At 61.5% G+C, this 57,671-nt stretch carries 48 protein-coding genes (2 of these 48 running past the window's edge); 32 read left to right on the top strand and 16 right to left on the bottom strand.

The annotated features are described in order from the left end of the window. From HBR93_RS05605 to gpmI, 3 genes are all read right to left on the bottom strand, one after another. Positions 1-381, bottom strand: partial view of a S41 family peptidase gene (locus HBR93_RS05605; RefSeq protein WP_057958036.1) — the beginning only. It extends 927 nt beyond the left edge of the window; only the first 381 of its 1,308 coding nucleotides appear in the window; its start codon is at positions 379-381; the stop codon falls past the left edge of the window. A 29-nt stretch (positions 382-410) separates the two neighbouring features. Further along, positions 411-1,697, bottom strand: coding sequence for a murein hydrolase activator EnvC (locus HBR93_RS05600; RefSeq protein ID WP_169959946.1), 1,287 nt, complete (start codon positions 1,695-1,697; stop codon positions 411-413). Between the two features lie 258 nt (positions 1,698-1,955). Beyond that, positions 1,956-3,482, bottom strand: coding sequence for a 2,3-bisphosphoglycerate-independent phosphoglycerate mutase (gpmI, locus tag HBR93_RS05595; RefSeq protein ID WP_057958038.1), 1,527 nt, complete (start codon positions 3,480-3,482; stop codon positions 1,956-1,958). A gap of 151 nt (positions 3,483-3,633) precedes the next feature. On the opposite strand from gpmI, the gene HBR93_RS05590 reads away from it, so the two are divergent. From HBR93_RS05590 to secB, 3 genes are read left to right on the top strand one after another with little or no spacing between them, the layout of a single operon-like run. Continuing rightward, complete coding sequence (locus tag HBR93_RS05590; RefSeq protein WP_029295907.1) at positions 3,634-4,047, top strand: rhodanese-like domain-containing protein; 414 nt, start codon at positions 3,634-3,636, stop codon at positions 4,045-4,047. Position 4,048: 1 nt separating this feature from the next. Next, positions 4,049-4,303, top strand: a complete 255-nt coding sequence (gene grxC / locus HBR93_RS05585) for a glutaredoxin 3 (RefSeq protein WP_115127178.1) — start codon at positions 4,049-4,051, stop codon at positions 4,301-4,303. A gap of 44 nt (positions 4,304-4,347) precedes the next feature. Beyond that, positions 4,348-4,833, top strand: a complete 486-nt coding sequence (secB, locus tag HBR93_RS05580) for a protein-export chaperone SecB (protein WP_057437139.1) — start codon at positions 4,348-4,350, stop codon at positions 4,831-4,833. A gap of 157 nt (positions 4,834-4,990) precedes the next feature. On the opposite strand, the gene HBR93_RS05575 is transcribed toward secB, so the two are convergent. Then, the gene (locus HBR93_RS05575) at positions 4,991-5,446 is read right to left on the bottom strand and encodes a tRNA (cytidine(34)-2'-O)-methyltransferase (protein WP_057437141.1); all 456 of its coding nucleotides are present in this window, start codon (positions 5,444-5,446) and stop codon (positions 4,991-4,993) included. Here HBR93_RS05575 and HBR93_RS05570 point away from each other — a divergent pair. After that, a complete protein-coding gene (locus HBR93_RS05570; RefSeq protein ID WP_057437143.1) occupies positions 5,445-5,885 on the top strand; it encodes a hypothetical protein in 441 nt (146 codons plus the stop codon). The two genes, HBR93_RS05575 and HBR93_RS05570, sit on opposite strands and share 2 nt — an antisense overlap. A 427-nt stretch (positions 5,886-6,312) precedes the next feature. Here HBR93_RS05570 and ntrC read toward each other — a convergent pair whose 3' ends face one another. The 3 genes from ntrC to glnA all read right to left on the bottom strand — a co-directional run bounded on the left by ntrC (position 6,313) and on the right by glnA (position 10,701). Beyond that, positions 6,313-7,749: a nitrogen regulation protein NR(I) gene (ntrC, locus tag HBR93_RS05565; RefSeq protein ID WP_169959945.1), complete on the bottom strand. Its 1,437-nt coding sequence runs from the start codon at positions 7,747-7,749 to the stop codon at positions 6,313-6,315. After that, positions 7,746-8,831 (bottom strand): nitrogen regulation protein NR(II), encoded by a 1,086-nt coding sequence (gene glnL, locus HBR93_RS05560; protein WP_057437145.1) that lies wholly within the window; start codon positions 8,829-8,831, stop codon positions 7,746-7,748. The genes ntrC and glnL overlap by 4 nt, the downstream gene beginning before the upstream one ends. Before the next feature lie 463 nt (positions 8,832-9,294). Then, complete coding sequence (glnA, locus tag HBR93_RS05555) at positions 9,295-10,701, bottom strand: glutamate--ammonia ligase (protein ID WP_057958042.1); 1,407 nt, start codon at positions 10,699-10,701, stop codon at positions 9,295-9,297. Between the two features lie 333 nt (positions 10,702-11,034). Here glnA and thiI point away from each other — a divergent pair, with 333 nt between their 5' ends. Further along, the gene (gene thiI, locus HBR93_RS05550; protein ID WP_169959944.1) at positions 11,035-12,489 is read left to right on the top strand and encodes a tRNA uracil 4-sulfurtransferase ThiI; all 1,455 of its coding nucleotides are present in this window, start codon (positions 11,035-11,037) and stop codon (positions 12,487-12,489) included. Positions 12,490-12,628: 139 nt separating this feature from the next. Beyond that, on the top strand, positions 12,629-14,449 hold the full coding sequence (gene typA, locus HBR93_RS05545) for a translational GTPase TypA (protein ID WP_053140412.1): 1,821 nt from the start codon (positions 12,629-12,631) through the stop codon (positions 14,447-14,449). Between the two features lie 197 nt (positions 14,450-14,646). On the opposite strand, the gene HBR93_RS05540 is transcribed toward typA, so the two are convergent. Then, entirely contained in the window at positions 14,647-15,081 is a 435-nt protein-coding gene (locus HBR93_RS05540) for a YkgJ family cysteine cluster protein (protein WP_032862271.1), read from the bottom strand. A gap of 240 nt (positions 15,082-15,321) precedes the next feature. Here HBR93_RS05540 and HBR93_RS05535 point away from each other — a divergent pair, with 240 nt between their 5' ends. The 6 genes from HBR93_RS05535 to HBR93_RS05510 all read left to right on the top strand — a co-directional run bounded on the left by HBR93_RS05535 (position 15,322) and on the right by HBR93_RS05510 (position 24,551). Continuing rightward, positions 15,322-17,772, top strand: coding sequence for a glycogen/starch/alpha-glucan phosphorylase (locus HBR93_RS05535; RefSeq protein WP_115127180.1), 2,451 nt, complete (start codon positions 15,322-15,324; stop codon positions 17,770-17,772). 156 nt (positions 17,773-17,928) lie between these two features. Further along, positions 17,929-21,000 (top strand): DUF2339 domain-containing protein, encoded by a 3,072-nt coding sequence (locus HBR93_RS05530; protein ID WP_169959943.1) that lies wholly within the window; start codon positions 17,929-17,931, stop codon positions 20,998-21,000. Beyond that, positions 21,000-22,337, top strand: a complete 1,338-nt coding sequence (locus tag HBR93_RS05525) for a DUF3999 domain-containing protein (protein WP_169960033.1) — start codon at positions 21,000-21,002, stop codon at positions 22,335-22,337. The genes HBR93_RS05530 and HBR93_RS05525 overlap by 1 nt, the downstream gene beginning before the upstream one ends. Positions 22,338-22,448: 111 nt before the next feature. Beyond that, positions 22,449-23,459: a class 1 fructose-bisphosphatase gene (locus tag HBR93_RS05520; RefSeq protein WP_057437154.1), complete on the top strand. Its 1,011-nt coding sequence runs from the start codon at positions 22,449-22,451 to the stop codon at positions 23,457-23,459. A gap of 237 nt (positions 23,460-23,696) precedes the next feature. Beyond that, positions 23,697-23,951, top strand: a complete 255-nt coding sequence (locus HBR93_RS05515) for a lipoprotein (RefSeq protein WP_038445326.1) — start codon at positions 23,697-23,699, stop codon at positions 23,949-23,951. Between the two features lie 30 nt (positions 23,952-23,981). Next, positions 23,982-24,551: a lipocalin family protein gene (locus HBR93_RS05510; protein ID WP_032862264.1), complete on the top strand. Its 570-nt coding sequence runs from the start codon at positions 23,982-23,984 to the stop codon at positions 24,549-24,551. Between the two features lie 48 nt (positions 24,552-24,599). Here HBR93_RS05510 and HBR93_RS05505 read toward each other — a convergent pair whose 3' ends face one another. Both HBR93_RS05505 and HBR93_RS05500 read right to left on the bottom strand, forming a co-directional pair. After that, positions 24,600-24,908: a hypothetical protein gene (locus HBR93_RS05505; RefSeq protein ID WP_169959942.1), complete on the bottom strand. Its 309-nt coding sequence runs from the start codon at positions 24,906-24,908 to the stop codon at positions 24,600-24,602. Positions 24,909-25,246: 338 nt separating this feature from the next. Next, positions 25,247-26,611, bottom strand: coding sequence for a formimidoylglutamate deiminase (locus HBR93_RS05500; protein ID WP_169959941.1), 1,365 nt, complete (start codon positions 26,609-26,611; stop codon positions 25,247-25,249). A gap of 147 nt (positions 26,612-26,758) precedes the next feature. Between HBR93_RS05500 and hutC the strand changes: the two genes are divergently transcribed. The 20 genes from hutC to HBR93_RS05400 all read left to right on the top strand — a co-directional run bounded on the left by hutC (position 26,759) and on the right by HBR93_RS05400 (position 51,400). Next, positions 26,759-27,469 (top strand): histidine utilization repressor, encoded by a 711-nt coding sequence (gene hutC, locus HBR93_RS05495; RefSeq protein WP_233093227.1) that lies wholly within the window; start codon positions 26,759-26,761, stop codon positions 27,467-27,469. Then, a complete protein-coding gene (locus tag HBR93_RS05490; protein WP_169959939.1) occupies positions 27,466-28,026 on the top strand; it encodes a HutD family protein in 561 nt (186 codons plus the stop codon). The genes hutC and HBR93_RS05490 overlap by 4 nt, the downstream gene beginning before the upstream one ends. A gap of 391 nt (positions 28,027-28,417) precedes the next feature. Then, entirely contained in the window at positions 28,418-30,103 is a 1,686-nt protein-coding gene (hutU, locus tag HBR93_RS05485) for a urocanate hydratase (RefSeq protein WP_057437164.1), read from the top strand. 175 nt (positions 30,104-30,278) lie between these two features. Continuing rightward, positions 30,279-31,748, top strand: coding sequence for a cytosine permease (locus tag HBR93_RS05480; protein WP_169959938.1), 1,470 nt, complete (start codon positions 30,279-30,281; stop codon positions 31,746-31,748). Positions 31,749-31,816: 68 nt separating this feature from the next. Beyond that, positions 31,817-32,785 (top strand): ABC transporter substrate-binding protein, encoded by a 969-nt coding sequence (locus HBR93_RS05475; RefSeq protein ID WP_169959937.1) that lies wholly within the window; start codon positions 31,817-31,819, stop codon positions 32,783-32,785. Positions 32,786-32,857: 72 nt separating this feature from the next. Then, positions 32,858-33,709, top strand: a complete 852-nt coding sequence (locus HBR93_RS05470; protein WP_057437170.1) for a proline/glycine betaine ABC transporter permease — start codon at positions 32,858-32,860, stop codon at positions 33,707-33,709. Beyond that, positions 33,706-34,530, top strand: coding sequence for a glycine betaine/L-proline ABC transporter ATP-binding protein (locus tag HBR93_RS05465; RefSeq protein WP_120731304.1), 825 nt, complete (start codon positions 33,706-33,708; stop codon positions 34,528-34,530). The genes HBR93_RS05470 and HBR93_RS05465 overlap by 4 nt, the downstream gene beginning before the upstream one ends. Positions 34,531-34,665: 135 nt before the next feature. Further along, on the top strand, positions 34,666-36,189 hold the full coding sequence (gene hutH / locus HBR93_RS05460; protein WP_169959936.1) for a histidine ammonia-lyase: 1,524 nt from the start codon (positions 34,666-34,668) through the stop codon (positions 36,187-36,189). Positions 36,190-36,208: 19 nt separating this feature from the next. Next, positions 36,209-37,747: a histidine ammonia-lyase gene (gene hutH, locus HBR93_RS05455; RefSeq protein WP_115127187.1), complete on the top strand. Its 1,539-nt coding sequence runs from the start codon at positions 36,209-36,211 to the stop codon at positions 37,745-37,747. A 92-nt stretch (positions 37,748-37,839) separates the two neighbouring features. Next, on the top strand, positions 37,840-39,249 hold the full coding sequence (locus HBR93_RS05450) for an amino acid permease (protein ID WP_057437175.1): 1,410 nt from the start codon (positions 37,840-37,842) through the stop codon (positions 39,247-39,249). 15 nt (positions 39,250-39,264) lie between these two features. Further along, positions 39,265-40,470, top strand: a complete 1,206-nt coding sequence (gene hutI / locus HBR93_RS05445) for an imidazolonepropionase (RefSeq protein WP_169959935.1) — start codon at positions 39,265-39,267, stop codon at positions 40,468-40,470. Positions 40,471-40,499: 29 nt separating this feature from the next. Next, positions 40,500-41,300 (top strand): N-formylglutamate deformylase, encoded by an 801-nt coding sequence (gene hutG / locus HBR93_RS05440; protein WP_169959934.1) that lies wholly within the window; start codon positions 40,500-40,502, stop codon positions 41,298-41,300. A 268-nt stretch (positions 41,301-41,568) separates the two neighbouring features. Next, a complete protein-coding gene (gene pip, locus HBR93_RS05435) occupies positions 41,569-42,540 on the top strand; it encodes a prolyl aminopeptidase (protein WP_169959933.1) in 972 nt (323 codons plus the stop codon). Continuing rightward, positions 42,537-42,974, top strand: a complete 438-nt coding sequence (gene dtd / locus HBR93_RS05430; protein WP_115127190.1) for a D-aminoacyl-tRNA deacylase — start codon at positions 42,537-42,539, stop codon at positions 42,972-42,974. The genes pip and dtd overlap by 4 nt, the downstream gene beginning before the upstream one ends. A 267-nt stretch (positions 42,975-43,241) precedes the next feature. Further along, positions 43,242-44,978, top strand: a complete 1,737-nt coding sequence (locus HBR93_RS05425; protein ID WP_273506459.1) for a glucan biosynthesis protein G — start codon at positions 43,242-43,244, stop codon at positions 44,976-44,978. After that, positions 44,971-47,541, top strand: coding sequence for a glucans biosynthesis glucosyltransferase MdoH (mdoH, locus tag HBR93_RS05420; protein WP_057437190.1), 2,571 nt, complete (start codon positions 44,971-44,973; stop codon positions 47,539-47,541). Before HBR93_RS05425 ends, mdoH begins: the two co-directional genes overlap by 8 nt. Before the next feature lie 228 nt (positions 47,542-47,769). Further along, a complete protein-coding gene (locus tag HBR93_RS05415) occupies positions 47,770-48,570 on the top strand; it encodes a transporter substrate-binding domain-containing protein (protein ID WP_169959931.1) in 801 nt (266 codons plus the stop codon). Positions 48,571-48,792: 222 nt separating this feature from the next. Next, positions 48,793-49,590 carry a transporter substrate-binding domain-containing protein gene (locus HBR93_RS05410; RefSeq protein ID WP_057437194.1) on the top strand — a complete coding sequence of 266 codons (798 nt, stop codon included), beginning with the start codon at positions 48,793-48,795 and terminating at the stop codon, positions 49,588-49,590. Positions 49,591-49,713: 123 nt separating this feature from the next. Next, entirely contained in the window at positions 49,714-50,673 is a 960-nt protein-coding gene (locus HBR93_RS05405) for an amino acid ABC transporter permease (RefSeq protein ID WP_057958060.1), read from the top strand. Continuing rightward, positions 50,666-51,400, top strand: coding sequence for an amino acid ABC transporter ATP-binding protein (locus HBR93_RS05400; protein WP_057437198.1), 735 nt, complete (start codon positions 50,666-50,668; stop codon positions 51,398-51,400). The genes HBR93_RS05405 and HBR93_RS05400 overlap by 8 nt, the downstream gene beginning before the upstream one ends. Positions 51,401-51,415: 15 nt before the next feature. Here HBR93_RS05400 and HBR93_RS05395 read toward each other — a convergent pair whose 3' ends face one another. The 6 genes from HBR93_RS05395 to HBR93_RS05370 form a co-directional block, all read right to left on the bottom strand. Further along, a complete protein-coding gene (locus HBR93_RS05395; RefSeq protein ID WP_057437200.1) occupies positions 51,416-53,323 on the bottom strand; it encodes a methyl-accepting chemotaxis protein in 1,908 nt (635 codons plus the stop codon). Positions 53,324-53,509: 186 nt separating this feature from the next. Continuing rightward, positions 53,510-55,426 carry a methyl-accepting chemotaxis protein gene (locus tag HBR93_RS05390; protein WP_169959930.1) on the bottom strand — a complete coding sequence of 639 codons (1,917 nt, stop codon included), beginning with the start codon at positions 55,424-55,426 and terminating at the stop codon, positions 53,510-53,512. A gap of 119 nt (positions 55,427-55,545) precedes the next feature. Continuing rightward, positions 55,546-56,253 carry a 16S rRNA (uracil(1498)-N(3))-methyltransferase gene (locus HBR93_RS05385; RefSeq protein WP_169959929.1) on the bottom strand — a complete coding sequence of 236 codons (708 nt, stop codon included), beginning with the start codon at positions 56,251-56,253 and terminating at the stop codon, positions 55,546-55,548. Next, positions 56,250-57,041 (bottom strand): twin-arginine translocase subunit TatC, encoded by a 792-nt coding sequence (gene tatC, locus HBR93_RS05380; protein WP_029295992.1) that lies wholly within the window; start codon positions 57,039-57,041, stop codon positions 56,250-56,252. The genes HBR93_RS05385 and tatC overlap by 4 nt, the downstream gene beginning before the upstream one ends. Next, positions 57,038-57,445 carry a Sec-independent protein translocase protein TatB gene (gene tatB, locus HBR93_RS05375; RefSeq protein WP_169959928.1) on the bottom strand — a complete coding sequence of 136 codons (408 nt, stop codon included), beginning with the start codon at positions 57,443-57,445 and terminating at the stop codon, positions 57,038-57,040. Before tatB ends, tatC begins: the two co-directional genes overlap by 4 nt. 10 nt (positions 57,446-57,455) lie before the next feature. Next, a protein-coding gene (locus HBR93_RS05370) for a twin-arginine translocase TatA/TatE family subunit (RefSeq protein ID WP_038445371.1) crosses the window boundary here: on the bottom strand, positions 57,456-57,671 show its 3' portion. 63 nt of this gene lie beyond the right edge of the window; only the last 216 of its 279 coding nucleotides appear in the window; its start codon lies beyond the right edge, outside the window — the gene reads right to left on this strand; the stop codon is at positions 57,456-57,458.

Here is a 57,671-nt window from a genome sequence, read left to right as displayed (position 1 = left end):
GGTGTCGTCGATTGGCGACACCACCTTGATGATGCCGTCCTCGGCGCCGACTTCGATGCCCAGGCCGCCGAATTCGCCGCTGGTGCTTTCCTGCAGCTCGGCGAAATCTTCCGGGCCCAGGTAGGCAGAGTGCGGGTCGAGGTTGCTGAGCATGCCTTTGATGGCGTTTTCCAGCAGGGTCTTGTCGTCCACGGGTTCGACATAGGCGGCCTTGATCCGGTCCATGACCTCGGCAAAGGTGCGCAATTCGTCCAGCGGCAGCGGTGCCTTGGTGGTCGCGGCCATGGCAGACGGTGCGGTCTGGTCGGCGAATGCCATAGGCGCGCCGATCACCAGGGCGATCGTCAGGGCCAGCGAAGTGAGGCGGGACAAATGCAGCATGTCGAACGAACTCCTAATGTAGGTGCGGCCTATCCTTGGGCGCGACACCATTGTGCAGGGTCGCTCGGGCGGCCCTGCTGACGAATAGCAAAGTACAGCGCCGGGGTGTCCTGGCCACCACTGTTACCGACAGTGGAGATGGATTCACCGGCTTTTACAACATCACCTGCGGCCTTGAGTAACGTCTGATTGTGGCCGTACAGGCTCAAATAGCCATTGCCGTGGTCAAGAATCACCAGCAACCCGGCGCCGCGCAGCCAATCGGCGAACACCACGCGCCCGCCGTGGACGGCGTGCACCTGGCTGCCCGCAGAGGCGCTGATCATCACGCCATCCCACTTGGTACGGGTGTCATCGCCACGGGTTTCACCAAAGCGTGCCAGTAGTCGACCATCAACTGGCCATGGAAGTTTGCCTCGGGCAGTAGCAAAAGGCCCGCCAAACGATTCGCCCGCACTGGAAACCAGCGGGCCAGGTGCTGCACGCGCCGGTTTACGCGGGGCGTCGCTGGCGAGCGCCTCGGCTTCACGCTGGCGCTTTTTTTCTGCTTCCTGCTGGGCGATCAGCGCTTTCTGCCGCGCTTCTTCGGCCTCGCGGGCCTGGCGTGCCAGGGTTTCCTCGATGGTTTTGAGTACTTTGGCCAGGTCGGCCTGGTCCTGCTGACGCGCCTGCAACTTGGCATCACGGGCTTTTACGTCGTTGTTGAGCTTGGCCAGGGCCTGCTGGCGCTCCTTGCGCACTTTGTCCAGTTCGTCGCGCTGGGTGTCCAGGCTGCTCTTCTGGGCCAGCAGTTGGCTTTGCTGGTCAGCGATTTCCTGCTCGACGTTGGCCAACTGGCGCAGGGTCTCGTTGAAACTCTTGAGTTGCTCCAGGCGCGCGGTGCTCAGGTAATCGTAGTAGGTCAGGGTGCGGGCGAATTTTTCCGGGTTCTGCTGGTTGAGCAGCAGCTTGAGGTATTCCTGGCGGCCGTTCTGGTAGGCGGCACGGGCCTGGATCGCGATCAGGCGTTGCTGTTCAACGCGCGCGCTCTGGAGTTTTTTTTTCTCACCGTCGAGTCGCTCCAGTTCCGACTCGCTCTTCTTTAATTCTTTTTGCAGCTCCTGGACCTGCTTCTCCAGCTTGCCCATTTCGGTTTCCGTGCCGCGCAGGTCTTTCTGCACCCCGGATTTTTCTTCCTGGAGCTTGCCGAGCAGCTTTTTCAGCTCGGTAATGTCCTGACGCGTAGCGTCCAACTGTTGTTGGGTTTGCGCACGTTCGTCGGCCAAGGCCGGTTGGAGCACGCAGACAAGAGCAAGGGTAATCAAGGCGCGAAGCATAGAGGCGGGCGACACCAGGGAAAGGGACGGCCTAGTATGCCCGCCCCACGCTGCAAAAAAAACGCCCAATTCAGGCTGGCGGGCAAGTTAGGTGCCGAGTGGCGGGGGTGTGGCTAAAAGCCACCTTCAAAAACGCCACTTACCCATGTGGGAGCGGGCTTGCCCGCGATTGCGCTGTGTCGGCCATAGCAATGTCGACCGATCCGTCGCTATCGCGGGCAAGCCCGCTCCCACATTGTTTGGTGGTGGGTTTTAAAATCAGACCAGAATCGAGGTGCCGGTCATCTCGGCAGGTTTCTCCAGGCCCATCAGCATGAGCATGGTCGGTGCCACGTCCGCCAGCACGCCGCCTTCGCGCACCTTGAAGTCGCGTTTGCCGACATAAATGAATGGCACTGGCTCGGTGGTGTGGGCTGTGTGGGCCTGGCCAGTGGATTCGTCGGACATCTGCTCGCAGTTGCCGTGGTCAGCGGTGATCAGCGCTTCGCCGCCGACCTTCTCCAGGGCCTCGACGATCCGGCCTACGCACAGGTCCAGGCATTCCACGGCCTTGATTGCTGCTTGCAGGTTGCCGCTGTGGCCGACCATGTCGCCGTTGGCGTAGTTGACCACGATCACGTCATAACGCTGGTGTTCGATGGCGTCGACAATTTTATCGGTAACTTGCGGTGCGCTCATTTCCGGCTGCAGGTCGTAGGTAGCGACTTTCGGCGACGGGATCAGGATGCGCTCTTCGCCGGGGAACGGTTCTTCGCGGCCACCGGAGAAAAAGAACGTGACGTGGGCGTATTTCTCGGTCTCAGCGATGCGCAGCTGGGTCTTGCCGTTCTTCGCCAGGTAATCACCCAGCACGTTTTCCAGGCTGCCCGGGGCGAAGGCCGACGGGGCCGGGATGTTGGCGGCGTATTGGGTGAGCATCACGAATTCGACCTGCGGGCGGCGCGCGCGCTCGAAGTCTTTGAAACCCTCATCGACGAACACATGGCTCAACTCGCGGGCACGGTCGGCGCGGAAGTTCATGAACACCACGGCGTCGCCATCTTCGACCTTCACCGGCTCGCCGATGGTGGTGGCCTTGACGAACTCATCGCTCTCGCCACGGGCGTAGGCGGCTTCCAGGCCTTGCTGGGCGGTGGCAGCGTTGAATTCGGCGTTGCCGTCGACGATCAGGTTGTAGGCCTGGGACACGCGGTCCCAGCGGTTGTCGCGGTCCATGGCGAAGTAGCGGCCGACCAGGCTGGCGATACGGCCCTTGCCGAGGGCGGCGAAGGTCGCGTCCAGCAGTTCGATGGACGATTGCGCGCTTTTGGGCGGGGTATCGCGGCCATCGAGGAAGGCGTGCAGGTAGATCTTCTCGGCACCGCGCTTAAAGGCCAGTTCGGCCATGGCCACCAGATGATCCTGGTGGCTGTGTACGCCACCGTCGGACAGCAGGCCCATGAAGTGCACGGCCTTGCCGGCGGCAACGGCTTTATCCACCGCGGCGCAGATGGTCGGGTTCTCGAAGAACTCGCCATCGCGGATGGCTTTGGTCACACGGGTGAAGTCCTGATATACCACTCGTCCGGCGCCCAGGTTCATATGGCCGACTTCGGAGTTGCCCATCTGGCCGTCCGGCAGGCCGACGTCCATGCCCGATCCGGAGATCAGGCCATTGGGTACGCTGGCGCACAGGCGGTCCAGTACCGGCTTGTTCGCCGCGAATACGGCGTTGTCGTGGGGGTTTTCACTGTGACCGAAGCCATCGAGAATCATCAGGACCAAAGGTTTAGGCGTGGTAGTCATAGATCCTCTCGCGGCGTTATTAAAGGAAGGCGATTGAAAAGGGAGTGGCAGTTTAAAGCGAAGTTCCGATGCCGTCACCGCTTTACGGGGGTTGGCCCCCCATGGCGGCTGTGTATACTTACCGCCATTTTAACGCCCTGGAACCTCCTTGATGGTTGATCACCTGATTGCATTTGCTACCTCTCACTATCTGCTGGTCGGTGCCTTCGTCGTACTGCTGGCGCTGCTGATTGCTCATGAAGTGAGCCGTGGCGGCCGTAGCCTCAGCACCGCCGAGCTGACCGCGCTGGTCAACAAGGACCAGGCCGTTGTCGTCGACATCCGCCCGGCCAAGGACTTTGCCGCCGGTCATATCGTCGGCGCGCTGAATATCCCCCAGGACAAGCTGATCGCCCGCATCGCCGAGCTGGAAAAGCACAAGGCCAAGACCATTATCCTGGTCGACGCCCAAGGCCAGCACTCCGGTGGGCATGCCCGCGAAATGATGAAAAGCGGCTTCACCGCCGCCAAGCTGTCGGGTGGTATCTCCAGCTGGCGCGCCGATAACCTGCCGTTGGTGAAGTGATATGAGCCAGGTTGTCGTTTATTCCAGCGATTATTGCCCCTATTGCATGCGAGCCAAGCAGTTGCTCCAGAGCAAAAAGGTTGCCTTCGAAGAGATCAAGGTCGATGGCAAGCCTGCGGTGCGTGCCGAGATGGCCCAGAAGGCGGGGCGCACCTCTGTGCCGCAAATCTGGATCGGTACCCAGCATATCGGTGGATGCGACGACCTGTTCGCCCTGGAGCGCGCCGGTAAACTCGACGCGCTGCTTCACGTCTGACTCCAAAAACCTAAAAGACCCCAAGATCAAGAAGGATCTGCGAGATGACTGACCAACCGAACATCGAAGCGGCAGCAGAAGAGGCTCAAGGCCCACAATTTTCCCTGCAGCGTATCTACGTGCGTGACCTGTCGTTCGAAGCGCCGAAAAGCCCGGCGATCTTCCGTCAGGAATGGACCCCAAGCGTCGGCCTGGACCTGAACACCCGTCAGAAGCAGCTCGAAGGCGACTTCCACGAAGTGGTACTGACCCTGTCGGTCACCGTGAAGAACGGTGAAGAAGTGGCATTCATCGCTGAAGTCCAGCAGGCCGGTATCTTCCTGATCCAGGGCCTGGACGATGCGTCCATGAGCCACACCCTGGGCGCGTTCTGCCCGAACATCCTGTTCCCGTATGCCCGCGAGACCCTGGACAGCCTGGTCACCCGTGGCTCGTTCCCGGCCCTGATGCTGGCCCCGGTGAACTTCGATGCCCTGTATGCGCAAGAGCTGCAGCGCATGCAACAGGAAGGCGCACCGACGGTTCAGTAAGCTGAACCCGACGCTGCTCTAAATGTGGGAGCGGGCGTGTGTGGGAGCTGGCTTGCCAGCGATAGCATCACCTCTGTGTCACTGACACACCGAGGTGCCTGCATCGCGGGCAAGCCCGGCTCCCACACACGCCCGCTCCCACATTTGGTTTTGGGGGTTATTTGAACCCGAGCTGGCGCCAGCCTTCGTAGACGGCGACGGCCACGGTGTTGGACAGGTTCAGGCTGCGGCAGCCTTCGCGCATCGGCAGGCGCAGGCGCTGGCCGTCGGGCAGGGCGTCGAGTACGTCTGCCGGCAGGCCACGGCTCTCTGGGCCGAACAGGAAGGCGTCCCCTTCGGCAAAGCTGGCATCATGAAACGGCCGCGAGCCCTTGGTGGTGAACGCAAACAGGCGCGGCTGGCCCAGGCTCTCCAGGCAACTGGCGAGGTCGGCGTGGCGCTGCAGGGTGGCGTACTCGTGATAGTCCAGGCCCGCGCGGCGCAGGCGCTTGTCGTCCATCTCGAAGCCCAGCGGCTCGATCAAATGCAGGTGGCAGCCACTGTTGGCGCACAGCCTGATAACGTTGCCGGTATTCGGCGGAATTTCTGGTTGGAAAAGGATGACGTGAAACATGCACGGCTCCGAAGATAAAGATGCAGCGCATTCTACCCCTGAAGACGACCCCAGGCCGAAGCTATTGCCTCGCGTCCTGGGCTCGCTGGCGATTGTCGGCCTGATGGTGGGTTTGATGATCGGTCGCCTGACCACCCCGGACCCGACTGCCTTGCTGCAGGTCGAGCCCGCCGCAGATGGCCTGGTGGTGTGGTTCAACAGCGAGCCGAAGCTGCATGGCGAGCATATCGACGGCACCGTGGCGCTGCTGTTCGACGCCCAGGGCCAGGCCCAGGCGGGGCAATTGAAGGTCAATGAGAAGGATGTGAACTGGCGCGTGCGCAAGACCGATGCTGGCTTGCTGTTGAACCTGGTGGCGGCGCGGCCGCTGCGCGGGGAATGGTCGGGCAAGGCGGTCGATGACCGCTGGCGACTGGAGATCCATCTCCTGGAGCAATAAAAGAGGGAGTTCCCGGCCTGCCTGTACCAGGGCTCCCAAAACGGTTTGAAGCTCGAATTAAAGAGGGGATTCTCGGCCTGCCTGTACCAAGGTCCCCGAAACTGGGTAGTACCAGGGTTATTGCAGGGGGCGTGCCAGAGTGGCGAGATTGTCTGAGAGTTTTCTTTTATAAAGCGCAAAGCCCCGGATTACGGGGCTTTGGTGTTTTCGGGGCTCAGGATTTATTTAAAAGTAGCCTGGGTTTTGTGCGCGATAGCGGTTCATGGTGCGTTGAAGCGGTGCACACCACACAAATGTGGGAGCAGGCTTGCCTGCGATGCGGGCACCTCGGCCTTTTAGAGATACCGAGGTGATGCAATCGCAGGCAAGCCAGCTCCCACATAAGCCCTCATCCACATTAGGTCATCCATGTGCTGGAGGGCTGTACTCAGCCCTCTTCGCCCTCATCATCATCCCCACCATCGACCTTCATCCCCAATTCCTTGATCTTGCGGGTCAAGGTATTGCGGCCCCAGCCCAGCAGCACTGCGGCATCACGACGCCGGCCTGCGGTGTGCTTGAGGGCGGTTTCGATCATGATCCGCTCAAAGGTCGGCACGGCGCTGTCCAGCAGGTTTGACTGGCCACGGGCCAGGGCCTGGTCGGCCCATTGGCGCAGGGCCTGTTCCCAGTTGGTCACCGGTGCTGAATCTTGCGGCAGGCTCAACAGCTCCGGTGGCAGGTCGCTGATATGCACTTCGCGCCCGGACGCCATCACCGTGATCCAGCGGCAAGTGTTCTCCAGTTGGCGCACGTTGCCCGGCCATGGCAGGTTCTTCAGGTATTCCTCGGTCTCCGTCTTCAGCAGCTTGGGCTCCACCGCCAGCTCCTGGGCGGCGCGGCTGAGGAAGTGGCGGGCCAGGGTCGGGATATCTTCGCGGCGGTCCGACATGCGTGGGATATGGATGCGGATCACGTTCAGGCGGTGGAACAAGTCCTCGCGAAACTTGCCGGCGTGCACCAGGGTTTCCAGGTTCTGGTGGGTCGCGGCGATGATGCGCACGTCGACCTTGACCGGCGTATGGCCGCCGACACGATAGAACTCACCGTCGGCCAGTACCCGCAACAGCCGGGTCTGGGTGTCGGCCGGCATGTCGCCGATTTCATCGAGGAACAGCGTGCCGCCGTCCGCCTGTTCAAAACGCCCGCGACGCAGGTTGGCCGCGCCGGTAAACGCGCCTTTTTCGTGGCCGAACAGCTCGGACTCCATCAAGTCCTTGGGGATCGCCGCCATGTTCAGCGCGATAAACGGCGAGGCCGCCCGCGGGCTGTGACGGTGCAGGGCATGGGCCACCAGCTCTTTACCGGTCCCGGACTCACCGTTGATCAACACGGTGATGTTGGAGTGGCTCAGGCGCCCGATGGCGCGAAACACTTCCTGCATCGCCGGTGCTTCACCGATGATCTCGGGGGTGCGGGTCAGGGTCGGTACCACGGCCTGGCCTTGCTGTTCCTGGGCGTGCTGGTTGGCGCGCTTGACCAGCGCCACCGCCTCATCGACGTCGAACGGCTTGGGCAGGTACTCGAAGGCGCCGCCCTGGTAGGACGCGACAGCGCTGTCCAGATCCGAGTGCGCGGTCATGATGATCACCGGCAAGCGCGGGTGCTGCTCGCGAATCCGCGCCAGCAAGTCCAGGCCACTGGCGCCGGGCATGCGGATATCGGAGATGATCACGTCGGGCTGCTGGCGTGCCAGGCGGCTCATCACTCCATCGGCGCTGTCAAAGCTCTGGGTGGTCATGCCTTCCTGTTGCAAGGCTTTCTCCAGGACCCAGCGGATGGAACGGTCGTCATCGACGATCCAGACAGTTTCACTACGGCTCATGTCGATGGGGCTCCTTGTTCCAGTGGCAGAAAGATCGAAAAGGTCGTGTGGCCGGGATGGCTTTCACATTCGATCAGGCCCTGGTGCTGGCTGATGATGTTCTGGGTAATGGCCAGGCCCAGCCCGGTACCGTCCGGGCGGCCGCTGACCATTGGGAAGAAAATGGTTTCCTGCAGTTCGGCCGGGATACCCGGGCCGTTGTCGATGATCTCGACCTTGGTTACCAGGCGATGGCGCACATGGCCGATGGTGAACTGGCGCAAGGCGCGGGTGCGCAGGCTGATGCGCCCCAGGCGCAGCTCGTTCTGGCTGCTGATGGCTTGCATGGCGTTGCGCACGATATTGAGCACCGCCTGGATCATCTGCTCGCGGTCGATCAGGACATCGGGAATGCTCGGGTCATAGTCGCGCACCAGGGTGATGCAGCCCTGGCTTTCGGCCTCCACCAACTGGCAGACGCGCTCCAGCACCTCATGGATATTGGTCATCGCCAGCGACGGCAGCTTGTTGGAGCCGAGCATGCGGTCCACCAGATTACGCAGGCGGTCGGCTTCTTCGATGATGACGTTGGTGTAGTCCTTGAGGTTCTCATCCGGCAGCTCGCGGGCCAGCAACTGTGCGGCGCCGCGAATCCCGCCCAACGGGTTCTTGATCTCATGGGCCAGGCCGCGCACCAGCATCTTGCTGGTTTCCTGCTTGGACAGCTGGGCTTCTTCCTTGGTGATGCGCAGCAGGCGATCCCGGGGATGCACTTCCAGCAGCAGCAAGGTGGCGCCGTGGCTCAGGATCGGCGTTACGGCGTAGTCGACGGTCAGGGTCTGGCCGGTGAGGGCCGTGAGCATCGCTTCACGCTTGGTAAACGGGTGGGCCTGCTCCACGGCCTGGCGCAAGGAACTCAAGGCCTCGGCGGACTCGGTGAACAGCTCGCTGATAAATTGCCCATGGCTGCGCTGACCGCTGATGGCCAGGAGCATCTCCGCCGCGGGGTTCATGTACTCAAGGCGCAGTTCGTCATTGAGCAGAATGGTCGCGGTGGTCAGGTTGTCGAGTAGCAAGCGGTGCAGTGCGTCGCTGATGGTCATTAGGACCTCTTTTGGAGCAAGGCGTGGGCTTGAGGCACACGCTGATACCAGGAAAATGCAAAAACCAAACCAAGGCTCCGAAAAGAAGCGTAAAAGCCCTGAAATGGGGGCTTTAGGCGCGAAACTATGGCGCTCGGCCAGCTCTCTCGGGAGATTTCGACCCAAAATGGGTTGATGGGTGGGCCAGGGTGCAACCTATCGCACCAATATAGTGCGAATTCCCACATTCTGTTCAGCGATCAAATATTTCCTGAAAAACCCCAGTCAAACTGTAGGAGCTGGCTTGCCTGCGATAGCGGTGGTTCAGTCAGTCGTGATGTGACAGATACACCGCTATCGCAGGCAAGCCAGCTCCCACAGTTCTGATGGGGTTTGCAAAGGTGGATAGTCATTGTTTCAGGCAAAAAAAAGACCTCCCGAAGGAGGTCTTTTTTGTCACGCCACGTTAAGCAGCGCTACCGGATCAGCAGCTGTAGTACAGCTCGTATTCCAGTGGGTGTACGAAGGTGCGGACCTTGATTTCTTCTTCGCTTTTCAGGGCGATGTAGGCGTCGATAAAGTCGTCGCTGAACACGCCGCCTTTGGTCAGGAACGCACGGCCCTTGTCCAGCTCTTCCAGGGCTTCTTTCAGGCTGCCGCACACTTGTGGGATCTCTTTGGCCTCTTCAGGCGGCAGGTCGTACAAGTTCTTGTCGGCGGCGTCGCCTGGGTGGATCTTGTTCTGGATGCCGTCCAGGCCAGCCATCAGCAGTGCAGCAAAGCCCAGGTACGGGTTGGCTGCTGGATCCGGGAAGCGTGCTTCGATACGGCGAGCGCGAGGGCTGGACACGTAAGGAATACGGATCGACGCGGAACGGTTGCGAGCCGAGTAGGCCAGCATTACCGGTGCTTCGAAACCTGGGACCAGACGCTTGTAGGAGTTGGTCGACGGGTTGGTGAAGCCGTTCAGGGCCTTACCGTGCTTGATGATACCGCCGATGAAGTACAGGGCAGTGTCGGACAGGCCGGCATAACCTTCGCCAGCGAAGGTGTTCTTGCCATCTTTGGCGATGGACAGGTGAACGTGCATACCCGAACCGTTATCGCCGTACAGTGGCTTAGGCATGAAGGTAGCGGTACGGCCGTAGGCAACGGCAGTGTTGTGTACGCAGTACTTCAGGGTCTGGACTTCGTCAGCCTTGGCCACCAGGGTGTTGAACTTCACACCGATTTCGTTCTGGCCGGCAGTGGCCACTTCGTGGTGGTGCACTTCGATGACCAGGCCCATGTCTTCCATGGCGTTGCACATGGAGGTACGGATTTCGTGGTCGTGGTCGAACGGCGGAACTGGGAAGTAACCACCTTTGATACCTGGACGGTGGCCATGGTTGCCGCCTTCCACGTCCTGGTCGGACATCCACGAGCCTTGTTCGGAGTAGATCTTGAACATCGAGCCGGAGATGTCGGACTTGAACTTCACTTGGTCGAAGATGAAGAACTCTGGTTCCGGGCCCACGAATACGGTGTCACCGATACCGGTGGACTTCAGGTATTCCTCGGCACGCTTGGCGATCGCACGTGGGTCGCGGTCGTAGCCTTGCATGGTCGAAGGCTCGATCACATCGCAGACGATGATCAGGGTCGGCTCTTCGGTGAACGGATCGAGTACGGCGGTGGAGTCGTCCGGCATCAGGATCATGTCGGAGGCTTCGATGCCTTTCCAGCCAGCAATGGAGGAGCCGTCGAACATTTTGCCTTCTTCGAAGAAGGCGTCATCCAGCGCATCGCGAGCCGGCATGGTCACGTGGTGCTGAGTGCCTTTGGTGTCCGTGAAGCGCAGATCAATCCATTTAACGTCATGATCTTTGATGAGTTGAACCGACTTCGACATAGTGTCCTCCGGGTGGCTTCGGGCTTGGGTAGTGGAGTAGCCCTTAGAATGTGGGTGATGCCGGCGCGGATAGTCCGCCATGGCAACCTGCCTCACAAGAGAGCAAATTGCATGCCAGTGCCCCGACATGGGTTTTTTGCCTCAAAATCGCCCCTATAAAGGTGCAAATCGAAAAAACGGCAAAAATTGCGCACTGCAATGTAGCGCAATTGCCCGTAAATGCACCTGTTTGGTGCATGGTGTGCCGTTTGTATATTAACTGGTCAAACCTTGAGCGATTTCCGCTATAATCCGCGCCCCCCTTTTTCGGCTGGCCCTGCGCGCGCTGTTTCCATGAAATTAATCGTTAAAGTCTTCCCCGAAATCACCATCAAGAGCCGACCGGTACGGATGCGTTTCATCCGTCAATTGGCCAAGAATATCCGCGCCGTGCTCCGTGACCTGGACCCGGCTGTGGTGGTGAACGGTGTGTGGGACAATCTCGAGCTGGAAACCCGCATTACTGACGCCAAAGCCTTGAAAGACATGACCGAGCGCCTGAGCTGCATGCCGGGCATCGCGCACTTCCTGCAGGTCGACGAGTACCCACTGGGCGATTTCGACGACATCACTGAAAAATGCAAACTGCACTTCGGCAACAGCCTTGAAGGCAAGATTTTTTCAGTGCGTTGCAAGCGTGCCGGCAAGCACCCGTTCAGCTCCATGGATGTCGAGAAATACGTCGGCAGCAAGCTGCGTCGCGAGTGCGGCGCCGCTGGAATTTCGCTTAAAGAGCCGCAAATCGAAGTGCGCATCGAAATTCGCGACCAACGGTTGTTTGTGATCCACAGCCAGCACAACAGCATCGGCGGCTACCCGCTGGGCGCGCTGGAGCAGACCCTGGTACTGATGTCCGGCGGTTTCGACTCCACCGTGGCGGCCTACCAGATCATGCGCCGCGGCCTGATGAGCCACTTCTGCTTCTTTAACCTGGGCGGGCGTGCACACGAATTGGGCGTGATGGAAGTCGCGCACTATATCTGGAAGAAGTACGGCAGCTCCCAGCGCGTGCTGTTTGTCAGCGTACCGTTCGAGGAAGTCCTGGGAGAAATTCTCGGAAAAGTCGATAACGGTCATATGGGCGTCGTATTGAAGCGTATGATGTTGCGCGCAGCGTCGAAAATCGCCGACCGCCTGCAAATCGAAGCGCTGGTTACCGGCGAGGCGATTTCCCAGGTCTCCAGCCAGACCCTGCCGAACCTGTCTGTGATCGACTGTGTGACCGAGAAGCTGGTATTGCGCCCGCTGATCGCCAGCCACAAGCAAGACATCATCGACCTGGCCAACGAAATCGGCACCGCTGATTTCGCCAAGCACATGCCAGAGTACTGCGGGGTCATCTCGGTGAACCCCAAGACCCATGCCAAGCGCTACCGCGTGGAGCATGAAGAGAAAGAATTCGACATGGCGATTCTGGAGCGAGCGCTCGAGAACGCCAAACTGGTGCCGATTGATCGGGTAATCGATGAATTGGGCCAGGATGTGCAGATCGAAGAAGTCAGCGAAGCCCTGGCCGGCCAGATCGTCATCGACATCCGTCACCCGGATGCCGCTGAAGATGAGCCACTGGAAATCGCTGGCATCGACGTGCAAACGCTGCCGTTCTATGCACTGAACGCGCGTTTCAAGGAACTGGATAACAGCCGTCAGTACCTGCTGTATTGCGACAAAGGCGTGATGAGTCGCCTGCATGCCCACCATTTGCTCAGTGAGGGATATGCCAATGTGCGCGTTTATCGACCGAGCTAAGAGCCCGGGGCTGTTTGCCTGTGGCCTGCGTCACCGGCCCCCCGACTCTGCCGTCAAGCTGTAACGGCAAGGCCTGACTCTACTGTTAATCGCTGCCACGACCTGTCAGCACACCGAATCCTCTGATCGAGATACACAAGTGATCGAAAATCTACGTAACATCGCCATCATTGCCCACGTTGACCATGGTAAAACCACCCTGGTAGACAAACTCCTGCGTCAATCCGGCACCCTGGAGCGCAACGAGCTCAACGACGAGCGCGTGATGGACTCCAACGACCAGGAAAAAGAGCGCGGTATTACCATCCTGGCAAAAAACACCGCTATCAACTGGAACGGCTACCACATCAACATCGTGGACACCCCGGGCCACGCCGACTTCGGCGGCGAAGTAGAACGCGTAATGTCGATGGTTGACTCCGTTCTGCTGCTGGTTGATGCCCAAGACGGCCCTATGCCGCAAACCCGTTTCGTGACCAAAAAGGCTTTCGAAGCCGGCCTGCGTCCGATCGTGTGCATCAACAAGGTTGACCGTCCAGGCGCGCGTCCGGACTGGGTTCTGGACCAGATCTTCGACCTGTTCGACAACCTGGGTGCTACCGAAGAACAACTTGATTTCCAAGTGATCTACGCCTCTGCCCTGAACGGTATTGCCGGTCTGGAACACACCGCCATGGCGGAAGACATGACCCCGCTGTACCAGGCGATCGTTGACCACGTTCCACCTCCGAAGGTTGACCGTGAAGGCCCGTTCCAGATGCAAATCTCGGCACTGGACTACAACAGCTTCCTGGGTGTTATCGGCGTTGGCCGTATCGCTCGTGGTAGCGTCAAGCCGAACACCCCGGTTGTGGCTATCGGCGCCGACGGCAAGAAGCGTAACGGTCGTATCCTGAAGCTGATGGGTCACCACGGTCTGCACCGTATCGACGTTGAAGAAGCTTTCGCCGGCGACATCGTGTGCGTAAGCGGTATGGACTCGCTGTTCATCTCCGACACCCTGTGCCAGCCGGACACTGTCGAGGCGATGAAGCCTCTGACCGTTGACGAGCCAACCGTTTCCATGACCTTCCAGGTAAACGACTCGCCTTTCTGCGGTAAAGAAGGCAAGTTCGTGACTTCCCGTAACATCAAGGAACGTCTGGACAAAGAGCTGCTGTACAACGTTGCACTGCGCGTTGAAGAAGGCGACTCGGCTGACAAGTTCAAGGTTTCCGGCCGTGGTGAGCTGCACCTCTCGGTACTGATCGAAACCATGCGTCGCGAAGGCTTCGAAATGGGCGTTGGTCGTCCTGAAGTGATCATCCGTACCGTTGACGGCGTGAAGCAGGAACCGTTCGAGAACGTCACCATCGACACCCCTGAAGAATCCCAGGGCAAGGTCATGGAAGAGATGGGCCTGCGTAAGGGCGACCTGACCAACATGGTGCCGGATGGCAAAGGCCGTGTGCGTCTGGAATACAACATCCCTGCTCGTGGTCTGATCGGTTTCCGTAACCAGTTCCTGACCCTGACCAACGGTGCTGGCATCCTGACCTCGATCTTCGATCGTTACGACACCATGAAGTCCGGCGACATGTCCGGCCGTCAGAACGGTGTTCTGGTATCGGTAGAAACCGGCAAGGCGCTGACCTACTCCCTGGAAACCCTCCAGGCGCGTGGCAAGCTGTTTGTTGAACACGGTCAAGAGATCTACAACGGCCAGATCGTTGGTCTGAACAGCCGTGACAACGACATGGGCGTCAACCCAACCAAAGGCAAGAAGCTCGACAACATGCGTGCTTCGGGTAAAGACGAAACCATCGCCCTGGTTCCACCTGTTCGCTTCACCCTGGAACAGGCTCTGGAATTCATCCAGGACGACGAGCTGTGCGAAGTAACGCCGAAGTCCATCCGTCTTCGTAAGAAGATCCTGGACGAAGGCGAGCGTACCCGCGCTGCCAAAAAGGCCAAGAACTGATACTTAGTTCCAGCTGAAAAAAAACGCCCCCGGTCGAAAGGCCGGGGGCGTTTTTTTATGCCTGCAGATTGTGTGGTGTGATCGTTCCCACGCTCCGCGTGGTAATGCAGCCCTGGACGCTCTGCGTTTGCCCTTGGCAGCGGGGCGCAGAGCGCCCCAGGAGGCATTCCCACGCGGAGCGTGGGAACGATCATCGGTTAGAACTTGTCGAGCGTACGCAACTTGGTCTCGCGCACCACTTCCTTGGGCTTGTACGCGCAATACCCCGGCCGTGGCCCGATTTTCGGGTGATTGCGGCAGGTATCCGGGCGCTTGTCATAAATAGTGCAGAAGCGCGTCTTACGATCCAGGTACAGGCAATCGTTGTTGCTCATGCGCTGCAGGGTAAAGATCTCGGACTTGGAGTTGAACCGCTCGACGATGCCTTCCTTCTGCAAGCGCTTGGCGATGTTCTTCGGCGGGTCGCCACGCTCGAACTCGTCGACGATACCAATGCGGATCAAATCCTTGATCTTCACCTCAACCGGCAGGGTGCAGCAGTTGGATGTGCAGCCGCCGCACATGTGGCTGGAGTATTTCTGCCACGTTTCGAGACGGTCGAGTTCCGCGGCGGCGATCAGTTGAGGCTTCATCAGGTTTCCAAGAGGGGCTTTGTCCGGGCGCGCGATGATACCGGGATTGGTGATTTTTTGAACAATATTTTGCGGGTTTCGGCTCAAAGGCCGGTCCGACGTGCAAACGGGCACGGCCCCTGCATCTAAAACCGGTATGCGTGAATGAGTGAAAAAACTGCCGAACCGTCAGCCATGCCATGGGTCAGACCGTCTAGGCTCTAGGATTTCCCTTCTTCTATCTCGCCCGAGGTTGCACCGATGTCTCAGGAACCGCTTGCACGAGAAGCAGAGGTAGCCGCGTTTCGCGATGCTGTCTTGACCAAACTCACTTATGCGGTGGGCAAGGACCCCGATCACGCCTTCGACCACGACTGGTTCGAAGCCATTGCCCTGGCGGCGCGCGACCATATGGTCGAGCACTGGATGGACCACACCCGGCGTATCTACCGCAGCGGGCAGAAGCGGGTGTACTACCTGTCCCTGGAGTTCCTGATCGGCCGTCTGCTGTTTGACAGCCTGAGCAACCTCGGCCTGTGGGAGGTGGCGCGCGAAGCTGTCGGCGAGTTGGGTGTGGACCTGGAGCGCATTCGCCTGCTGGAGCCCGATGCGGCCCTGGGCAACGGTGGCCTGGGGCGCCTGGCCGCGTGCTTTATGGAAAGCATGTCGACCCTGGGCATTGCCGGCCATGGTTATGGCATTCGCTACGAGCACGGGCTGTTTCGCCAGGCGATTGTCGATGGCTGGCAGCAGGAACAGACCGAGCGCTGGCTGGATTTCGGCAACCCCTGGGAGTTCGAGCGCGCCGAGGTGATCTACCCGATCGGTTTTGGCGGCAGTGTCGAGACCGTGCTGGATGCGTCCGGCAAGTCGATCCAGGTCTGGTCGCCCAATGAAACCGTGCGCGCGGTGGCCTACGACACCCCGGTGGTCGGCTGGCGCGGTGCCAGTGTGAACACCTTGCGCCTGTGGCGCGCGCGGGCCGTGGAAGACCTGCACCTGGAGCGTTTCAATGCCGGCGACCATTTGGGCGCCGTCGCCGAAGTGGCCCGTGCCGAAAGCATCTCCAGGGTGCTTTACCCGGCCGACAGCACCGAAGCGGGGCAGGAACTGCGCCTGCGCCAGGAATACTTCTTCGTCTCGGCCTCCCTGCAAGACCTGCTGCGGCGCCACAAAAACATGCACGGCTCGGTCCTGAGCCTGGGCGAGCACGCGGCCATCCAGCTCAACGACACCCACCCGTCCATCGCCGTGGCTGAGTTGATGCGCCAGTTGGTCGACTTGCACGATATTGCCTGGGAGGCGGCCTGGCAGGTCACGGTGGAGACGCTGTCCTACACCAACCACACCCTGCTCCCCGAAGCCCTGGAGACCTGGCCGGTGGGCCTGATGGAACGCATGTTGCCCCGGCACATGCAGATCATCTACCTGATCAACGCCCAGCACATTGATTCGCTGCGGGCCAAGGGCATCCACGATTTCGATGTACTGCGCGCCGTCTCGCTGATCGAAGAGGACAACGGCCGGCGTGTGCGCATGGGCAACCTGGCGTTCCTCGGCTCCCATAGCGTCAACGGCGTGTCCGGGTTGCACACGCAGTTGATGCGCAGCACGGTGTTCTCCGAACTGCACAAGCTCTACCCCGAGCGTATCAACAACAAGACCAACGGCATTACCTTCCGCCGCTGGCTGTTCCAGGCCAACCCCAAGCTCACCGCGATGCTGGTGGAAGCCCTGGGCCCGGATATTCTCGACAATATGGAACAGCGCCTGGTGGAGCTGGAAACCTTTGCCGAGAAACAGGCATTTCGCAAAGCCTTTGCCGAGCAACGCCTGCACAGCAAGCGCGTGCTGGCCGATATCATCCATGAACGCCTGGGGATCGCGGTCAACCCGGCGGCGATGTTCGACGTGCAGGTCAAACGCATCCACGAGTACAAGCGCCAGTTGCTGAACCTGTTGCACACCGTCGCCCTGTACCAGGCGATTCGTGCCGAGCCCGAGGTGGATTGGGTGCCGCGGGTGAAGATCTTCGCCGGCAAGGCGGCGGCCAGCTATCACCAGGCCAAGCTGATCATCAAGTTGACCAACGACATCGCCCGTACGGTGAACAACGACCCGACCGTGCGTGGTTTGCTCAAGGTCGTGTTCCTGCCTAACTACAACGTCAGCCTCGCGGAAAACATCATCCCGGCCGCTGACCTGTCGGAGCAGATCTCCACCGCCGGCTTCGAGGCCTCGGGCACCAGCAATATGAAGTTCGGCCTCAATGGCGCATTGACCATCGGCACCATGGACGGCGCCAATGTGGAGATGCACGAGCGCATCGGCGGCGAGCATATGTTTATCTTCGGCCTGAGTGCCGAACAGGTGGAAGCGCGTAAACAGGCCGGTGAGTTCAGCGCCGCTCCCGAAATCGCCGCCTCCCATCGCCTGAACGATGTGCTGCAGGCGATTCGTGGCGGGGTGTTCTCGCCGGATGATCCAGGGCGCTATGTGGGGCTGATTGATTCGTTGATCGACTACGACCGCTTCCTGGTGTGCGCCGATTTTGATTCCTACTGGGACGCCCAGGCGCGGGTCGAAGCCCATTGGCATGACTCCAAGGAATGGTGGCGTTCGGCGGTGCTCAATACCGCGCGTACCGGGTGGTTCTCGTCGGACCGCACCATCCGGGAATATGCGACCGAGATCTGGAAAGCCCTGGACTAAACGCCGCAGGAGCAAAATGGGGGAGCGGGCTTGCTCGCGATAGCGGTACGTCAGTTAGCAAATAGGTGACTGATGCACCGCTATCGCGAGCAAGCCCGCTCCCACATGGGTTATGCGTCTATATACTGGGTCTCGGTTTGCTTAGGGATTTGGACCATGCAATGGATGTTCATGCTGATTGGCCTGGTGCTCGGCTGGGCGCTGGATGAATCGTTCAGTGATGCAGGCTTCGGTGCACTGCTGGGTTTGGGGATTGGCCAGGCCATTCGCCTGTCGCACCTCGGCAGTGCCCTGAAGGCGCTGGAGCAACGCCTCGCGCTGCTGGAAAAGCCGCCTCAGGTTGAACCGTCCATGGCCGAACCCGCGCCCGCCCCAGAGCTGGTCTGGGAGTTGCCCGCCGAACTGCAATCCACCCCGGCTCCCGAACCGAGCCCGCCGCTGCCGGACGACCTGTGGAAACCGGCCGCCGTTGCCCGCGAAGCTGAACCCGAAATCCCCCGTAGCCCCAACCTGATCGAACGTGCCATCGGCGCCGCGCGCAACTGGCTGCTGGGCGGCAATACCGTGCTGCGGGTCGGCGTGGTGCTGTTGTTCCTCGGCCTGGCATTTTTGCTGCGTTATGCCACCGAAGGCATGGTGGTGCCCATCGAGCTGCGCTACGCCGGTGTCGCTGCCTGCGCCCTGGGCTTGCTGGGCCTGGGGTGGTGGCTGCGCCTGCGCCGGGGCAGTTATGCGCTGATCCTGCAAGGCGCGGGCATCGCCGTGTTGTACCTGACGGTGTTCGCCGCCATGCGCCTGCACCCATTGCTCGATCCGAGCGCGGCACTGGGCCTGTTGGTGGCGGTGACGGTGTTTTCGGCGATCCTGGCGATTACCCAGGACGCCATCGGCCTGGCCTGCGCCGCCGCGCTCGGCGGGTTTGCCGCGCCAATCCTCGCGTCCACCGGCGAGGGCAACCATGTGGCGTTGTTCAGCTACTTCGCCCTGCTCAACGCCGGGATCCTCGCCATCGCCTGGTTCAAGGCCTGGCGCTTGCTCAATGTGATTGGCTTTGCCGGCACCTTCGGTATCGGGTTTGCCTGGGGTATTCGCTCTTACACACCGGAACTGCTGTGGAGTACCGAGCCGTTCCTGATTCTGTTTTTCCTGATGTACCTGGCCATCGGCTTGCTGTTTGCGCGACGCAAACTCCTGGAAACGGCCGACGCCCCGGCCGATGACAGCCGTGCCGCGCTGCTGCGCTGGTCGGCGGCCAAGGGCGATTATGTGGATGGCGGCCTGCTGTTCGGCCCGCCGCTTGTGGCATTTGGCTTGCAGTTCACCCTGGTGCAGCACTTGGCCTTCGCCCCGGCCTTCAGTGCGTTGGCATTGGGCATCATCTATATGGTCCTGGCGCGGGTGCTTAGCGGTGGGCGCACTGTGTTGCTGGCAGAAACCTGCCTGGCCCTGGGTGTGATCTTCGCCAGCCTGGCGATCCCGCTGGGCCTGGACGCGCGCTGGACCGCGGCGGCCTGGGCGGTGGAAGGCGCCGGCATCCTTTGGCTCGGTCTGCGTCAGCAACGCTCGTTGGCGCGGGCGTTTGGCCTGCTGTTGCAACTGGGCTCGGCGCTGGCGTTTCTCAGCGAACTGGACGTGGGCGAACACACGCTGCTGGACGGCGCGGCGCTGGGCGCCTTGTTGCTCGGCGTGGCGTTGCTGTTCAGCTTCCAGCAACTGCGCACGGCCGCGCTGGAGCAGACCTCGAAGTGGGAGCGCCAGGGCTTGCCGGTCCTGGCCGGCCTTGGCCTGGGTTTTGTGTACCTGCTGGCGCCGTTGCTGGTGGCCGAGCAGGGCACCGCGATCAGTTGGGCGCTGGCGGGACTGGTGACGGTGTTTGTCGGCGTGTCTATCGCTTCGCGCACCTTCCTGTTCTGCGCGCTTGGCGTGCAGGTGCTGGCGGGGGCTTTGGTTACGCTGACATCCTGGGGTGGCGAAGAACTGCCGGCGTTCCGGCATATCGGTTTCTGGGCGCCGATGGTGGTCGGGTTGGCCGCATTTGTCGGCGCCTGGCGCTTGCGGGGCAGTGATCGACGACTCAAGTTGCCCCATGTATCCAACGGCCTGCTGGCCTGGGGCGCGGCGTGGTGGGTATTGGCGCTGAACCACGAAGTGCTGCGTTTCACCCCGCCAGAGCTGCAAGCCACCTTCCTGTTGGCGGCGGCAGCGGCCAGTGCAGCGCTGTGGACGTTGTTGGCGTTGCGCTTGCGCTGGGCAGCGCTGGGCACCCTCTGCCTGTTACTGATGCCGGCGGTGGCGCTGGTGGTATTGGTGTCGTTGCATCGCTATTACCACCCGGCGGCCGAATGGGGCTGGTTGGCCTGGCTTGCGGTGTTCGCCGTGCATTTCATCGCGCTGCGTTATTTGGCCGACCTGGCGGCGGCAAAAGCCTTGAGCGTCGCCCACGTGCTGGGCTGCTGGATGCTGATCGGCATGCTGGCCCTGGAATTGCGCTACGGCCTGTTGGTGCTTTCGGTGCAATACAACGCCTGGCGCTGGCTGGGCTGGGCGATTTTCCCAAGCCTGTACCTGATAGCCATTGCTGTGCCGCGCCAGTGGCCGTGGCCGCTATCGGCTTATTCACGCGAATATCGCCTGCTGGCCGCGCTGCCGTTGGCCGCGCTGATGCTGGTGTGGTTCTGGTTGGCGAATATGTTCAGCGACGGCACGGCCAGGCCATTGCCGTATGTGCCGTTGCTCAACCCCTTGGATCTTGGCCTGCTGTTTGCGCTGCTGGGCGTGTACCTGTGGGCGCGCAGCGCGGCGCCGCAACTGGGCGGCCGCACCCCGTGGATTGCCCAGGGCGTTGCCGGGGTCTCGCTGTTTGCCTTCTTCACCGCACTGGTGATGCGCGCAGCGCACCATTGGGGCGGCGTGCCGTTTGATCTGGATGCGTTGCTTGACTCGATGCTGGTGCAGGCCGGGCTGTCGATTGTCTGGACCCTGATTGCCCTGGGCCTGATGATCGGCGGGCACCTGCGCAATCGCCGGGAAGTGTGGCTGGTCGGCGCGGTGCTGATCGGCGTGGTGGTCGCCAAGTTGTTCCTCGTCGAGTTGAGCAACCGTGGCGGGCTGGAGCGGATCGTGTCGTTTATCGGCGTGGGCGGGCTGTTGCTGGTGGTGGGCTATTTCGCTCCGTTGCCGCCCAAACGCAGCGAACCTGAGATTCAAACCCAAGGAGCGTCCTCTTGATCGGCAAACTGAGCATTGCACTGGTGGGCCTGTGCGCCGCGTTATCGGCGTCGGCCGCAGAAGGCCCCGCAGACTTCACCGCCAAAGTGCCGCTGACGGTCAGCGGCGAAGGCCCCTGGTATCGCCTGGAGTTGCCGCTGGCGGTGCAATTGAGCGCCCGTCAGGCCGATCTCAGTGACCTGCGGGTGTTCAACGCGGCGGGCGAGCCCCAGGCATATGCATTAGTGCGGCAGTCGCCCGCAAGCGCAAACAACCTGGCCCGGCTGAAGGGCTTCCCGCTGTATGCCGCCGACAACGCCAGCGACAGTGTGCCCAGCGTGCGCGTGCAATCCAGCGCCACGGGCACCCTGGTGCAGGTGCAGCCGTCCAGCGAGGCGCCGGCCGGCGCGCAGGTGCGACGCGGCTGGCTGCTGGATGCCAGTGCAATCAAGGCGCCGTTGCAAAAACTGATCCTCGATTGGGCTGCCGAGCATGATGGCTTCCAGCGTTTCAGTATCGAAGCCAGTGACGATTTGCAGCACTGGCGCTCCTGGGGCGACGGGCAGGTGGCGCGCCTGGCATTTGCCGACGAACGGGTGGAGCAGCGTGAAGTCGCCTTGCCAGGGCAGCCAGCGCGCTACCTGCGCCTGCTATGGCAAGGCCAGGCCGCGCCCGAGTTGACCTCCATTGAAGTGCAGAGCACCAGCAGCCTGCCGTTGTCGCTGGTGTGGTCCGAGCCATTGGCCGGCAGCAGCCTGGAGCCTGGGCAGTACAGCTGGCAGTTGCCTGGCGTGTTAAGCATCGAGCGGGTGCGCGTTGAGTTGCGCCAGCCCAACAGCCTGGCGCCGGTGGGTCTGCAAGGGCGGCAGGACAGCAAGCAGGCATGGCAGCCATTGAGCCGTGGTTTGCTCTATCGGTTGACGCAGGGCGGGCAAGAAGTCACCCAGGATCAATTGCAGTTGCCGGGTTACCCGGTACGGCAACTCAAGCTGGACGTAGACGAGCGGGGCGGTGGCCTGGGCGCGCAGGCGCCGGCGTTGAGTTTTGCTGTGCGGGCCACGCAAGTGGTGTTCCTGGCGCGGGGCGAACCGCCGTTTACCCTGGCGCTGGGCAACCCGTCGGCCAAGGCTGCGAACCTGCCGTTGACGACCCTGATTCCCGACTACCAACCCCAGCGCCTCGCGGCTCTGGGCCAGGCTCGGGTCGATGGCGAATGGCACGCCAACCCGCCAGCCGCGCCAAATGCCGCAGGTATCAACTGGCAGACAATCGGCCTGTGGGCCGTATTGCTGCTGGGCGTAGCGGCACTTGGGGCGATGGCCTACAACCTGTTGCGCAAGCCGCCTACCAGGCCCTGAGCCGGGGCCTACATGAACTCTGTCAGGGTTATCTCGTCTGATAGGAGGAAATGCGCCCCGACTCGCGCTAAACTGCGCGGGTTTTTAGCCCCCCATTCTCCGGAGCCGTCCATGTCCCGCGTTACCCTGAGTCGCTATTTGATTGAGCAGACCCGCAGCAACAACACCCCTGCCGATCTGCGCTTCCTGATCGAAGTGGTGGCGCGTGCTTGCAAGGAAATCAGCCACGCCGTGTCCAAAGGCGCGCTGGGCGGCGTCCTGGGCAGCATGGGCACTGAAAACGTGCAAGGCGAAGTGCAGAAGAAACTCGACGTGATTTCCAACGAAATCCTGCTCGAAGCCAACGAATGGGGCGGTCACCTGGCCGGCATGGCGTCCGAAGAAATGGACAATGCCTACCAGATCCCGGGCAAATACCCTAAAGGCGCGTACCTGTTGGTATTCGACCCGCTGGACGGCTCGTCGAACATCGACATCAACGCGCCAGTCGGCACCATCTTCTCGGTACTGCGTTGCCCTAACGAATACCTGAGCCAGAACGAAGCGCTGAACGAAAAGGCCTTCCTGCAGCCAGGCACCGAGCAGGTTGCTGCCGGCTATGCGATCTACGGCCCACAGACCATGCTGGTGCTGACCCTGGGTGATGGCGTCAAGGGCTTTACCCTGGACCGCGAAATGGGCAGCTTTGTGCTGACTCACGAAGACATCTCCATTCCTGCCTCGACCCAGGAATTCGCGATCAACATGTCCAACCAGCGCCACTGGGAAGAACCGGTCAAGCGCTACGTCAACGAGTTGATGGAAGGCGAAGAAGGCCCGCTGAAGAAAAACTTCAACATGCGCTGGGTGGCCGCGATGGTTGCCGACGTACACCGCATCCTGACCCGTGGCGGTCTGTTCATGTACCCACGCGACAGCCGCGAGCCGTCCAAGCCAGGCAAACTGCGCCTGATGTACGAAGCCAACCCGATGTCGTTCCTGGTTGAGCAGGCGGGCGGTGCGTCGACTGACGGCCACCAGCGCATCCTCGACATCCAGCCTGAAGGCCTGCACCAGCGTGTGGCGGTGTTCCTGGGGTCCAAGGAAGAAGTGGCGCGTGTGACGGGTTACCACAAGGCCTAAGGCCTTCTGTAGGAGCAGGCTTGCTCGCGAAGTATTCCCGGCGCAGCGCTGCGTTGGCTGGATGTTTTTCGCGAGCCGGCTCGCTTTTACAATGAATCATGCGCCAGACCAAGGCCCCGAAACGTTTCAGCGATTCGGGGCTTTTTTTGTTTTTGCCTTGCGGGAACCAGACCCCCCTTTTCCCTTCTAAGCTTCTGGCAGACCCCCACTGCTGCGTGTCCCTCCAGGAGCTCTACCATGTCGTTACGCCGTCTCGCCCTCTTGTGCTTTTGCGTGCTGTTGGCCGCTTGCAGCAAGGTCACCCAGGAAAATTACCAGAAGCTCTCGGCTGGCATGGCCAAGGCCGAGGTGGAGTCGCTGTTGGGTAAGCCCACCGATTGTTCTGGCGCACTGGGCATGTCCAGTTGCACCTGGGGCGATAAAAACAGCTTTATCAGCGTGCAGTACGCCGGTGACAAAGTTCTGATGTTTTCCGGGCAAGGCCTGAAGTAAACCGGGGCGCAAGCCTGCGGGAGAAGAAGAATGATGCGTTTTGTTTTATACCTTTGCGCCAGCCTGTTTTTGGCAGGCTGCGCCAGCCATTCTGGCGATGATCTGCAACCCAAGACTGTCGGCAGCGTCAACCTCAAGCGTTACCAGGGCACCTGGTACGAACTGGCCCGCCTGCCCATGTACTTCCAGCGCAACTGCGCGCAATCCGAGGCCCGTTACTCCCTGCTGCCGGATGGCGACATGTCAGTGTTCAATCGCTGCCTGACCACCGAGTGGAAGTGGGAAGAAGCCAAGGGCACGGCCACGCCGCAGGTCCCGGGCAAGACCGACAAGCTGTGGGTCGAATTCAATAACTGGTTCACCGCGTTGCTACCGGGCGTGGCCAAGGGCGATTACTGGGTGTTGTACGTCAGCGATGACTACAAGACCGCCATCGTCGGCAGCCCGAGCCGGCGCTATATGTGGCTGCTGTCACGCACGCCGACCGTCAGTGCCGACACCCGCGAAGACCTGCTGAGCAGGGCGCGCCAGCAGGGTTACGACACCACACGTTTGATCTGGCGTACGTCGGACAAGCAGATGGCCAAGACCTCGCAGTAATGCGAAACAAAGGGCGGGTTTTTTAATAAACCCGCCTTTTTTTTGCCCTCAGGTTCTGGCCGTGGCGGGGTGCAGGTATGCAATGGATCGATCAACCGTGGTCTTGGCGATCTCCAGTAAATGCCACACCGCCAACACCTTTGCCCGTTCGGGGCTTTGCAGCATCTCTCCACAATCGAGCGCCGTCGCTGACGCACTGTCCAGCAGGCTGGCGGTGTAGAGCAGGGCGTCTTCGAAGCTCAAATCGTCGCGGGCACTGTGAGCATCTTGGGTCGGCAGGTAGTGGTCGATGGCGCGGTTGAAGGCGGCGCGGTCTTTGGCGGGGTCGCTGGGTGGGTCGGGGACAATTTTATGCATGGTGAAGCTCCTTGTGAGAATCGGAGCCGGTCCGTCGCGACTAAACGAAGGGTGGCGGCTGTACGCAGGTTAGTCGACCGGCCACAAGGAATCCGGCGCACCCGAGGGTGCCCTGCGCACAGCCGCCATAAAACTTCATGTGACCATGCGCCTTGTGATGTGCCGGGCGACTAAACCCGATCACTGATGAGCAGTGACAGACCGCAGGCTAGCCATCGAATCCAACAGGCACAAGGCGGCAGGGATTGTCTCGGAAACGTCCTGCAATTTAAAGGGACACGCCTTGCTGGCCCTTTACAAACCATGACCAACACTCCCACATGGGTTATGGGTTGTTCTTAAGACAACAAGTCTCTCAGGACTTGCGTGAAGGCCCGGCTGCTCTCTTCCTCGCCCGCATGATGCCCATCGCGCACCACCCACTGGCCGTTGACCAACACATCACGCACCTGCCGATCACCCCCGGCAAACAGCCAGCGGTTGAGAATCCCGTCTGCACTGGCCGTCGCCAGGTACGGATCATTGCCGTCCAGCACCAGCCAGTCTGCACGCTTGCCGACTTCCAGGCGACCAATCGGTTGCCCCAGCGCCTGGGCGCCGCCGTCCAGTGCTGCGTCATACAGGGTGCGGCCGACCATCGGTTGATCGCTGCGATACAGGCGGTTGCGCCGCTGGTCGCGCAGGCGCTGGCCGTATTCCAGCCAACGCAGTTCTTCGACCACGCTCAATGACACATGGCTGTCCGAACCAATCCCCATGCGCCCGCCCTGGGCCAGGAAATCCACCGCCGGGAAAATCCCGTCGCCCAGGTTGGCCTCAGTGGTCAGGCACAGCCCGGCAATCGCCCGGCTGTTGGCCATCAATGTCACTTCGTCGGAGTTGGCGTGGGTGGCGTGCACCAGGCACCAGCGCTGGTCGACGTTCACATTGTCATACAGCCATTGCAGCGGGCGCTTGCCACTCCAGGCCAGGCAGTCATCGACTTCCTTTTGCTGTTCGGCGATGTGGATATGCACCGGGCAGCTCTTATCGCTGGCGGCCAATACCGCGCTGATCTGTTGCGGGGTCACTGCGCGCAATGAGTGGAAACACAGGCCCAGTTGCTGCGCCGGTTGCGCGGCCAGGATCGGTTGCAGGCGCGCTTGCAGCTCCAGGTAGTTATCGGTGCTGTTGATAAAGCGGCGCTGGCCGTCGTTCGGCGCCTGGCCGCCAAAGCCCGAGTGGCTGTAGAGCACTGGCAGCAAGGTCAGGCCGATCCCGCTGCTGGCCGCCGCCTGGCTGATCTGGCGCGACAGTTCGGTGGGGTCGGCGTAAGGCTGGCCGCTGATGTCGTGATGCACATAGTGGAACTCGGCGACCGAGGTGTAGCCGGCCTTGAGCATCTCGATATACAGCTGGCGGGCGATGACCTGCAATTGCTCGGGGCTGATCTGGCCGACCATGCGGTACATCAGGTCGCGCCAGGTCCAGAAACTGTCATTGGGGTTGCCGGCGACCTCCGCCAGCCCCGCCATGGCCCGTTGAAACGCGTGGGAATGCAGGTTCGGCATGCCGGGTAACAACGGGCCTCTCAGCCGCTCGGCGCCGCCTGCACTGGCATTGGCCATCACGTTGGTCAGCAGGCCATCGGCGCTGACTTCAAGGCGTACATCAGTGGCCCATCCATTAGGCAGCAGCGCGCGTTCGGCAAAGAAAGCGGACATGATCAAGGCACCCCGGTCGTGTGTTTATTTGTATATACATATACAGACGTTTGCCTGCTCGGTAAACTCCGGCAATCTATGCATCTTTTCCCCCTGCAAGGATTCCCCGTGCCGACTCCGCCCGCCAAGTCCCCGCTGGCTGCCCACATGGACGAAAGTCCGGCGCCCTTGTATGCCCGCGTCAAGCAGATGATCAGCCAGCAGATTCTCAACGGCAACTGGCCGCCGCACTATCGCGTGCCGTCGGAAAGCGAGTTGGTCAACCAACTGGGCTTTAGCCGAATGACCATCAACCGGGCCCTGCGGGAGCTGACCGCCGAAGGTCTGCTGGTGCGCATGCAAGGCGTCGGCACTTTTGTCGCCGAGCCCAAGAGCCAGTCGGCGCTGTTCGAGGTGCATAACATCGCCGATGAGATCGCCTCCCGCGGCCATCGCCACACCTGCAAGGTGATTACCCTGGGCGAAGAAGCCGCCGGTTCCGAGCGCGCCGTGGCCCTGGAAATGCGTGAAGGCGGGCGGGTGTTCCACTCGCTGATCGTGCACTACGAAAACGATATCCCGGTGCAAATCGAAGACCGTTTCGTCAACGCTTTGGTGGCACCGGAATACCTGCAACAGGATTTCACCCAGCAAACCCCGTACGCCTATCTCAACCAGGTGGCGCCGCTGACCGAGGGCGAGCATGTGGTGGAAGCGATCCTGGCCGACCCGCAGGAATGCAAGCTGCTGCAGATCGAGACCGGCGAGCCTTGCCTGCTGATTCGCCGGCGCACCTGGTCCGGGCGCCAGCCGGTGACTGCCGCACGCCTGATCCACCCCGGTTCCCGCCATAGCCTCGAAGGACGTTTCAGCAAATGAGTGCAGTCAAGGTCTGGCGTGCTGCCGATTACGTACGCATGCCGTGGAAAAACGGCGGCGGCAGCACCGAAGAAATCACCCGTGATGCCGGCCACGGCCTGGAAGGTTTTGGCTGGCGCCTGTCGATTGCCGATATCAGTGAGTCGGGCGGCTTTTCCACGTTTGCCGGGTATCAACGGGTCATCACCGTGATCCAGGGTGCGGGCATGGTGCTGACCGTGGACGGTGAAGAGCAGCGCGGGTTGTTACCGCTGCAACCGTTTGCCTTCAAAGGTGAAAGCCAGGTGGTGTGCCGCCTGATCACCGGGCCGATTCGCGACTTCAACCTGATCTACGCGCCCCAGCGTTACCACGCACGTTTGCAGTGGGTGGATGGGGTGCAGCAGTTTTTCAGTTCCGCGAACACTGTGCTGGTGTTCAGTGTGGCTGATGAGGTGAAGGTGCTGGGCGAAGTGCTGGGCCATCATGATTGTTTGCAGGTGGACGGTAACAGTGGCTTGCTGGATATCAACGTGACAGGCCGCTGCTGCCTGATCGAACTGACCGCACGCGATTAAATCTGTGGGAGCTGGCTTGCCTGCGATTGCGGTGTGTCAGACAAGTGGCTATCGCAGGCAAGCCAGCTCCCACATGGATATGTAGAGGCTGCACAATCTGTTTCCAGGCCCGCACCAAGTTGTTACCGAATGCCCCAGCATGGCGCAATGCCCTGCCTTTGTAGCAATCCTCCAGCGCTTCAAATCACCCCTTTCAGAAATTTCATAAAGCCTTTAAGCCTTTATTTCCAAGGCTTACACGCGCCTCGGCAATAAATCTTCAGCACGGACTTCCCAAGTTGGCAGTCAGATTGCATATGCTTGTATGTACAAGTAAAGGTGTGTGCATAAGAGTCGCTAAACATCCTCTTCGCACCATCGTGTTCGCGCATCGATTGCTGAGGAGTTTTTTGTGACTGACTTTTCCCAGAACAAACCTACCAAGTACCGCGACGTTGAAATCCGCGCCGCCCGTGGCAACACGCTCACCGCCAAAAGCTGGCTGACTGAAGCGCCGCTGCGCATGCTGATGAACAACCTCGACCCGCAAGTGGCCGAGAACCCGAAAGAGTTGGTGGTGTACGGCGGTATCGGCCGTGCGGCGCGTAACTGGGAATGCTACGACCAGATCGTCGAAAGCCTGACCAACCTGAACGACGACGAAACCCTGCTGGTGCAATCCGGCAAGCCGGTCGGCGTGTTCAAGACCCACAGCAATGCCCCGCGTGTACTGATCGCCAACTCCAACCTGGTACCGCACTGGGCCAGTTGGGAGCATTTCAACGAACTGGATGCCAAGGGCCTGGCCATGTACGGCCAGATGACTGCCGGCAGCTGGATCTACATCGGCAGCCAGGGCATCGTCCAGGGCACCTACGAAACCTTCGTTGAGGCCGGTCGCCAACATTACGACAGCAACCTCAAAGGCCGTTGGGTGCTCACTGCCGGCCTCGGCGGCATGGGCGGCGCCCAACCGCTGGCCGCGACCCTGGCCGGCGCGTGCTCGCTGAACATTGAATGCCAGCAGGTCAGTATCGACTTCCGCTTGAACAGCCGTTATGTCGACGAACAAGCCAGCGACCTCGACGACGCCCTGGCGCGCATCGCCAAGTACACCAAGGAAGGCAAGGCCATCTCCATCGCCCTGCTGGGCAACGCTGCCGAAATCCTCCCGGAACTGGTCAAGCGCGGCGTGCGCCCGGATATGGTCACCGACCAGACCAGCGCCCACGACCCACTCAATGGTTACCTGCCAGCCGGCTGGACCTGGGAGCAGTACCGCGCCCGTGCCAAGACCGAGCCGGCTGCCGTGATCAAGGCCGCCAAGCAGTCGATGGCCGTACACGTCAAGGCGATGCTGGACTTCCAGAAGATGGGCGTACCGACCTTCGACTACGGCAACAACATCCGTCAGATGGCGCAGGAAGAAGGCGTGGAAAATGCCTTCGACTTCCCAGGCTTTGTACCGGCCTACATCCGCCCGCTGTTCTGCCGTGGCATCGGCCCGTTCCGTTGGGCGGCACTGTCGGGCGACCCGCAGGACATCTACAAGACCGACGCCAAGGTCAAAGAGCTGATCCCCGACGACGCCCACCTGCACAACTGGCTGGACATGGCCCGCGAGCGCATCAGCTTCCAGGGCCTGCCGGCGCGCATCTGCTGGGTTGGCCTGGGCCAACGCGCCAAGCTCGGTCTGGCATTCAACGAGATGGTACGCAGCGGCGAACTGTCGGCACCGGTGGTGATCGGCCGTGACCACCTGGACTCCGGCTCGGTGGCCAGCCCCAACCGCGAAACCGAATCCATGCAGGACGGTTCCGATGCCGTGTCCGACTGGCCGCTGCTCAACGCCCTGCTCAACACCGCCAGCGGCGCGACCTGGGTTTCGCTGCACCACGGTGGCGGCGTGGGCATGGGCTTCTCCCAGCACTCCGGCATGGTCATCGTCTGCGACGGCACCGACGAAGCCGCCGAGCGTATTGCCCGCGTGCTGCACAACGACCCGGCCACCGGGGTGATGCGTCATGCTGATGCGGGTTACCAGATCGCGATTGATTGCGCCAAGGAGCAGGGCCTGAACCTGCCAATGATCAAGTAACGCCTGGCTCGGTTTCTGTGGGAGCTGGCTTGCCTGCGATGCGGGCGACTGGGTCTGTCAGGCAGGCCACAGTGATGCAATCGCAGGCAAGCCAGCTCCCACATTTGACCCGTTGTGTATTTGAAACATGTTTGAGCCGCACCACCGAAAACAATCCATTAGAGGTTGAACACCCATGGCTGCAAAAGACGCGCGTGCAAGCTCCACCCCGTTGATCGAAAGGCGTTCGATCGACTACATCCCGGAAGCGGAAAGACACGGTCGTCTATTGAGCCAGTTCACCCTGTGGATGGGCGCCAACCTGCAAATCACCGCGATTGTCACCGGGGCCCTGGCCGTGGTGCTGGGCGGTGATGTGTTCTGGTCGTTGATCGGTCTGTTGATCGGTCAACTGCTGGGCGGCGGCGTGATGGCGTTGCATGCGGCGCAAGGGCCCAGGCTTGGCCTGCCGCAGATGATTTCCAGCCGGGTGCAGTTCGGTGTGTATGGCGCAGCCATCCCGATTGTGCTGGTGTGTTTGATGTACCTCGGTTTCACCGCCACCGGCACGGTGCTGTCCGGCCAGGCGCTGGGCCAGTTGTTTGGGGTCAGCGACAGTGTCGGCATTCTGATTTTCGCCAGTGTCATCGTGCTGGTCACGGTGCTCGGTTACCGGGTGATCCATTTCATCGGCCGTGTCGCCAGCGTCATTGGCGTGATTGCCTTTGTCTACCTGTTCAGCCGCCTGATGAGCCAGACCGACGTTGGCGCACTCCTGCAAATCCGCCACTTCAGCTGGAGCAGCTTCCTGCTCGCGGTGTCGCTCGCGGCCTCCTGGCAAATCGCCTTTGGGCCTTATGTGGCTGACTATTCCCGCTACCTGCCGCGCAACACGTCCTCGGTGAAAACCTTTCTGGCCGCAGGCGCAGGTTCGGTCATTGGCGCCCAGGTGGCGATGATCCTCGGCGTGTTTGCCGCTGCGATGTCCAATGGGAAATTTGCCGGTAACGAAGTGGCCTACATCGTAGGTCTGGGCGGCACGGGGGCCACGGCGGCATTGCTGTACTTCAGCATCGCATTCGGCAAGGTCACCATCTCCACGCTGAACTCCTACGGCAGCTTTATGTGCATTGCGACCATCGTCAGCGGCTTTCGTGGGCGCATGGAGGTCACGCGCCTGCAGCGCCTGGTTTTCGTGCTGCTGATCGTCGGTGCGGCGACCCTGATCGCGTTGCTCGGCCAGCACTCGTTCCTCAGTGCGTTCAAGTCCTTCATCCTGTTTTTGCTGGCGTTCTTTACACCCTGGAGCGCGATCAACCTGGTGGACTACTACTGCATCACCCGCGACCGCTATGACGTGCCGGCACTGGCCGATCCGAACGGTCGCTACGGCCGCTGGAACCTGCTGGGTATCAGCGTCTATGTGTTCGGGGTGCTGGTGCAGTTGCCGTTCATCGCCACCAAGTTCTACACCGGCCCCCTGGTGGCCAGCCTGGGCGGGGTGGATATTTCCTGGATCATCGGCCTGGTACTGCCCGCCGCCCTGTATTACGTGTGTGCAAAAAAATGGCACGGCGCAATGCCTGAACGACTGATTTTGCCGATAGAGCAGGGCGCTACAGCTATAGCTACCCCTAAAAACAACGGGCTGATTACACAAGCCTGATGGGACGTGGACAAGGCAGGATGCCTTTTGACTGCCGTAATCCATTTCATGATTGGGAGCGTCACATAATGAGAATGCATAAGACCCTGCTGACCCCATTGCTCGCCGCCGGCCTGTTGGCCAGTGCTGGCGCCACCCAGGCGGCCGGTTGGTGCGAGTCGGGCAAACCGGTGAAGTTCGCCGGCCTGAACTGGGAAAGCGGCATGTTGCTGACCGACGTCCTGCAAGTGGTCCTGGAAAAAGGCTACGACTGCAAAACCGATAGCCTGCCGGGCAATTCCATCACCATGGAAAACGCCCTGGGCAGCAACGATATCCAGATCTTCGCCGAAGAGTGGGTTGGCCGTAGCGAAGTGTGGAACAAGGCCGAGAAGGCCGGCAAGGTCGTGGGTGTCGGCGCCCCTGTGGTCGGTGCGGTTGAAGGCTGGTACGTGCCGCGCTATGTGATCGAAGGCGACACCAAGCGCAAGCTCGAAGCCAAGGCCCCGGACCTGAAAAACATCGCCGACCTGGCCAAGTATTCTGCGGTGTTCAAGGACCAGGAAGAGCCCGCCAAAGGCCGCTTCTACAACTGCCCGGCCGGCTGGACCTGCGAGCTGGACAACAGCGAAATGCTCAAGAGCTATGGCCTGGAAAGTTCCTACACCAACTTCCGCCCTGGCACCGGCCCGGCGCTGGATGCGGCGGTGCTGTCGAGCTACAAGCGTGGCGAGCCGATCCTGTTCTACTACTGGTCGCCGACGCCGCTGATGGGCCAGGTGGACCTGGTCAAACTCGACGAAAAACCCGGTGTGGATAAACGCGTGACCATCAAGGTCGGCCTGTCCAAGACTTTCTACGAGCAGGCCCCGGAACTGGTGGCGGTGCTGGAGAAGGTCAACCTGCCCATAGACCTGCTCAACCAGAACCTGGCGCGCATGAGCAAAGAGCGCATTGATTCGGCGAAGCTGGCGAAGATCTTCCTCAAGGAGCACCCGCAGGTTTGGCACGCCTGGGTCAGTGAAGACGCAGCCAAGAAAATCGACGCGGCCTTGTAGGCCCAGTGCCCCCGGCTACCCTGAACAGGCAGCCGGGCACCCGGCCACACTCCACTGGATCGAGAGCACGTTATGTTTCCTGAGAGTTTTACGTTTTCCATCGCCGACTGGGTCAACGGTTGGGTCGATGCACTGGTGACCAATTACGGCGATGTGTTCCGGCAGATCTCCGACACCTTGCTGTGGGCCATCGTCAACCTGGAAGGCCTGCTACGCGCGGCACCCTGGTGGCTGATGCTGGCGATAGTCGGCGGCGTTGCCTGGCACGCCACCCGCAAGGTGCTGACCACGGCGGTGATCGTCGGCCTGTTGTTCCTGGTGGGTGCGGTCGGCCTGTGGGACAAGCTGATGCAGACCCTGGCGCTGATGATGGTGGCCACGGTGATCTCGGTGCTGATCGGCATTCCCCTGGGCATTCTCTCGGCGCGCAGCAATCGCCTGCGCTCGGTGTTGATGCCGCTGCTGGACATCATGCAGACCATGCCCAGCTTCGTGTACCTGATCCCGGTACTGATGCTGTTTGGCCTGGGCAAGGTGCCGGCGATTTTCGCCACGGTGATCTACGCCGCGCCGCCGCTGATTCGCCTGACCGACCTGGGCATTCGCCAGGTGGACCGGGAAGTGATGGAAGCCATCAATGCCTTCGGCGCCAACCGCTGGCAGCAACTGTTTGGCGTGCAACTGCCGCTGGCCCTGCCGAGCATCATGGCCGGGATCAACCAGACCACCATGATGGCCCTGTCGATGGTGGTGATCGCCTCGATGATCGGCGCCCGTGGCTTGGGTGAAGACGTATTGGTGGGCATCCAGACCCTTAACGTCGGGCGCGGCCTGGAGGCTGGCCTGGCGATTGTGATTCTCGCAGTGGTCATCGACCGCATTACCCAGGCCTATGGTCGTCCACGGCATGAGGCGAGCAAATGACTACTGTCAGCAAGATCGAAGTGAAAAACGTATTCAAGATTTTCGGTGCGCGTGAGCAGGAAGCCCTGGCGCTTATTGGCCAAGGCCAGACCAAGGACCAGGTGCTGGCACAGACCGGTTGTGTGGTGGGCGTGAATGACCTGTCCCTGAGCATCGGTACCGGCGAGATCTTTGTGATCATGGGCCTGTCGGGTTCCGGCAAGTCCACCCTGGTGCGCCACTTCAACCGCCTGATCGACCCCACCAGCGGCGCGATCCTGGTGGACGGCGAAGACATCCTGCAACTGGATATGGAAGCCCTGCGCCAGTTCCGCCGGCACAAGATCAGCATGGTGTTCCAGAGCTTCGGCCTGCTGCCCCACAAGAGCGTGCTGGACAACGTCGCCTATGGCCTGAAAGTGCGCGGTGAAACCAAGCCAGTGTGCACCGAGCGTGCATTGCACTGGATCGAAACCGTGGGCCTGAAGGGCTACGAAAGCAAATACCCGCACCAGTTGTCGGGCGGCATGCGCCAGCGCGTGGGCCTGGCCCGGGCCCTGGCGGCCGACACCGACATCATCCTGATGGACGAGGCGTTCAGCGCCCTTGACCCACTGATCCGCGCCGAGATGCAGGACCAGTTGTTGGAGCTGCAAAAGACCCTGCACAAGACCATCGTGTTTATCACCCACGACCTGGATGAGGCCGTGCGCATCGGCAACCGCATCGCGATCCTCAAGGACGGCAAGTTGATCCAGGTCGGCACGCCGCGGGAGATCTTGCATTCGCCGGCGGATGAGTATGTGGACCGGTTTGTTCAGCGGCGGGCGGCGGTGGTCTGAGCGGGGGTTTGTGGTGAGTTGGCTGGCCTCTTCGCGAGCAAGCCCGCTCCCACAGGGGAACGCATTCCAAATGTGGGAGCGGGCTTGCCCGCGATGAGGCCGGCAAGGCCGCAAAAATTTGAAGAAGGTATGAAGATGTCCCAGGCTAAAAAAATCATCATCGCCGACACCCCCCTGCACTGGCAGGACGTGGTTGCCGTCGCGCGCTTCGGCGCCGAACTGGAGCTGTCGGGCCCGGCCTGGGCGCGGATCGACAATGCCCAGGCCATCGTGCAACGCATCGTCACCAGCGGCGAGCGGGCCTATGGCGTCAACACCGGCCTGGGCGCCTTGTGCAATGTGTCGCTCAAGGGCGAGCAACTGAGCCAACTGTCGCGCAACACCTTGCTCAGCCACGCCTGTGGTGTGGGCGCGCCGCTGAGTGATGAACAGACCCGCGCGATCATCTGCGCGGCCATCATCAACTTCAGCCAGGGCAAGTCCGGCCTGCATCCGCAGGTGGTGCATTCGCTGCTGGCGCTGCTCAACCATGGCATCACCCCGCATGTGCCGTCCCAGGGCTCGGTGGGCTACCTGACCCACATGGCCCATATCGGCATTGCCCTGCTGGGTGTGGGAAATGTCAGCTATCGCGGCCAGATTGTGACGGCCCAGGCGGCGCTCGCCGCCGAAAGCCTGCAGCCGGTGGTGCTCGGCGCCAAGGACGGCCTGTGCCTGGTCAATGGCACGCCATGCATGAGTGGCCTGAGCTGCCTGGCCCTGGCCGATGCCCACCACTTGCTGCAATGGGCCGATGTGATCGGCGCCATGAGTTTTGAAGCACAGCGCGGGCAGATCGACGCCTTCGACGAGCAGATCATCGCCCTCAAGCCACACCCCGGCATGCAGCAGGTCGGCAGTAACCTGCGGGCCCTGCTCGAGGGCAGCGAGGTGATTGCCGCCAGCCGTGGCATTCGTACCCAGGACGCGCTGAGCATCCGTTCGATCCCCCAGGTCCACGGCGCCGCCCGCGATCAACTGGAGCACGCCACCCGGCAGATCGAAACCGAACTCAACGGTGCCACCGACAACCCACTGCTGCTGGGCACGCCGGACAACTACCGCGTGGTGTCCCAGGCCAACCCCCACGGCCAGTCCGTGGCGCTGGCGGCGGATATGCTGGCCATCGCCATGGCGGAAATCGGCTCCATCGCCGAGCGCCGCCTGGACCGCCTGATCAACCCCCACGTCAGCGGCTTGCCGGCATTCCTGGTGAGCAATCCGGGGGTCAACTCGGGGATGATGATCGTGCAGTACGTCGCCGCTTCCCTCTGTGGGCAGAATCGCCAACTGGCGCAGCCGGCAGTGCTCGACAACTTCGTCACCTCGGGCCTGCAGGAAGACCATCTGAGCATGGGCACCAACGCCGCGCTCAAGCTGCACTCAGTGTTGGCAAACCTCACCCAGATCCTCGCCATCGAATACCTGCTGGCGGCCCAGGCCTTTGAGTTCCTCAAGGCACAAGGCTTCGGCGCCGGCACCCACACCGCCTGGCGCCTGCTGCGCGAGCACGTCCCGGCCTATGAACAGGACCGTTGGTTGGCGCCGGACATCGCGACCACGGCGGCACTGCTCAAGAACACCGATTTGTTGAACCACGCTTTACCGAATTTGCACTGAACCCTATTTCAAAAGGAGCATGAATGTGACTGCGCTAAATCTGATTCCAGGCCAACTGACCCTTGCCCAACTGCGGGCCATCTACCAGCAGCCGGTAACCCTCAGCCTGGATGACAGCGCCTCGGCGCAGATCGAAGCCAGTGTGGCCTGTGTCGAGCAGATTCTCGCCGAGAACCGCACCGCCTATGGCATCAACACCGGTTTCGGCCTGCTGGCCTCGACCCGTATCGCCAGCGAAGACCTGGAAAACCTCCAGCGTTCCCTGGTGTTGTCCCACGCGGCCGGCGTCGGCGAGCCGATCAGCGATGCGCTGGTGCGTTTGGTGATGGTGCTCAAGGTCAACAGCCTGAGCCGCGGCTTCTCCGGGATTCGCCGCCAGGTGATCGACGCGCTGATCGCCTTGATCAACGCCGAGGTCTACCCGCATATCCCGCTCAAGGGCTCGGTGGGCGCGTCCGGTGACTTGGCGCCGCTGGCCCATATGTCCCTGGTGCTGCTGGGCGAAGGCAAGGCCCGTTACAAAGGTGAGTGGCTGGAGGCGACCGAAGCGCTGAAAGTCGCCGGCCTCACGCCGCTGACCCTGGCTGCCAAGGAAGGCCTGGCGCTGCTCAACGGCACCCAGGTCTCCACGGCCTATGCTCTGCGTGGCTTGTTCGAAGGCGAAGACTTGTTCGCCGCCGCCATCGCCTGTGGCGGCCTGACCGTGGAAGCGGTGCTGGGCTCGCGCTCGCCGTTCGACGCGCGCATCCATGCGGCCCGTGGCCAGCGTGGGCAGATCGACTCGGCCGCCGCCTATCGCGACCTGCTCGGTGAAAGCAGCCAGGTGTCCCAGTCCCACCAGAACTGCGACAAAGTGCAAGACCCGTACTCCCTGCGCTGCCAGCCGCAAGTCATGGGCGCCTGCCTGACCCAGTTCCGCCAGGCGGCCGAGGTGTTGGTGGTCGAAGCCAACGCGGTATCGGATAACCCGCTGGTATTCGCCGCCGAAGGCGATGTGATCTCCGGCGGTAACTTCCACGCCGAACCGGTGGCGATGGCCGCCGACAACATGGCCCTGGCCATTGCTGAAATCGGCTCCCTGAGCGAGCGCCGTATCTCGTTGATGATGGACAAGCACATGTCGCAATTGCCGCCGTTCCTGGTGGGCAATGGCGGGGTCAACTCCGGTTTCATGATTGCCCAGGTGACGGCAGCGGCGTTGGCCAGCGAGAACAAGGCGTTGTCCCATCCCCATAGCGTCGACAGCCTGCCGACGTCGGCCAACCAGGAAGACCACGTGTCGATGGCGCCGGCTGCCGGCAAGCGCCTGTGGGAAATGGCTGAAAATACCCGTGGGGTGCTCGCAGTGGAATGGCTGGCCGCCTGCCAGGGCCTGGACCTGCGCGATGGCCTGAAAACCTCGCCCAAGCTGGAAAAGGCCCGTGGGATCCTGCGCGCCAAAGTGGGCTTCTACGACAAGGACCGCTTCTTCGCCCCGGATATCAACGCCGCCAGCGAACTGTTGGCCAGCCGCTGCCTGAACGAGTTGGTGCCGGCCAAGCTGCTGCCAAGCCTGTAAGCAGCACACCGATCCTGTGTGGGAGCTGGCTCCCGCATGGGGTCGCCCATAGGTTCGGATTCTCTCTGGATAACAATAATTAGGGACGAGAAATGCACCAGCAAGCACAAGGTCTCAAACGCGGACTGACCGCCCGTCATATTCGCTTCATGGCACTGGGGTCGGCGATCGGCACCGGGCTGTTCTACGGTTCTGCCTCGGCGATCCAAATGGCCGGCCCGGCGGTGTTGCTGGCCTACCTGATCGGCGGCGCCGCCGTGTTTATGGTGATGCGCGCCCTCGGCGAAATGGCCGTGCACAATCCGGTGTCCGGCTCGTTCGGCCAGTACGCCAGCACTTACCTGGGCCCGATGGCCGGTTTTATCCTCGGTTGGACCTACGCTTTTGAAATGATCATCGTCTGCCTGGCGGACGTCACCGCCTTCGGCATCTACATGGGCTTCTGGTTTCCCGAGGTTGCACGCTGGGTCTGGGTGCTCGGCATCGTCCTACTGATCGGCGGGCTGAACCTGTGCAACGTCAAGGTGTTCGGCGAAATGGAGTTCTGGCTGTCGTTGCTCAAGGTCGGCGCGATTGTCGCGATGATCCTTGGCGGGTTCGGCATCATGCTGTTCGGCGTGCATTCGGCGGCTGACGCACCGGCCAGCGGGTTGAGCAACCTGTGGGCCCATGGTGGCTTCATGCCCAATGGCCTGGGCGGCCTGATCGCCTCGTTTGCGGTGGTGATGTTTGCCTTTGGCGGCATCGAGATCATCGGCATCACTGCCGGTGAAGCCAAGGACCCGCAACGGGTGATCCCCAAGGCGATCAACGCGGTACCGCTGCGCATCCTGCTGTTCTACGTGCTGACCCTGTTTGTGCTGATGGCCATCTACCCGTGGCCGCAGATCGGCAGCCAGGGCAGCCCATTCGTGCAGATCTTCAGCAACCTGGGGATTGGCTCGGCGGCGACCATCCTCAATATCGTGGTGATCTCGGCGGCCGTCTCGGCCATCAACAGTGACATCTTCGGCGCCGGCCGCATGATGTACGGCCTGGCCCAGCAAGGGCAGGCGCCCAAGGGCTTTGCGCAACTGTCGCGCCACGGTGTGCCGTGGATGACCGTGGTGGTGATGGGCGCAGCGCTGCTGGGCGGCGTGGTGTTGAACTACCTGATCCCGGAAAACGTATTCCTGGTGATTGCCTCGATTGCCACTTTCGCTACCGTGTGGGTGTGGCTGATGATCCTGGTCACGCAGGTGGCGATGCGCCGCTCGATGACCAAGGCGCAGATCGCCGAACTGAAATTCCCGGTACCGTTCTGGCCCTATGCGCCGGCGGCGGCCATTGTGTTCATGCTGTTTATTTTTGGTGTACTGGGCTACTTCCCGGACACCCAGGCCGCGCTGCTGGTGGGCGCCGTATGGATCGTGTTGCTGGTCCTCGCCTACCTGCTGTGGGTCAAGCCCGCAGCCGGGCAAGCGGCCAAGGTCAATTACGACCCGGCTTTGTCTCACCGATAACTTAGGGAGGCGTTGATGAAAACGCTTTGGCAACACTGCCACATCGCAACCATGGCCCGGGGCGAGTACTCGATCATCGAGGATGGCGCCATGGTCACGGCCGGTTCGCTGATCGAGTGGATCGGTCCCCGTGCCGAGCTGCCGCCTGGCGACTACGCGCAGACCCATGACTTGCAAGGGGCGTGGGTCACGCCGGGGCTGATCGACTGCCATACCCACACGGTATTTGGCGGCAACCGCAGCGGCGAATTCGAGCAGCGCCTGCAAGGCGTGAGCTACGCCGAGATCGCGGCGGCCGGCGGCGGCATTGCCAGCACCGTTCGTGCCACGCGTGCGGCGACCGAGGACGAGCTGTTCGACAGCAGCCGCAAGCGCCTGCGCAGTTTGTTGCGCGATGGCGTGACCACGGTGGAGATCAAGTCCGGCTACGGTCTGGACCTGGCCAACGAGCGCAAGATGCTGCGGGTGGCCCGGCGCCTGGGCCAGGAGTTGCCGGTCAGCGTGCGCGCCACGTGCCTGGCGGCCCATGGGTTGCCGCCGGAGTACAAGGATCGCGCCGACGACTACATCGAGCACATCTGCAACGAGATGCTGCCGACCCTGGCAGCAGAAGGGTTGGTGGACGCAGTGGATGCGTTCTGCGAATACCTGGCGTTTTCCACCGAGCAGGTAGAGCGCGTATTCAAGGTCGCGCAGCGCTTGGGTTTGCCGGTAAAGCTGCACGCCGAGCAACTGTCGTCGCTGCACGGCTCCAGCCTGGCGGCGCGGTATCAGGCGCTGTCGGCGGATCACCTGGAGTTCATGACCGAAGAAGACGCCATCGCCATGGCCGCCGCCGGTACTGTTGCCGTGTTGCTACCGGGCGCGTTCTACTTTTTGCGCGAAACCCAGTTGCCGCCGATGGACGCCTTGCGCAAGCACGGGGTGAAGATCGCCATTGCCAGCGACCTCAACCCCGGCACCTCGCCGGCCTTGTCCGTGCGGCTGATGCTGAACATGGCCTGCACCTTGTTCCGCATGACCCCGGAAGAAGCCCTGGCCGGTGTTACCCGGCATGCCGCCACGGCGTTGGGCATGGGCGACACCCATGGCTCGCTGGAAGTGGGCAAGGTCGCGGATTTTGTCGCCTGGCAGATCGACCGCCCCGCCGACCTGGCCTACTGGCTGGGTGGCGAGTTGGATAAACGCGTCGTGCGCCATGGCGTCGACGTCGATGTGTAAGGTTGCCTTTGTGAGTAAGGAGTACTGCTGTGGATAAGGTTCTGAACTTCAAACAAGGCCGCACACCGCTGCTGATCAGCATGCCCCACGCCGGCCTGCGCCTGACGCCTGCGGTTGCAGCGGGCCTGATCCCCGAGGCGCAAAGCCTGCCGGATACCGACTGGCATATCCCTACGCTGTACGATTTTGCTGCAGAGCTGGGGGCCAGCACCCTGGCGGCCGAGTATTCGCGGTTTGTCATCGACTTGAACCGGCCGTCGGACGACAAGCCGCTGTATGCCGGGGCGACCACCGGCCTGTTTCCCGCGACGCTGTTTGATGGCGTGCCGTTGTTTAGTGAAGGCAAGGAGCCGTCGAAGGCGGAGCGGGCGACCTATCTGGAGCAGATCTGGACGCCTTATCACCAGACCCTGCAACAGGAACTGGCGCGGCTCAAGGCCGAATTCGGCTACGCGCTGCTGTTCGACGCCCACTCGATCCGCTCGGTGATCCCACACCTGTTCGACGGCAAGCTACCGGACTTCAACCTCGGTACCTTCAACGGCGCCGCCTGCGACCCCCAGTTGGCCAGCCAGTTGGAAGCCATCTGCGCGGCGCATCCGCACTACAGCCATGTGCTGAACGGGCGCTTCAAGGGCGGGCATATCACCCGGCACTACGGCAACCCGGCGCAGGATATTCATGCGGTGCAGTTGGAGTTGGGGCAGTGCACGTACATGGAGGAGTTTGAGCCGTTCAGGTATCGACAGGATCTGGCCGAGCCGACGCGGGTGGTGTTGAGGCAGTTGCTGGAAGGGTTCTTGGCGTGGGGCCAGAAGCACTACACCTGAGTCAACGAGGATCAAAATGTGGGAGCGGGCTTGTCAGGTCGCCGCATCGCCGCGATGGCGGTCTGTCAGTTCCCAATATGTCGACTGATCCGCCGCTATCGCGAGCAAGCCCGCTCCCACACGTGGTGCGCGAACCTTCCTGGCTGATCACTGACACAGGTCTAAGTCCTCAAGGACATGCTCATTGCACAATTCGGGTTTATGATGCCAGACGGCAAAATAATAGACGTCCCCCCAGGGATGGACCCGACCCCTTACGGAGCGCGCAATGCAGACTTTGTACCCGCAGATCAAACCCTACGTCCGGCACGATCTGGCCGTCGATGAAACCCACACGCTGTATGTCGACGAAAGTGGTTCCCCGCAAGGTTTGCCCGTGGTCTTCATCCATGGCGGTCCCGGCGCCGGCTGCGATGCCAATAGCCGCTGCTATTTCGATCCGAACCTGTACCGCATCGTCACCTTTGACCAGCGCGGCTGCGGGCGCTCCACTCCGCGGGCCAGCCTGGAAAACAACACCACCTGGGACCTGGTTGCCGACCTTGAGCGCATTCGCGAGCACCTGGGGATTGAAAAATGGGTGCTGTTCGGTGGTTCCTGGGGCTCGACCCTCGCCCTGGCCTATGCACAAACCCACCCTGATCGCGTGCTTGGCCTGATTGTGCGCGGCATCTTCCTGGCCCGCCCCCAGGATATCCAGTGGTTCTACCAGGCCGGCGCGAGCCGCCTGTTCCCGGACTACTGGCAGGACTACATCGCGCCAATCCCGGTGGAAGAGCGCCACGACATGATCAACGCCTACCACAAGCGTCTGACCGGCAATGACCAGATCGCCCAGATGCATGCCGCCAAGGCCTGGTCCACCTGGGAAGGCCGTATGCTCGGCCTGTGCCCCAGCCCGCAGTTGATCGAGCGCTTCTCCGAGCCCCAGCGCGCCTTGTCGATTGCGCGTATCGAGTGCCACTACTTCACCAATAACTCGTTCCTGGAGCCCAACCAGCTGATTCGCGATATGCACAAGATCGCCCATCTGCCGGGGATCATCGTGCATGGCCGCTACGATATGATCTGCCCGCTGGATAATGCCTGGGAGCTGCACCAGGCCTGGCCGAACAGTGAGTTGCAGGTGATCCGCGAGGCGGGCCACGCGGCGTCCGAGCCGGGCATCACCGATGCGCTGGTGCGTGCGGCGGGCGAGATGGCACGACGCCTGCTTGATCTGCCCCCTGAGGAAGCATGAAGGGCCTTTTGCAACGGGTGCGTGGCGCCCGGGTCGAGGTGGCGGGGCAAGTGGTGGGCGCGATAGACCAGGGTTTGCTGGTACTGGTGGCCGTTGAACCTTCAGATACCGCCGCCAGTGCCGACAAGTTGTTGCATAAGCTGCTTAACTACCGGGTGTTCAGTGACGACGAGGGCAAGATGAACCTGTCGTTGAAGGACATTGGCGGTGGTTTGCTGCTGGTGTCCCAGTTCACCCTGGCAGCCGATACCAAAAGCGGCCTGCGTCCCAGCTTCTCCACCGCGGCGCCACCGGCGTTGGGCGAGGCGCTTTTCGAGCACTTGTTGTCACAAGCGCAACAATTGCATGGCACGGTGGCGTCGGGGCGTTTTGGCGCGGATATGCAGGTGCATTTGGTCAATGACGGGCCGGTCACCTTCCTTTTACAGACCTGATTGTATGAAAAACGACTTTTAATGCGCAAAAACGCAAGTTTTCGCTACAAATACTTGGCTGACCCTGCTGCGTTATCTCACGGGCTACTAGATAATCGCGCGCTACGGGGATCAGCGTAAATTGGTCCATTTTTGATTTAGGTAGAGACTTGTCCGGTCGCCCTTGGGGAATCATTTAGCCCCATCGGAGTCGGAACAATGCTCGCCAACCTGGCATATAGATAGCTGGCCGTTGGTTTTTTGATCTGTTTTCGGCGAGGGTTGCTCGTGATTGTTAGTCCCTGTAATGCACCAAAATTGTCTGCCAAACGGTTACGAAACGCACTGGTGACGGGCTCCGCCCTGTTTTGCCTGTTCGGCGCGGGTCAACTGTGGGCATTCAGCCTGGACGATGTGTCGGCCAAGGCAAAAGAGCTGGCCGGGCAGAAATACGAAGCCCCGCGCAGCAATCTGCCGAACGAATTCCGCGAAATGAAGTTCGCTGACTACCAGAAAATTCGTTTCCGCAATGAAAAAGCCGAGTGGGCCGAGCAGAAAACTCCGTTCAAGCTGTCCTTCTATCACCAGGGCATGCACTTCGACACGCCGGTGAAGATCAACGAAATCACCGCGACCGACGTCCAGGAAATCAAGTACGACCCGACTCGTTTCGATTTCGGCGACGTCAAGTTTGATCCTAAAGCCACCGATCAGCTGGGTTATGCCGGCTTTCGCGTGCTGTACCCGATCAACAAGGACGACAAGCAAGACGAAATCATGACCATGCTCGGCGCCAGCTATTTCCGCGTCGTGGGCAAGGACCAGGTCTATGGCCTGTCCGCCCGTGGCATGGCGATTGATACCGCGCTGCCGTCCGGCGAAGAGTTCCCGCGTTTCACCGAGTTCTGGATCGAGCGTCCAAAGCCGGGCGACAAGCACCTGGTGATCTTCGCCTTGCTGGATTCGCCGCGGGCCACTGGCGCCTACCGCCTGATCCTGCGCCCGGGCACCGACACCATTGTCGACGTCAAGTCGCAGATGTTCCTGCGTGACAAGGTCAGCAAGCTGGGCGTTGCCCCGCTGACCAGCATGTTCCTGTTCGGCGCCAACCAGCCGTCCAAAGTGCTCAACTACCGTCGTGAACTGCACGACTCCAGCGGCCTGTCGATCCATGCCGGTAACGGCGAGTGGATCTGGCGCCCGCTGAACAACCCAAAACACCTGTCGGTCAGCAACTTCTCGGTAGAAAACCCACGTGGTTTCGGCCTGTTGCAGCGTGGTCGCAACTTCAGCCAGTACGAAGACCTCGACGACAACTACGACAAGCGCCCAAGCGCCTGGATCGAGCCTGAAGGCGACTGGGGCAAGGGTTCCGTGGATCTGGTAGAGATTCCGACCGCCGATGAAACCAACGACAACATCGTTGCCTTCTGGAGCCCGGCCGAACTGCCTAAGCCCGGCGAGCCGCTGGATATCGCCTACCGTCTGCACTGGACTCTCAACGATGCACCGTTCCACTCGCCGGACAGTGCCTGGGTCAAACAGACCCTGCGTTCTACCGGTGATGTGAAACAGTCCAACCTGATCCGCCAGCCAGACGGCAGCGTGGCCTATCTGGTGGACTTCGAAGGCCCGTCCCTCAAGGCCCTGAAGCCCGATGCGGCGGTGCGCAGCCAGGTCAGCGTCGGCGAAAACGGCGAAGTCGTGGAAAACAGCGTGCGCTACAACCCGCACACCAAAGGCTGGCGCCTGACCCTGCGCTTGAAGATCAAGGATGCAGGCAAGCCGACCGAAATGCGTGCGGCCCTGGTCCAGGACATCGTCAAGCCTGAGCCAGAGCAGGCTTCCACCCAAGTCCTGAAGGCTGACAAAGTCTTGGCCAAGCAACACGAGAAACAGGCCAAGAAAGACGCCAAGGACAAGCAAGACAAGCAGCCAGAAGCTGCCCCAGCCACTCCGGAGCCAGTCAAGACAGAACAAGTCCTGACCGAAACCTGGAGCAATCAGTTGCCTGCCGATGAGTAACTCTCAAGTCCAGCCAGAGACTCTTGCCGAGTACCTGGCGCATCTTCCGATGACCGACGAGCAGCGCGCCGAACTGGCGGGCTGCAAGTCCTTCTCCGAACTGCACGAGCGCCTGTCGTCGTCGACCTTTGACGCACCGGTGGACGCCGCGCAGGCGTCGGTTGGCCGTCGGCTGACCCTCAACACTGCCGAGGAGCTAGAGGAAGCCGAAATGCTGGTGCTCGACGCCAGCGGTCGGGTTTGCCTCAAGGCCACGCCGCCGATCCGCCGTACCAAAGTGGTGCCCGAGCCTTGGCGCACCAATATCCTGGTGCGTGGCTGGCGCCGGCTGACCGGCCGCAGCAACCCTCCTGCGCCGCCGAAAGACGAGCGCGTGCTGCCGGCTGCGCGCTGGCGCACGGTCGGTTCGATCCGCCGCTATATCCTGCTGGTGCTGATGCTCGGCCAGACGATTGTGGCCGGCTGGTACATGAAAGGCATCATGCCTTACCAGGGCTGGTCCTTCGTCGACTTTGACGAGGTGCGCAACCAGACCCTGCTGCAAACCGCTACCCAGGTCCTGCCCTACGCCCTGCAAACCAGCATCCTGATCATGTTCGGGATTCTGTTCTGCTGGGTTTCGGCAGGTTTCTGGACCGCGCTGATGGGCTTCCTTGAACTGCTTACCGGTCACGACAAGTACCGGATCTCCGGCAAAAGCGCCGGCGACGAGCCGATCCCGAAAGAGGCCCGTACCGCGCTGGTGATGCCGATCTGCAACGAAGACGTGCCCCGGGTGTTTGCCGGCTTGCGTGCGACCTTTGAGTCGGTCGCTGCCACTGGCGATCTGGACCGCTTCGATTTCTTCGTGCTCAGTGACAGTAACGACGCTGATATCTGCATCGCCGAACAGCAAGCCTGGCTCGACGTGTGCCGCGAAGCCGGTGGCTTTGGCAAGATTTTCTATCGTCGCCGTCGCCGTCGCGTCAAACGCAAGAGCGGCAACCTCGACGACTTCTGCCGTCGCTGGGGCGGTGACTACAAGTACATGGTGGTCCTCGACGCCGACAGCGTGATGAGCGGCGAATGCCTGACCAGCCTGGTGCGCCTGATGGAAGCCACGCCGGACGCCGGGATCATCCAGACCGCGCCACGTGCCTCGGGCATGGACACCCTGTATGCACGCATGCAGCAGTTCGCCACCCGCGTCTACGGCCCGCTGTTCACCGCCGGCCTGCACTTCTGGCAGTTGGGCGAATCCCACTACTGGGGCCACAACGCGATCATCCGCATGAAGCCGTTTATCGAGCACTGCGCCCTGGCGCCGTTGCCCGGCAAAGGTGCGTTCGCCGGTTCGATTCTTTCCCACGACTTCGTTGAAGCTGCGCTGATGCGCCGTGCCGGCTGGGGCGTGTGGATTGCCTACGACTTGCCGGGCAGCTACGAAGAACTGCCGCCCAACCTGCTGGACGAGCTCAAGCGTGACCGTCGCTGGTGCCACGGTAACCTGATGAACTTCCGCCTGTTCCTGGTCAAGGGCATGCACCCGGTGCACCGTGCGGTGTTCCTCACTGGCGTGATGTCGTACCTGTCGGCACCGTTGTGGTTCCTGTTCCTGGTGCTGTCCACGGCCCTGCTGGCGGTCAACACCCTGATGGAGCCGCAGTACTTCATGGCGCCGCGCCAGTTGTACCCGCTGTGGCCACAATGGCATCCGGACAAGGCGGTGGCGCTGTTCTCCACCACCATCGTGCTGCTGTTCCTGCCTAAATTGCTGAGCATCATCCTGATCTGGGCCAAGGGCGCGAAAGAGTTCGGTGGCAAGTTCAAGGTGACCTTGTCGATGCTCCTGGAGATGTTGTTCTCCATGCTGCTGGCGCCGGTACGGATGATTTTCCACACCCGTTTCGTGCTCGCTGCGTTCCTCGGCTGGGCCGCGACCTGGAACTCGCCGCAACGTGACGACGACTCCACGCCCTGGAGCGAGGCGGTCAAGCGCCACGGTCCGCAGACCTTGCTGGGCTTCTTCTGGGCGCTGCTGGTGGTGTGGTTGAACCCCAGTTTCCTGTGGTGGCTGGTGCCGATTGTCGGTTCGCTGATGCTGTCGATCCCGGTGTCGGTGATCTCCAGCCGGGTCAATCTGGGCCTCAAGTCCCGCGACGAAAGCCTGTTCCTGATCCCCGAGGAATACAATCCGCCGCAGGCGCTGCTGTCGACCGACCGCTATACCCACGAAAACCGTTGGCATGCACTCAATGACGGGTTTATCCGGGCAGTGGTCGATCCGCAACAGAATGCCCTGGCCTGTGCCCTGGCAACGTCCCGACATGGTCAGGCAGAGCCGATCGAGTGGCTGCGTATCGAGCGTGTGCGGCATGCGTTGAAAGTCGGCCCTGCCGGCCTGAACAACAACGAGCGCGTGGCGTTGCTCAGCGACCCGGTGGCCCTGGCACGCCTGCATGAGCAAGTCTGGAGCGAGGGGCATGCCGAATGGCTGGGTGCCTGGCGCGAGTCGGTCAAGGCCGACCCCCATGCGCCGTTGCTGCCGCTGCAACCGCTGTCATCCCAGGCGCAACCTGCCTGATTCAGACGCCCCCGAGACCTGTCTCGGGGGCGCTTGATACGCCTCTCCTACAGCGCTTGTCGCTTCTGCTTCACCCTTCTAACTTCGATACAAAAGACCCTGGTTCAAGGCGTATTGCCCTGCCTGCCGGTGGGTTAGCATCGCCCCCCAAATCTGAATCGACCGCCTCTGGTTTGCGCTAAACCCGCAACGCCCGGTGTGCGGCTGTGTAATGAAAAGGGGCTTTTCATGATCAAGGGTTACTGGTCGATGCTGCTGCTGGGCATTGTCGCGTTGGTACAGCTGCAGATGGCACACGCAGGCGCGATTGATGAGGCCGTGCGGCGCGGGGTCTTGAAGGTGGGGACGGATCCCAACTATGTGCCTTTCGAAATGACTGACAAACAGGGGCGGGTCATCGGCTTCGAAGCAGACCTGCTTGAAGAAATGGGCAAAGCCCTGGGGGTGACCCTGGAATGGGTTCCGGTTGCTTATACCGAACTGATCCCGGGCCTGCTGGCCGGCCGGTTCGACCTGATCGGCAGTGGCATGACCGTGACCCAGGAGCGCAACCTCAAACTCAACTTCAGTGATTCATTCATCATTGTCGGCCAGACCGTGCTGCTTCACCCGCGCCTGGCCGGCAAAGTCAGCAGCATTGAAGACTTGAACGAAGCCGGCTACCGGATTGCGGCGGCGGATGGCACCACGGGCGAAGTGGCGGCGCGGCGCTTCCTGGGGGCTGCGCAACTGCAGAGCGTTGCCACGGCGGAGGAAGGCGTCCGCCAGGTGGTCAGCGGTGGGGTTGATGCGTTTATCCATGATGCGCCCTATAACCTGATCGCCCTGGCCAAGCCACAAAACCGAAAACTGCTGGCCCTGGAGCAACCCTTCACCTACGAACCCCTGGCGTTTGGGCTGAAGAAGGGCGACTACGACAGCCTGAACTGGATCAATCACTTCCTTAATCAGATTGCCCAGGACGGCACCTACGATCGGCTGCATGACAAGTGGTTCCGGGACACGGACTGGCTGTCGGAGATCGAATGACGGTCACAACTGCTTACATAACTCATACAGGGGGCGCCCAGTAGGGCAAGCTCTCTAACTGCGCTTTCTCCGGGTTTTTGTAGGGTTTTTCTGTCATATCAGCCAACAAATCCCGGCTAGACCTTTGTGCCAGTGGGCGAGTGGGTTAGCATCGCTCCCCGAAGAAATAGTGCAGCCCTGCTGGGGCCCGCATCAAAATAAAATGAGTCAGGGGACTTGGTGATGAAAAAGTATCTTTCGATGCTGATGCTCGGCGTGACGGCCCTGCTGGCGGTCAATACGGCCCAGGCCGGGGCGATTGACGAAGCGGTCAAGCGCGGCACCTTGAAAGTCGGCATGGATCCGACCTACATGCCGTTCGAGATGACCAACAAGCGCGGCGAAATCATTGGTTTTGAAGTCGACCTGCTCAAGGCGCTAGCCAAGTCCATGGGGGTCAAGCTGGAACTGGTCTCCACCGGTTACGACGGGATCATCCCGGCGTTCCTGACCGGCAAGTTCGACATGATCGGCAGCGGCATGACCCTGACCCAGGAGCGCAACCTGCGCCTGAACTTCAGCGAACCGTTCATCGTGGTGGGCCAGACCCTGCTGATCCGCAAGGAACTGGAAGGCACTATCAAGTCCTACAAAGACCTGAACGACGAAAAGTACCGTCTGACCTCCAAGCTCGGCACCACCGGCGAGATGGTGGCCAAGAAGCTGATCTCCAAGGCCAAGTACCACGGCTACGACAACGAGCAGGAAGGTGTGCTTGACGTGGTCAACGGCAAGGCCGACGCCTTTGTCTACGACGCGCCGTACAACGTGGTGGCCGAGAAAAAAGTCGGCAACGGCAAGCTGGTATACCTCGAAGAACCCTTCACCTATGAGCCTCTGGCATTCGGCTTGAAGAAGGGCGACTACGACAGCATCAACTTCATCAACAACTTCCTGCACCAGATCAAGCACGACGGCACCTACGATCGCATCCATGACAAGTGGTTCAAGAGCTCCGAGTGGCTCAAGGACATGGAATAAGCTAGCAACCGCGTCGCGCCCATCGCGGGCAAGCCCGCCCCCACAGCTGGAGTGCATTCCAAGGTGGGAGCGGGCTTGCCCGCGATGGCGGCCTGACAGCCGATACACCTCCCGGAACTCGCAATGAAACAGAAAAAAGCCCAATGGCCCTGGCACCTGCTGACCGTGCTGGTGCTGGTCGGCATGGCCGGCGCGTTGTACTACGCCACCTCGCTGATGTCCTACGAATGGCGCTGGAACCGTGTGCCGCAATACTTTGCCTACCAGGCCGAAGAGTCCAAGCGCGCGGCGGATATTTCCACGGTGGTCGAGTTGGTGCGCAAGGGCGACGTGGCTGAAGTCACCCTGCGTAACGACGCAGGCGCCGAGCAGCACCTGACGGTGGCCGAAAACAGCCTGCAAGTAGCCCGTGGCGACGATGTGGCCGAAGGCGATGTGATCGGTGTGACCCGGCATTGGGCGTTGGGCCCGTTGATGTGGGGCTTGTGGACCACCCTGTGGCTGTCCTTGGTTTCGGGGGTATTGGGCCTGTTCATCGGCCTGGCGACCGGTTTGTGTCGGTTGTCGAATAACCCGACCTTGCGCGATCTGTCGACGATCTACGTCGAACTGGTGCGTGGCACGCCGCTATTGGTACAGATCTTCATTTTCTACTTCTTTATCGGCACGGTGCTGAACCTGTCGCGTGAGTTCGCCGGTATCGCCGCGCTGTCGCTGTTTACCGGCGCCTACGTGGCGGAAATCGTGCGCGCGGGCGTGCAGTCGATTGCCCGTGGCCAAGGCGAAGCGGCCCGTTCCCTGGGGCTGAGTGCCAGCCAGTCGATGCGCCACGTGGTATTGCCGCAAGCCTTCAAGCGCGTGCTGCCGCCGTTGGCCGGGCAATTTATCAGCCTGGTCAAGGACACCTCGCTGGTGTCGGTGATCGCTATCACCGAGCTGCTCAAAAGCGGCCGTGAAGTCATCACCACCTCGTTTTCGCCGTTTGAAATCCTGTTCTGTGTCGCAGGCCTGTACCTGCTGATCAACCTGCCGCTGTCGAAAATGGCCAGCCGGCTTGAGCGGAGGCTCGCCCAAAGTGATTGAAGTCCGCGATCTGGTAAAAGTCTTCGACACCCGTGGGCACGTGGTGCGCGCGGTGGATCACGTCACCACCCAGGTGGCCAAGGGCGAAGTGCTGGTGGTGATCGGTCCGTCCGGTTCCGGCAAATCGACGTTCCTGCGCTGCCTCAACGGCCTGGAGGAGTTCGACTCGGGCTCGGTGAGCATCGACGGCCTGCAACTGGCCGACCCCAAGACCGATGTGAACGCCTATCGCCGGGAAGTCGGCATGGTGTTCCAGCACTTCAACCTGTTCCCGCACATGACCGTGCTGGAAAACCTGTGCCTGGCGCAGAAAGTCGTGCGCAAGCGCGGCAAGAAAGAGCGCGAGGCCAAGGCCCTGGCCTTGCTGGAAAAGGTCGGCATTGCGCAGAAAGCCAACGAGTTTCCTTCACGGCTCTCCGGCGGCCAGCAACAGCGTGTGGCGATTGCCCGGGCGTTGGCCATGGAGCCCAAGGTCATGCTGTTTGACGAGCCCACCTCGGCGCTGGACCCGGAAATGGTCGGCGAAGTGCTGGACGTCATGAAGACCCTGGCCCTGGAAGGTATGACCATGGTCTGCGTGACCCACGAAATGGGCTTTGCCCGGGAAGTGGCGGACCGTGTGCTGTTTTTCGATCACGGCAAACTGTTGGAAGATGCTGCGCCCGCGCAGTTCTTCGATGCGCCGAAGGACCCACGGGCACAAGCGTTCTTGCGCCAGGTTCTGTAAAGCCCAGGGGCAGGTTCATACCTTGAACTTGCCCACGTACTGCTGAAGGTCCGTGCCCAGGCGTGCCAATTCGATACTCGCCGCCGCTGTCTGTTCACTGGCAGCGGCGGTTTGCTCCGACACATCCCGGACTTTCAACACGCTGCGGTTAATCTCCTCGGCCACCGCACTTTGCTGTTCGGCAGCGGCGGCGATCTGTGGATTCATTTCCTGGATGACCAGCACGGTGCGCGCGATTTCCGTCAGGGCGTCGCCGGCGTTGCGGGTCAGGCCGACGCTGCGGTCGGTCAAGGTGCGGCTGTTGTCCATGATATCGGCGACCTGTTGCGTGCCGCTGTGCAACCCGCCAATCAGCTCTTCGATTTCCTCAGCGGACTGCTGGGTACGCTGGGCGAGGCTGCGTACTTCGTCGGCCACCACCGCAAACCCTTGGCCGGCCTCACCGGCACGTGCGGCCTCGATTGCCGCATTGAGCGCCAGCAGGTTGGTCTGCTGGGACACCGACTTGATCACCTCCAGCACACTGCCGATCTTCTGACTTTCCCGCTGCAGGCCCAGCATGGCCTGGCTTGAACGTGCCATTTCGTGGGCGAGGTGTTCTATGTGTGCCACCGCATCGGCTACCACCTGGTCGCCCAGTTCGGTCTGCTGATTGGCCTGGGTGGCGGCGATCGAGGCCTGTTCGGCGTGCCGGGCGACCTCCTGGGCAGTGGCGAGCATCTGGTTCATGGCGGTCGCCACCTGCTCGGTTTCGTCGCGCTGATTGCTGACGCCGGCCCGGGTTTGCTCGGTAACGGCCGAAAGCTCCTCGGCGGCGCTGGCGATTTGCCGGGCATTGTCGCTGATGCTGCCAATCAGCCCCCGCAGGTTCAGGGTCATTCGCGCCATGCTGCATTGCAACTGGCCCAGTTCATCACGGCGCTGGGTCTGCACATCGTGGCTCAAGTCGCCCTCGGCAATGCGATTGGCCACTGTGAGCGCCCTGCGCAATGGTTTGACGATCTGCCCGGAGATTATCCAGGCGGCGAGGGCGCCGAACAGCAGGGCCGCCCCGGTAATGGCCAGGGTCTGGGTGCGGGCTTGTTCGGCTTCCCGGTCACGGCGCTGAGTCTGGTCCTGAGTAAGCAGGTCGCTTTGTGCCAGTAGCTGGTCCAACTGCTGCTCGAGCTGGTTTTGCGCGGTTTCGGTCGTCAGTTGGGTGTCCCGCAGGCGTGTCAGGTGCGTGCGAATGTTGAGTACGGCATTTTTCAATGCGCTGCTGTCCACGGGTAGCCTCTCCACGGCCGACTGGGCGAGTTCGAGGCTGCGTTCTGCGTCGTTGACCTCCTGGGTATAGACATCCAGGCTGCTGGCGGCCCAGGCCGGGCTCAGGGCGCGGTCTTCGGCCTGTTCGATGGCCAGGCGCAGGCTTTCGACGGCATCGAGGGCTTTTTCGTCTTCCTGGTCCGGCAGGTCGCTGGCCAATTGCGCGAGGACGTCACTGGTGCGCACAGAGCTCTGTTTGAGCTGCTCACGGGCGGTTTCCCGTTGTTTGACCCGTGCGGGGACATCCTTGAGCGTCGTTTTGAAATGCTCGGAGAGGTTCCCCATGCTTTGCAAATACTGCTGGGGTTTCGGCGCTTTCAGACGTTGTGCAAGCTCGGCCAGATATCCGTCGATCTTCTCCATGGACTGGCTCAGTTTGCCAAGGCTGGCCTCGTCGTCCAGGGTGCGGTAGACGATGCGGTCGGCCCTTAGCTCCTCGCCGGCGACCGCCAGTTGGGCGAGAACGGTTAGGGTCTGTGAGCGGTAGAGCGAGGCGGCGAGGGCCTGCCAGCCAGTCAGGGCAATCACAAGGCTCAGGGCCAGCACCAAGGCAAAACCCAGGACCAGTTTGAGGGTGACGCTGGCGTTACCCAGCAGTTGAGTCATTCGACGAAGCATGGCCAACCTCCGGCAAGTGCACAAAGGAAATCAACGTGCCGGGACGCCGAGGGGCGTGGACACAGTGAACCCATTGAACGCTAGTTCCCTTGGGCGCCAGGCGTACCGATCAGAGCCTGAAAAACATGTAGGAAATTTCACAAGCTGCATGCGGCGACCCGGACGGGTCGCCGCGAAGGGGAGGTGTCAGACCCGGAAGCGCCCGACCAACGCCTGCAGATGGGAACCCAGGCGCGCCAGTTCGGTACTGGAGGCGGCGGTCTCTTCACTGGCCGCTGCGGTCTGTTCGGACACATCGCGTACATTCAGCACGCTGCGGTTGATCTCTTCGGCCACGGCGCTCTGTTGCTCGGCAGCGGTGGCGATCTGCTGGTTCATGGCCTGGATGGCCGAGACCGTGCGGGTGATGTTTTCCAGGGCATTGCCGGCCCGGCGTGTCAGCTCGACGCTGCTGTCGGTGAGGCTGCGGCTGCTGTCCATGATGGTCGCCACCTGTTGGGTGCCACTTTGCAGGCCGACGATCAGCTCTTCGATTTCCTCGGTGGACTTCTGGGTGCGTTGCGCCAGGCTGCGCACCTCATCGGCCACCACCGCGAAGCCACGGCCGGCTTCCCCGGCGCGTGCGGCTTCAATGGCCGCGTTAAGGGCCAGCAGGTTGGTTTGCTGGGCCACGGACTTGATCACGTCCAGTACGCTGCCGATCTTGTCGCTTTCGCGCTTGAGGTGGCCCATGGCCTCGGTGGAGTTACCGACTTCGCCGGCCAGGCGCTCGATCTGGGCGATGGCCTCACCGACGACCCTGTCACCTTCGCGGGCCTGCTGGTCGGCGGCGACGGCGGCTTCCGAGGCTTCCTCGGCATTGCGCGCCACTTCCTGCACGGTGGCGGCCATTTCGTTCATCGCAGTGGCGACCTGGTCAGTCTCGACCTTCTGATTGTTGACCCCGGCGCTGGTCTGCTCGGTAACGGCCGATAGCTGCTCGGCGGCGCTGGCGATTTGCGTCACGCCATCACTGATCCCGCCGATCAGATCGCGCAGGCCCATGGTCATGCTTTGCATGGCGCGTTGCAGTTGGCCCAGTTCGTCCTGGCGTTGCGAAACCAGGTCGTGGGTCAGGTCGCCGGCGGCGATGCGCTCGGCGACCTTGAGGGTCTGGCCCAGTGGGATCACGATCTGCCGGGTAATCGCCAAGGCCGCGACGATGCCGCAGAACAGTGCCAGGGCGGTGGCCAGCATCAACAGGAACTTGGCTTGAGCGGCATCGTTGTCGCGGATCACGGTTTGTGAGGCAGTCAGTTTCTTGCTGCGGTCAAACAGCAGGTCGCCTTGCTCAGCCATGGCCTTGAGCGCCGCGGCGCTGGCGACCTGGGAGTCGCGGAACTGGCTGACGGCGGCGAGATAAGCCTTGAGGGAGTCGCTGGCCTCTTGCAGGTTGGCGCCGTACTGCTCAGGCAGTTGGCTGCGCAGGCTGTCGGCGCTCTTCAGGGCATTGGCGATGGCCTCCAGCGCCGGCTGCTCAGCTTCGACCTTGGCGCTGTAGGTGTAGCCACGCACTTGGAAGCGCGCTTGCTGAATCAGCTTGCTCAGCTCGATCACGCTGTTGAACTGGGTGACGCTGTCACCTTGCAGCAGGACTTTTTCGATCTCCGCGATGCGTGCGACGGCGTTGTCGGCGGTAGCGCCGAGTTTGCTGCGGGCATCTTCGCGTTGGGCGCCGGCCTGGACCATGGCGCTGAAGGATTGCCGATACTTGGCAACCGCGGCCAACTGCTCGTCGATCAAGGCGACGTCTGCCGGTTGCTCGATCTGGCTGCGGGCGGTTTTCAGGCCGCTGTCGAGTTTCTCCATCAACTCGTTGACCAGCCCGGGGCCTTGTTCGCCACGGCGCATTTCATAGTCCAGGCGCGCCTGGCGCAGGTCTTTGGTCAGCTCATTGAGGCTGGAAATAAAGCCCAGCTTATCGCCACGGCTGATCACGCCACTCAGGCCTGTCCAGCCGGTGAAGGTGATTAGAAGGGTGAGAAGCAATACCAGGCCAAACCCCACGCTCAGCTTACGATTGACGCTTACATTCCCCAGTTTTTCAGCTAACCAACGGTACATGCGGTGGACTCCCCTGAACAAGGCTTGGACTTATCCTGAGGATATCGGCATGCAAACGCGATTCTGTAGCGACACAAAGCCCTGTGGGAGCTGGCTTTGTGGTGTTTGGAGGGGCGGAATCAGAAGAGGCGAGCGAGCAGCGCGGTAACGGCAGTTTCCACACGCAGGATCCGCGCGCCCAGTTGCACCGGCTGCAAGCCGGCCTTGGCCAGCAAGTCCACTTCGTAGGGAATCCAGCCACCTTCGGGGCCGATGGCCAGGGTCACCGGCTCATCCAGCCCGCGGGGGCAGGACGGGTAGTCGCCGGGATGCCCGACCAGGCCGAGAGTGCCCTGGGCCAGGGCCGGCAGACGGTCTTCGACGAAGGGCTTGAAGCGCTTTTCGATGATGATCTCGGGTAAGACGGTATCCCGCGCCTGTTCCAGGCCGAGGATCAGTTGTTCGCGCACGGCTTCTGGCTCCAGGAATGGGGTTTGCCAGAAGCTTTTCTCGACCCGATAACTGTTGACCAGGACCACCCGTGGCACACCCATGGACGCCATGGTCTGTAGTACCCGACGCAGCATTTTCGGGCGGGGCAGGGCCAGCAGCAGGGTCAGTGGCAATTTGGCCGGTGGCGGCTGGTCGAGGCTGATTTGCAGCTCGGCTTCACCCGACTCCAGGCGCAATAGCTTGGCATTGCCCATCAGCCCGCCAATGCGCCCGACGCGCAGGCTGTCGCCGACCGCCGCACGATGCACCTCCTGCATATGCACCAGGCGCCGATCCCGCAGGATCACCCGGTCGGCCGCGATAAAGTCGGCCTCTTCCAGCAGCAACAGGTTCACGGTTGGGTCGCTGGCGGCTGGTCGTCATCGGCAGGTTGGTCATCTGGGTGTTCGCCACGCTTGCTCACCAGACTGCCAAACAGGATGCCCACTTCAAACAGCATCCACATCGGCACGGCCAGCAAGGTCTGCGAGAAGATATCCGGTGGGGTCAGGATCATGCCGACCACAAAGCAGCCGATGATCACGTACGGGCGGATCTTGCGCAGGTATTGCACGTCGACCACGCCGATCCACACCAGCAGCACCACCGCCACCGGGATCTCGAAGGCCACGCCAAAGGCGAAGAACAGCGTCATCACGAAGTCGAGGTAGCTGGTGATGTCGGTCATCATTTCCACGCCGGCCGGGGTGGCGGCGGCGAAGAACTTGAAGATCAGCGGGAACACCAGGAAGTAGGCGAACGCCATGCCGGTGTAGAACAGCATGATGCTCGACACCAGCAGGGGCACGGCAATGCGCTTTTCATGCTTGTACAGGCCGGGCGCGATAAACCCCCAGATCTGGTGCAAGATCACCGGGATCGCCAGGAACAGCGACACCATCATCGTCAGCTTGAGCGGCGTGAGGAACGGCGAGGACACGTCGGTGGCGATCATCGTCGCGCCCACCGGCAGGTACTCGCGCAGCGGTGTCGAGACGAAGGTGTAGATCTGCTGGGTAAAGGCAAACAGCCCGGCAAAGATCACAAAGATCGCCGCAACACACCGCAGCAAGCGGGTGCGCAACTCGGTGAGGTGCGAGACCAGCGGCATATGCTGGTCGTTTTCCGGTTTATCAGCGCTCATGGGGCTCGCGGCGGCAATGTAGGGTCGTGGGGCGCGGGCGACGCGGCGGGCGTCGGCGCGGGCTCTGCTGGAGGAGCGGGCGTGGCGATCGGGGCCGTCTCGGCCATCGGTGCAATGCTCTGCTCGGCCACCGGTTCAAGCGGTGTCGGCGCCTGTTGCTGGGGCGTGAGAATTTTGCGCGCCTCCTGCTCCAGGGACAGAATATGTTCGTTGTGCAGCTGCCGACGAATCTCGTCGGCGCCGATTTCCCGTTCAACTTCCTGTTTGATGGCGTTGAAACTGCGTTTCAGGCGCCCGACCCACAGGCCGGCCGTGCGTGCGGCGCCGGGCAGGCGTTCAGGCCCCAGCACCAACAGGGCAACAAGGCCGACGAGCAGCAGTTCAGAGAAGCTGATACCAAACATTAGTCAGTGCTCACGAGTCTTTGCGGGACGGCTCTTCGACTTTCTCGGCCTGCACGTCGAAGGTACGGCGCTCGGTGATCGGCTGGGCTGCCTGGGGGTGTACAGGCTGCGCCGGCGGGACCGGGTTGGCGCCGGTATCGGCCGGTTTTTCGTCGTCGTTCATGGCCTTGCGAAAGCCCTTGATGGACTCGCCGACGTCGGTGCCCAGGTTCTTCAGTTTCTTGGT

Origin of the sequence: Pseudomonas sp. WS 5411, assembly GCF_012985595.1 — a bacterium.
GTDB classification, from domain to species: Bacteria; Pseudomonadota; Gammaproteobacteria; order Pseudomonadales; family Pseudomonadaceae; genus Aquipseudomonas; species Aquipseudomonas shahriarae.
This window is presented reverse-complemented; position numbering and strand designations above follow the sequence as displayed.

What these genes read in the sequence shown, in the direction of transcription:
- HBR93_RS05470 (WP_057437170.1), top strand. Translation starts at nt 32,858, where the DNA reads ATGTTTCCTGAGAGTTTTACGTTTTCCATCGCCGACTGGGTCAACGGT.
- HBR93_RS05570 (WP_057437143.1), top strand. Translation starts at nt 5,445, where the DNA reads ATGCACGGCTCCGAAGATAAAGATGCAGCGCATTCTACCCCTGAAGAC.
- hutI (WP_169959935.1), top strand. Translation starts at nt 39,265, where the DNA reads ATGAAAACGCTTTGGCAACACTGCCACATCGCAACCATGGCCCGGGGC.
- HBR93_RS05575 (WP_057437141.1), bottom strand. Translation starts at nt 5,446, where the DNA reads ATGTTTCACGTCATCCTTTTCCAACCAGAAATTCCGCCGAATACCGGC.
- HBR93_RS05500 (WP_169959941.1), bottom strand. Translation starts at nt 26,611, where the DNA reads ATGTCCGCTTTCTTTGCCGAACGCGCGCTGCTGCCTAATGGATGGGCC.
- HBR93_RS05490 (WP_169959939.1), top strand. Translation starts at nt 27,466, where the DNA reads ATGAGTGCAGTCAAGGTCTGGCGTGCTGCCGATTACGTACGCATGCCG.
- HBR93_RS05590 (WP_029295907.1), top strand. Translation starts at nt 3,634, where the DNA reads ATGGTTGATCACCTGATTGCATTTGCTACCTCTCACTATCTGCTGGTC.
- HBR93_RS05505 (WP_169959942.1), bottom strand. Translation starts at nt 24,908, where the DNA reads ATGCATAAAATTGTCCCCGACCCACCCAGCGACCCCGCCAAAGACCGC.
- HBR93_RS05405 (WP_057958060.1), top strand. Translation starts at nt 49,714, where the DNA reads ATGAAACAGAAAAAAGCCCAATGGCCCTGGCACCTGCTGACCGTGCTG.
- HBR93_RS05450 (WP_057437175.1), top strand. Translation starts at nt 37,840, where the DNA reads ATGCACCAGCAAGCACAAGGTCTCAAACGCGGACTGACCGCCCGTCAT.
- HBR93_RS05480 (WP_169959938.1), top strand. Translation starts at nt 30,279, where the DNA reads ATGGCTGCAAAAGACGCGCGTGCAAGCTCCACCCCGTTGATCGAAAGG.
- HBR93_RS05535 (WP_115127180.1), top strand. Translation starts at nt 15,322, where the DNA reads ATGTCTCAGGAACCGCTTGCACGAGAAGCAGAGGTAGCCGCGTTTCGC.
- hutC (WP_233093227.1), top strand. Translation starts at nt 26,759, where the DNA reads ATGGACGAAAGTCCGGCGCCCTTGTATGCCCGCGTCAAGCAGATGATC.
- HBR93_RS05475 (WP_169959937.1), top strand. Translation starts at nt 31,817, where the DNA reads ATGAGAATGCATAAGACCCTGCTGACCCCATTGCTCGCCGCCGGCCTG.
- HBR93_RS05410 (WP_057437194.1), top strand. Translation starts at nt 48,793, where the DNA reads ATGAAAAAGTATCTTTCGATGCTGATGCTCGGCGTGACGGCCCTGCTG.
- HBR93_RS05465 (WP_120731304.1), top strand. Translation starts at nt 33,706, where the DNA reads ATGACTACTGTCAGCAAGATCGAAGTGAAAAACGTATTCAAGATTTTC.
- pip (WP_169959933.1), top strand. Translation starts at nt 41,569, where the DNA reads ATGCAGACTTTGTACCCGCAGATCAAACCCTACGTCCGGCACGATCTG.
- HBR93_RS05510 (WP_032862264.1), top strand. Translation starts at nt 23,982, where the DNA reads ATGATGCGTTTTGTTTTATACCTTTGCGCCAGCCTGTTTTTGGCAGGC.
- glnA (WP_057958042.1), bottom strand. Translation starts at nt 10,701, where the DNA reads ATGTCGAAGTCGGTTCAACTCATCAAAGATCATGACGTTAAATGGATT.
- gpmI (WP_057958038.1), bottom strand. Translation starts at nt 3,482, where the DNA reads ATGACTACCACGCCTAAACCTTTGGTCCTGATGATTCTCGATGGCTTC.
- ntrC (WP_169959945.1), bottom strand. Translation starts at nt 7,749, where the DNA reads ATGAGCCGTAGTGAAACTGTCTGGATCGTCGATGACGACCGTTCCATC.
- tatB (WP_169959928.1), bottom strand. Translation starts at nt 57,445, where the DNA reads ATGTTTGGTATCAGCTTCTCTGAACTGCTGCTCGTCGGCCTTGTTGCC.
- hutH (WP_115127187.1), top strand. Translation starts at nt 36,209, where the DNA reads ATGAATGTGACTGCGCTAAATCTGATTCCAGGCCAACTGACCCTTGCC.
- HBR93_RS05395 (WP_057437200.1), bottom strand. Translation starts at nt 53,323, where the DNA reads ATGCTTCGTCGAATGACTCAACTGCTGGGTAACGCCAGCGTCACCCTC.
- secB (WP_057437139.1), top strand. Translation starts at nt 4,348, where the DNA reads ATGACTGACCAACCGAACATCGAAGCGGCAGCAGAAGAGGCTCAAGGC.
- HBR93_RS05415 (WP_169959931.1), top strand. Translation starts at nt 47,770, where the DNA reads ATGATCAAGGGTTACTGGTCGATGCTGCTGCTGGGCATTGTCGCGTTG.
- HBR93_RS05530 (WP_169959943.1), top strand. Translation starts at nt 17,929, where the DNA reads ATGCAATGGATGTTCATGCTGATTGGCCTGGTGCTCGGCTGGGCGCTG.
- glnL (WP_057437145.1), bottom strand. Translation starts at nt 8,831, where the DNA reads ATGACCATCAGCGACGCACTGCACCGCTTGCTACTCGACAACCTGACC.
- grxC (WP_115127178.1), top strand. Translation starts at nt 4,049, where the DNA reads ATGAGCCAGGTTGTCGTTTATTCCAGCGATTATTGCCCCTATTGCATG.
- HBR93_RS05390 (WP_169959930.1), bottom strand. Translation starts at nt 55,426, where the DNA reads ATGTACCGTTGGTTAGCTGAAAAACTGGGGAATGTAAGCGTCAATCGT.
- HBR93_RS05515 (WP_038445326.1), top strand. Translation starts at nt 23,697, where the DNA reads ATGTCGTTACGCCGTCTCGCCCTCTTGTGCTTTTGCGTGCTGTTGGCC.
- HBR93_RS05520 (WP_057437154.1), top strand. Translation starts at nt 22,449, where the DNA reads ATGTCCCGCGTTACCCTGAGTCGCTATTTGATTGAGCAGACCCGCAGC.
- dtd (WP_115127190.1), top strand. Translation starts at nt 42,537, where the DNA reads ATGAAGGGCCTTTTGCAACGGGTGCGTGGCGCCCGGGTCGAGGTGGCG.
- HBR93_RS05540 (WP_032862271.1), bottom strand. Translation starts at nt 15,081, where the DNA reads ATGAAGCCTCAACTGATCGCCGCCGCGGAACTCGACCGTCTCGAAACG.
- hutH (WP_169959936.1), top strand. Translation starts at nt 34,666, where the DNA reads ATGTCCCAGGCTAAAAAAATCATCATCGCCGACACCCCCCTGCACTGG.
- HBR93_RS05600 (WP_169959946.1), bottom strand. Translation starts at nt 1,697, where the DNA reads ATGCTTCGCGCCTTGATTACCCTTGCTCTTGTCTGCGTGCTCCAACCG.
- thiI (WP_169959944.1), top strand. Translation starts at nt 11,035, where the DNA reads ATGAAATTAATCGTTAAAGTCTTCCCCGAAATCACCATCAAGAGCCGA.
- tatC (WP_029295992.1), bottom strand. Translation starts at nt 57,041, where the DNA reads ATGAGCGCTGATAAACCGGAAAACGACCAGCATATGCCGCTGGTCTCG.
- mdoH (WP_057437190.1), top strand. Translation starts at nt 44,971, where the DNA reads ATGAGTAACTCTCAAGTCCAGCCAGAGACTCTTGCCGAGTACCTGGCG.